Source organism: Billgrantia saliphila (assembly GCF_002930105.1).
In the GTDB taxonomy this organism is placed as follows: Bacteria; Pseudomonadota; Gammaproteobacteria; order Pseudomonadales; family Halomonadaceae; genus Halomonas; species Halomonas saliphila.
On sequence record NZ_PJRN01000001.1, the window covers coordinates 112,126 to 168,751 of the forward strand.

Sequence of the window (56,626 nt, forward strand, 5' to 3'; positions counted from 1 at the left end):
AGAACGTCCGCCCCGGTGACGATGTCCACCGCGATGGTCTCGCTGATCGGCTTGCCGGTGTTACGCGTCTCGAGTTCGGCGATCTCGTCGTTGCGTTCCCTCAGCAGTGCCACGGCGCGATTCAGGATGCGACCGCGCTCCATGCCGGTCATGGCCGCCCAGCGGCGTTGGCCGGCGCGGGCCGATGCCACCGCGCGATCGACGTCATCCTGGCTGGCCTGGTCGACGTTGGCGAGCAGGCTGCCGTCGTAGGGGTTGAGGACCTCGAAGGTCTCGCCGGAGGTGGCCTCGACTCGGCCGCCGTCGATATAGAGCGTTTCGGTAACGAGCGATGTCATGCGAACTCCTTGGATAAGGCGTGCGACGTGTCATGGGCGGTAAGCAGCTGGTCTAGGTAGGCATGCGCCAGGCGGCGTGCGCGTTCGGTGTCCAGGCCCTCCGGTGTCAGCGTCCCGCGCAGCCACAAGCCGTCGATCATGGCCGCCAGCCCGCGGGCGGCGTCACGCGCCTTTTCCCGAGGCATCAGGCGATGGAACTGACTGCAGAGATTGGAGTAGAGCCGCCGGTCATTGACCTGCTGGAGACGCTGCAGCTGAGGCTTGTGCATGCTGCTGGACCAGAACGCGAGCCAGGTCTTGGCAGCCGGGCCCGAGACCTGGCTGCGATCGAAGTTGCCGTCGATGATGGCCTGCAGGTGCCCGCGGGGGGACCCGTTGCCCAGAGCGCGGCGCCGCGCCGCCACCGCCTTGCCCAGGTCGCTGAGGATCTGGCGCATGGTCGCCTCGAGCAGGCCGTCCTTGCCGCCGAAGTAATGGCTGATGATGCCGGCGGAGACGCCTGCGTGGCGGGCAATCCGCATCACCGTGGCATCGGCCAGGCCGACCTCGTCGATGGCTTTCATCGTGGCCTGGATGAGCTGGTGGCGACGAATCGGCTCCATTCCTATCTTGGGCACCGCTGACTCCTCTGAGCTTGGCGCTGCTGGCTCGAGCGCTGTGTACTCAGCATGGCATTTTTTTATTGAACGTTCAATCAACAAAAACCTGAGCGCCATTCCGGCTTGCCAGGGTAAGGGGGTTCATGCATAATTCTGCCGCGTCGGCCGGCCCAGGTGGGTCGTCGCTAACGAATTGGTGCGTATGGCTACGTAGCTCAGCCGGTTAGAGCACATCACTCATAATGATGGGGTCCCCTGTTCGAATCAGGGCGTAGCCACCAGCTTTACCGAGACGCCCGCGCAACGATGTTGCACGGGCGTCTTGCCTTCCGGCTGGCCACCGAATCCGCCCTTGACCTTGCGTAAGCGATCCGTATACTACGCACCGTGTTCAGGGCCATTCCCGGATAGCTCAGTCGGTAGAGCAAGTGACTGTTAATCACTGGGTCGCAGGTTCGAGTCCTGCTCCGGGAGCCAATGGACACAAGCTGAACGTGACGCCCGTCATTCCTCGATAGCTCAGTTGGTAGAGCAAGTGACTGTTAATCACTGGGTCGCAGGTTCGAGTCCTGCTCGAGGAGCCATCAGCTTTCTATAGAGAGCCATCAGCTTTCATATGGAAAGCCATCAGCTCACCTCCCAGGAGGCATCGGCTTCCTGTCGAAGTCGTTCCCGGATAGCTCAGTCGGTAGAGCAAGTGACTGTTAATCACTGGGTCGCAGGTTCGAGTCCTGCTCCGGGAGCCAGCTCGTGTCCGAACGAACGCGCTGCCAGACGACAGCCGTAAGTCCTCATTTCCGACCGAGTGAAGTGTCCGTCCTGGTGCGTGCGTCATCCTCGGCAGGCTCAGGGTTCGCGGGAAGGTAGCGACGCTCGATCTCGTCGGCTTCCCGGGCCGGGCTGAAATGAAAGCCCTGATAGCCCCAGCAATGCTGCTGTTTCAGAAACGCCAGCTCTTCGGCCGTTTCCACCCCTTCGGCGATGGTATGCAGTCCCATGGTGCTAGCCAGTGCGATGATGGCGCGCACGATTCCCTGGTTCTTCTCGTCCTCATGCACTCGCTTGACGAAACTCATGTCGATCTTGACGGTGTCGATGGGGAAGTCGCGCAAGTAGGCGAGACCCGAGTAGCCGGTGCCGAAATCATCGATCGACAGTGCCACGCCGAGGCGTTTCAGCGCCTGCAGGGTGGAAAGCGTGTACTCCAAGTCGAACATGGTGACATGCTCGGTGATCTCGAGCTCCAGATATTGGGCCGGTACCTGGCGCTTGGCGAGCCAGTGCGCCAGTTCCTCGACGAAATCCGAGCGCGAGAACAGCGACGCGGAGACGTTCACCGCTACCGGTAGCACCTGGCGGCCCTGCTGGCGCCACTGTGCCAGCTGGGCGATCACCGACCTGAGCATCCAGCGATCGATGGTGGCGATCTGTCCGCTTGCCTCGGCGACCGGAATGAACTGGCCCGGTGGAACCAGGCCGCGCTCGGGATGCTGCCAGCGCACCAGCGCCTCGAAGCCGATGACGGTGTCGTCCTCGATGTGGATCTTGGGTTGGTAATGGATGCGCAGCTCGTTGTGCTGCATGGCGGTGTCCAGTTCCACCCTCAGCGTAAGCCGGCTCTGGGCCTGGTGCTGCATCTCGCTGGAATAGAAGGTGAAGACGCCGCGACCGCGCGCCTTGGCCTGGTACATGGCCGTGTCGGCTGCCTGGATCAGGTCGTTCAGGTCGGTGCCATCGAGAGGCGCCTGGGCGATACCGATGCTGCAGCCGATATGCACGGGCTGGCCGTTGAGCTGGTAGGGCTGGCGCACGCTTCGGATCAGCCGCTTGGCCAAGGCGCCGGACTCTTGCTGACCGCCGGCAAGCAGCACCACGAATTCATCACCGCCGAAGCGGGCCAGCGTGTCGTCGTCACGCAATTCTTCGCGTAGACGCTCCGAGACCAGGCGCAGCAGCAGGTCGCCCTGCTGATGGCCCATGGCGTCATTGACGTGCTTGAATTCGTCCAGGTCGACGAACAGGACGGAGAGCGTCAGAGGCTCGTCGCCGGACTGCTCGACCGCCTGCTGGAAGCGGCTCTCGAGCAGCAGGCGATTCGGCAGGTCCGTCAAGGGGTCGTAGTTGGCAAGGTTGAGAATCCTCTCTTCGGCCCGCACCTGCTCGGATACGTCCTCCATGACCGAGATGAAGTGTTCGATTCTTCCGTCCTCGCCGCGCACCGCGGAAATGGTGCCGCGCTGCGGATAGAGTTCTCCGCTCCTGCGTGCGTTCCAGAACTCTCCCGCCCAGTACCCTTCCGTCAGCAGGCTCTGCCACAGCTTCTCGTAGAATGTCTTGTCCTGCCGTCCGGACTGCAGCATGCGCGGGTTCTGGCCGATGGCCTCCTCTCGCTTGTGGCCGGTGATCCGTGTGAAGGAGGGGTTGACGTCGAGGATTCGGCCGCTGGTGTCGGCGATGATGATGGACTCGTGGCTGTGCTCGAAGACTTCGGATGTCAATTTCAGGCGCTGTCGATCCGCGAGCATGCTCAGGGCAAAGGCGATATCGCCGGCCAGTTCGTCGAAAAGGCGAATCATGTCGATGTCGAAGCCTTGCCCCTGCTGGCGGTATACCGTCAGCACGGCATGTATCTCCTTGCCATCGGGGCGAATGGGGAACGCCGCCATGACACCCTGGCCGCTCGGCGAAGGGTTGAGCGAACAAGCTCCATGTGACGGGCACGCCCGAGAGCCCTGTGAGATGACATGCCGATTGCAGGTCACCACCTGCTGGACCAGATGGCAGCTCCGATGGCAGCAAGCCGCATCGGGGAGCAGGCCGGATCCCTGGCGGGCGCAGATCGTCTCGGAGGAGTGAGTGCTGACGGCGGAACTCGAAGTGGAGCTAACCGTGGTGATGCAGGCCTGGATGAAATCGCTTTCCTCGGTGATGATCACGCACATGCGACCGAAGAGCTGTGCTGGCGTCAGCTTGAGGTTGACGAGCGTCTGATTGACGCTGCTGAGCATCTCGTACATGTCGCGCATCTTCTGGGCTCTTTTCAGGGCGCGCCGGCGTTCGTCGATCAGGGCGCCCAGCAGCCAGACGATCATCTGGTTGATCAGCAGGAACACCGAGAGGGCGGTCAAGCTGCGCTGCGCGCTTCCCGACGTCTCGCCGGCACTCAGCGCATCGGCCAGACCTGCTGCCAGGCTGGTGGAGAGCACCACGAAAAGGCTGGTCGACAGCGGCAGGCGAATGGCGGCAATCAGCAGCAGCGGCGTCAGCAGGAAGCCATAGGTGGCTAGCGCCCGACCGGCCGGATTGCTCACGCTGAAGATCACGGCCGCCGCTCCGCAGCAGAGCGTCCAAAGCAGTATTGCTTCCCAGGGCGAAGCGCGAAGGCACGGCGGCCGATCGGTGCTGGGAGGCGGTTGGAAGAACAGTACCAGTAACGGAGCCAGCAGTAGCAGACCGCTCAGGCGCTGTACGAACCACCAGAGCCATTCGGCTAGAGGGTCCCCTTGAGCGTCGGGCAGGGCCAGCGCCATCACGCTCGACGACAGCGTCGCGGGAATCAGGCAGCCCCATAGAGCAAAGGCGAGCATGCCTCGCTGCGTATCGGGGCGGTGCCCTTCCGGCGCGTAGCGCTGCAGCAGAAAGCTCCCGAGCCAAGCCTGCGCCACCAGCGATACGCTGGTCCAAGCGGCATCCGTCGGTGAAAGGCCCTGCATGCCGAGACGAAACCCGAGGTCGACCAGTCCGGCTAAGGCGAGAAAGCGAGCGCGTTGCCCGTTGCCATCGAACGATGCCACTAGCAGCGCGGCGAGCAGAATGCCTCCCTGGGGCATCAGCAGGCTGAAACCGTGCTGGGGGTTCACCAGTTCCTGGGCTGCCAGAGATAGCACAGCAAAGGCCGACAGCCAGCCCTGCCAATGCCGACTCGCAGTCCGGGCCCGCCGTGCCAAGCGATGAATCACCATACGACCTCTTCTCGTGGGGGCGTCAATCGGTGCGGCAGAGCCAGACGGCTCTCGTTGGCTCATGCGACAGGTGGCAGGCTACGCCGAGTGGCTCGCCTGCCCAGTATAAATGGCGGCATCTTCGGGGTCTTGCCTCTCGTCACCAACGGTGTGAAGCCGGTGCTTGGACGCAAGGCATGAGTAGTCTTTAAAGTAGGGCCCGCGTATAACGAAAGGAGGCCTCCGTCCCGTTGCGGGGGGAGCGGATCGAATCAAGGAGTCGGCAAAGAATGGCGGTCTATCTCATGGCGCTGGTCGGGTTGGCACTGCTCATCGTCGGTGCCGAGGGGTTGGTGAAGGGGGCCTCGCGTCTGGCGGCCCGGTTGGGAATTTCACCGTTGATTATCGGCCTGACCGTGGTGGCTTTCGGGACCAGTTCGCCCGAACTCACGGTCAGCCTGCAAGCCGCACTCGACGACCAGGCCGGCATTGCCGTCGGCAACGTGGTCGGCAGCAATATCTTCAACGTGCTCTTCATTCTCGGCGTCTCGGCGCTGGTCGCCCCGCTGCGGGTGGCGCATCAGTTGGTCAGGCTCGACATTCCCCTCATGGTACTGATCACGCTCATCGTGCTCGTGCTGGCCTTCGATCGACAGATCGGGCGACTCGATGGGCTGGGACTGGTCGTCGGGCTCGTCGTCTATACCACGTTCCTGTTCCTGCAGGGGCGTCGGGAAGGCGCGGCTGGCGAGTCCGCCGAAGCGCCGGTCGCCGCCGCCCACTGGTCGATCGACATGCTGCTGGTGGCAGGCGGGCTGGCTCTGATGGTGGTGGGCTCGCGCTGGTTCGTCGACGGTGCGGTGGCGCTCGCCGCATATCTCGGCGTGAGCGACCAGATCATCGGTCTGACGATCATCGCGGCCGGCACTTCGCTGCCCGAGGTGCTGACCTCGATCATTGCCGTGCTGCGCGGCGAGCGCGACATCGCCGTGGGCAACGTGGTGGGCAGCAATATCTTCAATCTGCTCGGCGTGCTGGGGCTGACGGCGCTGCTGGCACCCTCGGCGATCGATGTGTCGGCGGCCATGGTGGCCTTCGATATGCCGGTCATGCTGGCCGTGGCGCTGGCCTGTCTGCCTATCTGCTTTACCGGGCGCACGATCAACCGCTGGGAGGGCGCCCTGCTGATGGGCTATTACGTGGCCTATACGCTCTACCTGATCCTGGCCGCCACGCAGCATGACGCCCTGGCCGGGTTCGCCGACGCCATGCTGTACGTCGTGATGCCGATCACCGCGCTGACGCTGATCGTTTTCTCCCTGCGGGAATGGCGCGGCGAGCGGCGCTGAGCGAGAGGTGGTGATGCCTGGCGACTTCGCCTCGTCCCTGCCGGCCGTGCTCTGCGGCCCGCTGCTGCGGCGGATCGAGACCGACCGGCTGAACATTTGGTTGGTGGGTTCACGGCCCCTCGAGCTGACTCTTCTCCTGCATCCGCGCGGTCGATCCGCGCGGCGGTTGCGGCTCGGCGAGCGGCGCCTGGAGCGTGTGCCAGTGGGGCGAAATGCCTGGCTGCACTTCATCGATGTCCGCCTGGACACGCCGCTGCCGAGAGGCGTGCATGTCGACTACGATCTGCAGATCCTGGAGGGCGAGCGGCGGCGCGGAATCGACGAATGGGCGGCACATCTTCTGCATGCGGGGGCGCGGCGGCCGAGCTTCGTGATTGCGCCGCGCCACCATCGCCTGCTGCACGGCTCCTGTCGCAAGCCTCACTATGACGCCCCGGATGGACTGGTGCGCGCCGATGCCTGGCTGGCCGAGCGCTTCGAGCATGCTGAAGAGTGGCCCGCCTGGCTGTTGATGACGGGCGACCAGGTGTATGCAGATGACGTGGCCGGCCCCATGCTCACCACCATCCACGCCCTGATCCGGCGCCTGGGGCTGTTCGACGAGCCGCTCGAAGGCGCCACCGTCGACGATAGCCAGGCGCTCTATGCCAGCGAGTTGGGTCTTTATCGGCGCGAGTCGCTGCTGCCCGACGTGGAGAGCACGGCGGCGCTGCGCAAGCGCTTCTTCGGCGGGAAGCGCAAGCCGATCTTCACCTCGGCCAACGCACAGAATCACCTGATGACCTTCGCCGAGGTCATGGCGATGTACTTACTGGTCTGGTCGCCGGTGCCCTGGCGGCTGATCGGGGATGAGGACATCGCTCGGCCCCCGCCCGAGTATGCGGAGATCTATGCGTCGCAGCGCGCCACGCTCGAACGCTTCGTCACCGGATTGCCCGGGTGTGCGCGGTTGATGGCGCACTTGCCGACGCTGATGATTTTCGACGATCACGATGTCTCGGATGATTGGAATCTGACGGCGGACTGGGAGCAGACGGCTTATGGTCATCCGCTGTCGCGGCGTATCATCGGCAATGCCCTGATGGGGTATCTGCTCTGCCAGGGATGGGGAAACGATCCCGATCGTGTCGCCCCCTTGCTGGCAGCCTGTCGTGAACTGCTGGAGCAGACGCAGAGCGGCGAGGGCTGGCTTCCGCGCGAGCAGCACGATGCCTGCCTGGAGTGCCTGCGGCGCTTCCAGGGCTGGGAGTACCGCCTGCCTGGACCGCCGCTGCTCGTGGTGCTCGATACCCGCACCCGGCGTTGGCGTAGTGAACGCAGCCCAGGTCGTCCCTCGGGATTGATGGACTGGGAGGCGTTGACGGAACTTCAGCAGCATCTGCTCGACGCACCGGCTGCAATCATCGTCTCACCCGCACCCATGTTTGGCGTCAAATTGATCGAAGGCATTCAGAAGCTTTTCACCTTGGTGGGCAAGCCGCTGCTGGTGGATGCGGAGAACTGGATGGCGCACCGAGGCACGGCGAGTGTGATGCTCAACATCTTTCGTCATGCACGTACGCCGGGCAACTACGTGATTCTTTCCGGCGATGTGCATTACTCATTCGCTTACGACATCCGCATTCGGCAGCGGCGGCATGGCCCGCGGTTATGGCAAATCACCTCGAGCGGTGTGAAGAACGCTTTTCCCGCTACGCTGCTGGACTGGTTCGATCGGCTCAATCGCTGGCTCTACGCACCGCGCTCGCCGCTCAACTGGTTTACCCAGCGTCGGCGGCTGGAAATTCGACCCCGCGATCCCGAACGTGCCAGGGCTGGCGAGCGGCTATGGAACGGCAGCGGTATCGGGTTGGTCGACTTCGACGAGAGCGGGCGTCCGATCGACATTCGTCAACTGGACGCCCGCGGGTTCGATGTCCGGTTCCCCGGTTCGCATGGTGAAGAAGGGTAGGGGTGAACCTCAGGAGCGGCCCGCCAGCCGCCGCTCGGTCAGTTCGGCATAGTCGGCGAGGATGGCGGCGGCTTCGGTGACCTGGACGCGTTCCACCGACTCGTCCTCCTCCTCGCCCATTTCTTCCGTCTCCCCCTCGCGCGCCTCTGCCAACTCATCGAGCGGCTCCAAGCCCAGGGCCTCGCGGCGACGATTCTCGATGGCCAGTTGCTCGGCGTCGCGAGCTTCGACTTCGCGCTGGCGCTGTTCACGATCCAGGCTAACGCTGGTTTGCTCCTCGCGCATGCGGCGGGTCAGTTCCACGCGCTCCTGCAGATAGATGAAGTTGGGGTGAGAGTCGGCCCGCTCGCGATGGCGTGAGCGAAGGGTCTCGAGGTACTCCCAAGGCTCGCCGTAGTGGCGGTACTGCACGGCCTGGACGGTGTCCCATTCGAGGGCATTGTCGAGGCTGCTCTCTCCGATCCGCTCCGGGTCGAACATGTCGGGAAACAGGATGTCCGGCTCCACGCCGCGATGCTGGGTACTCTCGCCCGAGATGCGATAGAACTTGGCCCGGGTCAGCTTGATCTGGCCATGGCTCAGATCATTGAGGGTCTGCACGGTGCCCTTGCCGAAGGTGGCGCTGCCGAGTACCAGTCCGCGGCCATAGTCCTGAATGGCGCCGGCGAAGATCTCCGAGGCCGAAGCGGACAGCCGGTTGACCAGTACCGCCAGCGGACCGTCGTAGAGCGTGCCGGTCTCGGTATCGCCATAGAGACTGATGCGTCCACGCGCATCGCGCACCTGCACGGTGGGGCCGCGATCGATGAACAGGCCGAGCAGCGAGTTGGCCTCCTGCAGGGCGCCGCCGCCGTTGTTGCGCAGGTCGAGCATGATGCCGTCGATGCCCTCTTGCTTGAGCCGCTCGATCTCGCTCGCCACGTCGCGGGTGGTGCTGCGGAACTCCTCCGCGCCGGCCTGCCAGGCGTCGAAGTCGACATAGAACGCCGGAATGGTGATGACGCCGATGCGCTTGATGCCATCGTCGCGCTCGACCTCGATGACCTCGCCCTTGGCCGCCTGTTCCTCCAGGTCGACGGTGTCGCGGGTGATCGCGACCTCATGGGAGCGGGTCATGTCGACGGCCTCGGCGGGAACCACCTCGAGGCGCACCACGGTGCCCTTGGGGCCGCGAATCAGATCGACCACTTCGTCCAGGCGCATGCCCACCACGTTGACGACCTCTTCCTCGTCCCCCTGGCCCACGCCGACGATGCGGTCGGCGGGCTCGAGCACGCCGGCACGATCGGCCGGGCCGCCGGGTACCAGGCTGGTGACCTTCACGTACTCACCGTCGGACTGCAGCATCGCCCCGATGCCCTCCAGCGACAGGCGCATCTGAATGTCGAAAGACTCGCCCTGACGCGGGGAAAGGTACTCGGTGTGCGGGTCGATGCTGCCGGTCACGGCCGCCATGAACAGGCCGAACACATCCTCGCCGTTGGTCTGGCGCAGCCGGGCGAGCTGGCCCTCGTATCGCTGGCGCAGATTGGATTCGATCTGTTCCTCGTCCTGGCCACTGATGTCCAGGGTAAGCGCAGCGTTCTTCAACCGCTTGTGCCAGAGCGTATCGAGTTCGGCTTCACTCTCGGCCCAGGGCACCTCACGGCGATCCAGGTCCAGGCGCATATCGGTCTCGTAGGTGAACTCGAGGCCCTCGTCGAGAGCGGCGAGCAACCACTCGAAGCGCGACTCGGCGCGATCGTGATAGCGCTGATAGAGCTGATAGGCGGGGGCGACTTCGCCCTCGATCAGCATGTCGTCGATGTGCTCCTCGAGGTGGCGAAACTCATCGATATCGCTCTCGAGCAGGAAGGCGCGCTGTCCGTCGAGTACGTCGAGGTAGCGCTCGAAGGCCTGACGCGACCATCCGTCATCAAGGGCGATGTCCGCGTAGTGGCCATAGCGCAGCGATTCGGCCACTTCCATCGCTGCCTGGCGCTGGGTGTCGCCGGGTTGGATCTCCGCCAGCGCCAGCTGGCTGCCCATCAACAGCAGCGCCAGCAGCAGGCTGGCTGAGCGCCGAACAACGACTAACAGGCTCATCAATGAAGCACTCCCGGTTTCGTGTACACTTCCTTCCCTAGGACAAGCGCATCGCTTGCGAGTTGCCAAGGCCGACAGCGCATTGTAGCAGCTATCGCGTCAACCACGACCCTTCAAGAGGATTCACATGTCTCGGGAAGCCCGTCTCGAGCGCCTGCTCGATTTCCTGCATCGTTCGCCCACGCCCTGGCACGCCGTCGCGGTCATGGCGGAACGGCTCGACGCCGCCGGCTTTCGGCGACTGGACGAGGCCGAGCCCTGGCAGCTCGCTCCCGGTGAGCGGATCTACGCGACACGCAACGGCTCGTCGGTCGTCGCGCTGCAGCTCCCGCGAGAGCGACTCGACGCGCTGCGCATGATCGGCGCCCACACCGACAGCCCCGGACTGCGACTCAAGCCCAACGCCGCCCAGAGCTCGGCGGGCTGGTTGCAGCTTGGCATCGAAGTCTATGGCGGCGCGCTGCTCGCCCCCTGGTTCGATCGCGACCTGGGACTGGCGGGGCGGGTCCACCTGCGGCATGCCGATGGTCGCCTCGAGGGCGTACTGCTGCACGTCGAGCGGCCGGTGGCGATCGTGCCGAGCCTGGCGATCCATCTCGACCGCGAGGTCAATCAGGGTCGCCCGATCAATGCCCAGACGCAGATGGCGCCCGTCTTCCTGCAGGGCGGCGACAAGGCCGACCTGCAGCGGCTGTTGCTGGGCTGGCTGGAAGCGCAACACGGCATCACGGGGGCCGAGATCCTCGACTTCGAGCTGGCACTCTACGATGTGCAACCTCCGGCGCTGGTCGGCGTCGAGGGCGAGCTGGTGGCCAGCGCGCGTCTGGACAACTTGCTCTCCTGCTTCATCGGCCTTGAGGCACTGCTGGAGAGCGACGGCAGCCAGGGCGCAGTGCTTGTCGCCAATGACCACGAGGAGGTCGGCAGCGCCAGTGCCAGCGGCGCCCAGGGACCGTTCCTCGCGGACGTGCTGCGTCGCGTCAACGCTCAGCTCGGCGAGCCCGGAGACGAGGGCTTCATTCGCCTGATTCAGGCCTCGCGCATGATCTCCTGCGACAATGCCCACGCCTTGCACCCAAACTTCACCGACAAGCATGACGCCGCACACGGACCGGCCCTCAACGGCGGGCCGGTGATCAAAGTCAACGCCAACCAGCGCTACGCCACCAATAGCGCCACCTCGGCGCTGTTCCGCGACTTGTGTCGCGAAGCGGAGGTGCCGGTGCAGACCTTCGTCACTCGGGCTGACATGGGCTGCGGCAGCACCATCGGCCCGATCACCGCCACGGAGCTTGGCGTGCCGACGCTCGACGTGGGGGTGCCGCAATGGGCCATGCATTCGATCCGCGAGACTGCGGGCAGCCATGACGTGGAGCACCTGACGCGGGCACTGGTCGCCTTCGTCAACCGTCCGCGGCTGGCCTGAGTCGTCACCACGAAAAACCCGGCGCTGGAGGCGCCGGGTTTTTTCATTCTTTGGTGGCTACGCCCTGACTCGAACAGGGGACCCCATCATTATGAGTGATGTGCTCTAACCAACTGAGCTACGTAGCCAATCACGGAGGCGAAGTTTACGGATTCGCCTTCGTCAGGTCAAGGTTCCCGCTCTGGAAACCCTTACACATTGAAGCGGAAGTGAATCACGTCTCCGTCCTGGACGACATACTCCTTGCCTTCGAGCCGCCACTTGCCGGCATCCTTGGCGCCCTGTTCACCACCCAGGGTGACGAAATCCTCGTAGGCGATGACCTCGGCGCGAATGAAACCCTTCTGGAAGTCGGTGTGGATCACGCCGGCAGCCTCCGGGGCGGTGGCGCCTATCTTCACCGTCCAGGCACGCACTTCCTTCACGCCGGCGGTGAAATAGGTCTGCAGGCCGAGCAGCTTGTAGCCGGCGCGAATCACACGGTCGAGTCCGGGTTCTTCCATGCCCATCTCGTCGAGGAACATGGCACGCTCGTCGTCGTCCAGTTCGGCGATCTCGGCCTCCAGCTGGTTGCATACCGGCACTACCACGGCGCCTTCCTCGACGGCGATCTCGCTCACCACGTCGAGGTAGGGGTTGTTCTCGAAACCGTCCTCGTTGACGTTGGCGATGTACATGGTCGGTTTGAGCGTCAGAAAGCCGAAGCTCTTGAGCTGGCGCTTCTCGTCATCGTCGAGGCCGAAGCTTCTCAGCGGCTGACCCTCGGCCAGGTGCGGCTGGATGCGGTCGAGGATCGCCTTGGTGGCGATGGCCTCCTTGTCGCCGCCCTTGACCACGCGAACGAGGCGCTGGATAGCACGCTCGACGGTGTCGAGGTCGGCTAGGGCCAGCTCCAGGTTGATGGTTTCGATGTCGGCCCGCGGATCGACCTGGTTGGCCACGTGGATGACGTTGTCGTTGTCGAAGCAGCGCACCACGTGAGCGATGGCCTGGGTCTCGCGAATGTTGGCCAGGAACTGATTGCCGAGACCTTCGCCCTTGGAGGCGCCCGCCACCAGCCCGGCGATGTCGACGAATTCCATGGTGGTGGGGATCACCTTTTGCGGCTTCACGATCTCGGCCAGCCTGTCGAGCCGTGGGTCGGGCATCGGCACAATGCCGACGTTGGGCTCGATGGTGCAGAAAGGGAAGTTCTCGGCATCGATGCCGGACTTGGTCAGTGCATTGAACAGAGTGGACTTGCCGACGTTGGGCAGGCCGACGATACCGCAGTTGAAACCCATGAATTTGTCCTGAAAGCATGTGAGAAATTGGCGGCTATTCTATCGTTGCTACGAGCTACGAGCTACGAGCTACGAGCTACGAGCTACAGTCGTGAGCGGCGACGCCTTTCAGGGTTTGAAGCTATGTAAGCGGTTCATCGCCTGAGCCCACTCGCCGGCTACGACCAGGGGCAGGGTAGCCAGGCACTCGTCCAGGACGGCGCCGATATCGGCGAGTTCCGCCTTGCCGGGGCGTCCCAGTACGTACTGGGTAACCTGTCGCGCGTCACCGGGATGGCCGATGCCGATACGCAGCCGATTGAAGGCCTTGTCGCCCAGCGCGCTGATGATGTCGCGCAGCCCGTTGTGCCCGCCGTGGCCGCCGGCCTGCTTGTAGCGTGCGGTGCCGGGCGGGATATCCAACTCGTCATGGGCCACCAGCAGCTCGTCGGGGGCGATCTTGTAGAATTGGCACAAGGCCGCCACGGCGGCGCCGCTGCGGTTCATGTAGGTGGTGGGTTCGAGCAGATGGAGCTCGTGCCCGTCGAGGCTGACCTTGGCGTAGAGGCCGAGGAACTTCTTCTCGGGGCGCAGCTCGCTACCGGCCTGTCGGGCCAGGATCTCGACCAGCCAGGCGCCGGCGTTGTGGCGGGTGGCGGCGTAGTCGGCACCGGGATTGCCCAGCCCGATGATCGCCTTGACCTGGGGCATGCGGGGTCTCCAAACAAGAACAAGCGCCGCAGCGCTTGATCGAAACGAGAGGGGCCGCCACCAGGCGGCCCCGATGGCGCGAATTACTCGGCGGACTCCTCGCCTTCCTCGCCTTCTTCGCCCTCCGCCGCTTCGCCGCGGGTCTTGGGCTTGGTGATGCTCAGCACGGCATTGTCATGATCCTCGCCGTGGGTCAGCTCGACCAGGGTCACGCCGGCCGGCAGCTTGAGATCGGAGAGGTGCAGGGTAGTGCCCAGCTCGACGTTGCTGATGTCGACCTCGAGGAAGTCCGGCAGGTCCTTCGGCAGGCAGCTGATCTGGACTTCGTTGGAGAGCACGTGCAGCTCGCCGCCCTGGTCCTTGATGCCCTTGCAGGTCTCTTCGCCCACTACGTGCAGCGGCACGTTGATGGTGATCTCGTGAGTGGCGTCCACACGCAGGAAGTCGGCATGGGTGATCAGCGGCTTGTACGGGTGACGCTGAAGGTCACGCACGACTACTTGCTCGTTCTTGCCATCGACGACCAGCGAAATGATCGACGAGAAGAAGGATTCATCCTCGATGGCCTTGTAGAAGGCCGCTTTTTCGACGGAGATCGGTTGGGGTGCCTGCTCGCCACCGTAGACGATGGCCGGCACCTGGAGGTTCTCACGACGCAGGCGGCGGCTCGCACCTTTCCCCAGGTCGTTACGAACGCTGGCGTTGAGGGTGAAATCGGACATGGTATTGCCTCTTGCTTGATGAAAAGGGATTCGACGAGGCCCGCGACCTGACCCCGTCGTTCCCGAAAGCCCCGCGCAGTTCATCTGGCGGGGCGCTATGTCGGCGCCGCTACCGAGCCAATCGCTCAGTGGAACATGGCGCTGACGGATTCCTCGTTGCTGACACGACGGATCGCCTCGGCGATCAGGCCGGCCACGCTGAGCTGGCGAATCTTTCCGCTGCGCCGCGCGACGTCGGACAGCGGGATGGTGTCGGTCACCACCACTTCGTCGAGCACCGAGCCGGTGATGTTCTCCACCGCCGGACCCGACAGGATCGGATGGGTGGCATAGGCCACCACGCGGCGAGCGCCATGATCCTTGAGCGCATCGCCAGCCTTGCACAGGGTGCCGGCGGTATCGATCATATCGTCCACCACCACGCAGGTGCGATTCTCGATCTCGCCGATGATATGCATCACCTGGGCCTGGTTGGCCTGGGGGCGACGCTTGTCGATGATGGCGAGATCGGCATTGAGCTGCTTGGCGATGGCGCGGGCGCGAACCACGCCGCCCACATCGGGCGACACCACCACCAGGTCGTCGTAGTTCTGGCGCTCGATGTCATCGAGCAGGATCGGCGACCCGTAGACGTTGTCCACCGGGACGTCGAAGAAACCCTGAATCTGGTCGGCGTGCAGGTCCATAGTCATGACCCGGTCGACGCCGGCCTTGACCATCATGTCCGCCACCACCTTGGCCGAGATCGGTACACGGGCGGAGCGCACCCGGCGATCCTGACGCGCGTAGCCGAAGTAGGGAACCACGGCCGTGATCCGTGTGGCCGAGGCCCGGCGCAGGGCGTCAACCATCAGAATCAGTTCCATCAGGTTGTCATTGGTCGGCGCGCAGGTGGACTGCAGAATGAAGACGTCCTTGCCGCGAACGTTCTCGTTGATCTCGACCGCGATCTCGCCATCGCTGAACTGCCCGACCGTGGCGTTTCCCATGCGAGTATCGAGACTCTCGGCGATCTTCTGGGCGAGTTCGGGATTGGCATTCCCGGCAAAAACCATCAATTTAGACACGCGCATCCACCTATGCAGTGTTGGGGGGCTCGGCCATCGATGAGTCCCGCGGTCGTCAGCGCAACGAGTCGCCTGACACACGGTTGGCGCCATGCTCATCGATTCAGAGCAGCATGTAGTGGGGAGAGATTCAGGCCACGTGCCGTGAAGGCAGTATAGTCGCCTGGCAGGTCGGCCACGATACGCCGGGCCTCGTCCTGTGTATCGACGCGGGCGAAAACACAGGCACCGGTTCCCGTCAGCATGGCCGGCGCCCGTGCGCCAAGCCAGTCGAGCGCTGCGGCGACTCGCGGATAGAGTGACCGAACCGTCGGCTCGCAATCGTTGCGCCAGCCGGGCGCTCCCCCCTGCAGTGCGCGCGCCATGGTAATCGGGGGGGTGTCACGTGTCAATTGCGCCGCCCCGAACACCGCAGCGGTGGCCACCGAGACACCGGGGTGAACGACCACGAACCAGGGGGTGTCGAGTTCGACTGCGGTGAGTCGCTCGCCGATCCCTTCGGCCCAGGCGGCACGACCATGGACGAAGACCGGCACGTCGGCACCGAGCGACAGGCCCAGCGCCGCCAGGCGCTCGAGCGGAAGCCCCAGTTGCCACAGTCGGTCGAGGCCGAGCAGGGTGGTGGCGGCATCGCTGCTGCCTCCCCCCAGGCCGCCACCCATGGGGAGACGCTTGGTCAGATGGATATCGGCGCCGAGGGGGCAGCCGGTCTCGGCCTGCAGCAATCGGGCGGCGCGCACGATCAGGTTGGTATCGTCGGCGACGCCGTCGAGTGGCGGGCTCAGGCGAATGGCGCCATCGTCGCGCCGACGCAGGCGCAGTTCGTCGCCGTGGTCGAGAAACTGAAACAGCGTCTGCAGCTCGTGGTAACCGTCGGTACGTCGTCCGGTGATGTGCAGCATGCGGTTGAGCTTGGCCGGGGCCGGCAGTGCCAGGTCCACCATCGACTCACTCCTCGACGACAGGGCGCCACTCCGTGACCACCAGTGTCACGCGCAGGTCCTCGTACTCCATCACCAGCCGGCGGGGAAGCGTCAGCGACTCGACTTCGGTCCAGTCGCGATATTCGATTCGCCAGCCGTCCTGTTCGAGGCGCTGCGGAAAGCCAGCGTCATCGCGTTCGAGCCGGTGCCGGCTATGGTCGGCGGGTAGGCCGCGAATCCAGTCGGCGAGCGAACTGACCGGCAGCGACCAGCCGAGCTGTTGCTGCATCAGGGATTCGGGCGTCTCGGCTTCGAAGCGTCCCTCGGCATTGGTCAGGGTAAAGCGACCCTCGCGTCCCTCCAGCAAGTTGCGCCCGCTGCCGAAGGGGCCACTGATGAGCATGCGGTAATAATGAGAGTGCTGGCTCCAGTCGAGATTGGCACTGGTCGTCTCCTGCGGGGTTCGCAGCCCGGCCTTGCCGGTCAACACCCAGGTGTCGAGCGCCTCCACGCGCTCCCGCTGCGCTTCCCATCGATCGGTATCGGGTGAGTCGTCCGGCGTCGTTCGCGGCGTGGCGCAGCCGGCCAAGAGCGCGAGGGTCAGGCTCACGGCGAGCCAGCGTGTCAGGTGGGCAATGCGTGGCATGTCGGAATCTCGTCGGCCTAAGGGGTGTCGGGAGTCAGTTCGGGCACGCGCTGGAGCAGCTCGTCGAGGCGTGGGTGCGGTTCGAATCGCTGTCGCGCTTCCTCGAGCAGACGCCGGGCATCGTCGCGGCGGTCGAGCGCCCACAGCACTTCGATCAAGTGAGCGGCGACCTCCTGGTCGGGCATGGCGGCATAGGCGCGCTCCAGCCAGGGCAGGGCCCGCTCGGGCTCGTCGAGGCGATAGTAGACCCAGCCCAGACTGTCCATGATGGCGGCATTGCCGGGTTCGAGTTCGTAGGCCCGTTCGATCAGTTGGCGGGCCTCGTCGAGGCGATCCTCGATATCGAGATCCGCCAGCGTATAGCCCAGGGCGTTGAGTGCGGTGGCGTGATCGGGGTTGGCCTCGATGATGCGCCCCAAGTCCCGCTCCATCGCCTCGAGGTCGCCCTGCTCCCAGGCGCGCATGGCGCGCAGGTAGAGCAGTTGCTCGTCGTTGGGGGTGCGTGCCAGTTCGCGATCGAGCAGCGCATCGGCCTCTGCGGTGAGCCCAGCTTCGTCGAGTAGCTCAACCTCCAGAGCGACCAGCTCGCTGAAGCGCGACTCGTGGCGCAGGCGTTCGATGCGCAGGAAGGCGCGGGCGTCGAGCAGGCGATCGTCCTCGATCAGCATGCGCGCCGCCCTCAGTCGTGCGCGGAGAAAGTCGCTGCCGGGCGCCACCTGGCGGTAATAAAGGAGGGCGTTATCGATCTCGCCCTCCTCCTCGGCGATGAGACCGAGCAGATAGAAGGCGGTGGGCGGGGCCTGGTCCTCGCTGACCATCGGCAGCAGCAGGCGGCGGGCGGCCTCGAGGTGGCCGTCCTCCAGATAGAGGCGAGCCAGGGACAGGCGCAGATTTTGATCGCCCACATGCTCGTCGAGCAGGGTCGAGGTGTGCCTCTCGGCGGCCTCGACGTTGCCCAGCTCAAGCTCGGCCTGGGCCAGCAGGAGCAGGAAGCGCGGGTCGCCGGGCGAGATCTCCAGGCCGCGGTTCGCGGCGTCACGAGCCTGTCGCGGATTGGCGGACTCGAGTGCCAGGCGGGCGCGGGTCAGCCACAGTTCGGGTAGCTCGGAATGGTTGCGGGCGAGTCGGTCGAGACGACGCTCGGCCTGCTGGCGCTGGCCGGTGGCGGATTCAAAGATCGCCATGGCGAGTGCGGCGTCATGATAGTGGGGAGAGGTCTCGCGTCCCTCGTTCTCGAGAAAGACTCCCAGACGCTGGCGCAGGGGGAGAGGGTCGACGCCGGCCTCCAGCGCGAGTTCGGCAAACAGCGCCAGTTCGGCGTGGACACCTTGCGCGACGAGCTCCAGGCGCCGGTCGAGCGCCGTGGCCCAGTCGCCGCGTTGCAGGGCCAGGCCGGCCAGCAAACGCAGCGGGGCCTCGGCGCGGGGATCGAGCTCGTTCCAGTGCTGCACGGCGTCTTCGAGCAGCATGGGGTCGTGGCTGAAGCGTGCCGCGAGCGTGGCGCGCTCGGCCAGGCGTGGCGTGCCATAGCGCTCGGCCATGGCCAGGTAGCCCAGCGTGGCACGCCGGTAGTCGCCGCGCTGACCGGAGAGCTCGGCCGTCAACAGCGTCGCCAGGCCTTCGGCGTCGAGCCCGCGCTCAATGGGTGGCGCGGAAGCGAGAGGGTCTTCGTTCGACGTGGCGAATGGCGAGGAGGGCAGGCCCTGGCAGCCCGTCAGCACGACGAGGCCGAGCGGTGCCAGTCCCTGGCGCAAGAAGCGTATCAGCATCGAGGGCATGCGTATCTCATCCGGTGTCCCGAGCCGTCAGCATACCGGCTAGCGGCGCGGGGGCAAAGGGATCGCTGTGGCGTCGCTCGGTCGGCGCGATCGGCGATACGCTTGTCGCACGTCAATGGCAGGAGCCTTGCGCCTGGCGCCGAGCGCCCCAGGCTGTGATAGAATGCAGCGCCGCAGTGGCGGATTTCATTACCCATGGTGCCGCCGGCCGACATCACGCGAAGACACTTAACGCATGACGCTTCTTGCCCTCGGAATCAACCACAGGACGGCCAATATCGCAGTGCGCGAGCGGGTCGCCTTCACCCCCGCGCAGCTTGAAACGGCGCTGACCGAGCTGCGCCACGTTCCCCAGGTGCAAGAAGCCGCGGTCCTGTCCACCTGCAACCGGACCGAGCTCTACTGCGTCACCGGGCCGAGCGGCGAGCGCGTGATCCTTGACTGGCTGAGCCGATTCCATGGCCTGAGCCAGGACGAGCTGTCCGCCTGCGCCTATCACTACCTGGATGGCGATGCCGCCCGACACCTGATGCGCGTCGCCGTGGGGCTGGACTCGATGGTGCTGGGCGAGCCGCAGATACTGGGCCAGCTCAAGGATGCCTATCAGGCGGCGCGCCGGACCAGCGGGCTGGGGGGGGAGCTCGAGCGGTTGTTCCAGCATACCTTTGCCGTGGCCAAGCAGGTGCGTACCCGTACGGGTATCGGCCAGAACCCAGTCTCGGTGGCCTATGCCGCGGTTAGCCTGGCGAGTCGGATCTTCGATGACTTCAGTCGCTCCCGGGCGCTGCTGATCGGCGCCGGTGAAACCATCGAGCTGGTGGCGCGGCACCTGCGCGAAGCCGGGGTGCGCAACATGATCGTGGCCAACCGCACCCGTGAGCGTGCCGACCTGCTGGCCCGCGACTTCAGCGCCGAGGCGATCTCGCTCAACGAAATTCCGGATGCCCTGGCGCGCTCGGACATCGTCATTTCCTCGACGGCGTCGCCGCTGCCGATTCTCGGCAAGGGCATGGCCGAACGGGCCTTGAAGAAGCGTCGCCATCGGCCGATCTTCATGGTCGACATTGCCGTGCCGCGGGACATCGAGCCGGAAGTGGGCGATCTCGACGACGTCTTCCTCTATACGGTCGACGACCTCAACGAGGTCATCGACGAGAATCGTCGTCATCGCCAGGTCGCTGCCGATCAGGCCGAATCACTGATCGAGCATGGCGTCAGCGCATGGCAGCACGAGCGTCGCATTCGCGGCGGCGGCGAGCTGATCCGGCGCTATCGCGACCAGGCCTCGGAGCTGCGCGAACATTCCGAGCGCCAGGCGCTGGCCCGGCTGGCCCGCGGCGAGGATCCCGAGGAAGTGGTTCGCTTGCTGGCCCATCAGCTCACCAACCGCTTGCTGCATCGACCCACGGTAGCCCTGCGCGAGGCCTCGGGTCGAGAGCGCCGTGACCTGCTCAGCGCCGCCGAGGCGCTGCTGCTGGACTCAACTTCAACGAAATCCTGACAGGACACGCCATGAAAGCGACCCTGCGCCAGCGGCTCGATGGTTTCGTCGAGCGCTTCGAGGAGCTCGCCGCCCTGCTGGCGGAGCCCGAGGTGATCGGCGATCAACCCCGCTTCCGCGACTACTCCCGCGAATACGCCGAACTCGAGTCTCTGGTCGAGGCCTGGCGCGATTATCGTTCGATCGAAGGGGACCTGGAGACGGCCGAGCAGCTCGCCGGCGACAGTGATGCCGACATGCGCGAGCTGGCCGAGCTGGAGCTGGAGGAGGGGCGGGAGCGTCTGGAGACGCTGGAAACTCGGCTCAAGCAGCTGTTGGTGCCGAAGGACCCCGACGATAGCCGTAACGTCTTTCTCGAGATCCGTGCCGGCACCGGCGGCGACGAGGCGGCGCTGTTCGCCGGCGATCTGTTTCGCATGTATTCCCGTTACGCTGAGAAGCAGGGGTGGAAGATCGAGGTGATCGGTGCCAGTCACGGCGAACAGGGCGGCTACAAAGAGATCATCTCGCGGGTGAAAGGCGAAGGGGTCTATGCCCGGCTCAAGTTCGAGTCGGGGGCCCACCGGGTGCAGCGCGTACCGGCCACCGAATCCCAGGGGCGTATCCACACCTCGGCCTGCACCGTGGCGGTGATGCCGGAGGCCGACGAGGTCGGCGATATCGACATCAACCCCAACGATCTGCGGGTGGACACCTTCCGCTCCAGCGGGGCGGGCGGCCAGCACGTCAATACTACCGACTCGGCGATCCGTATCACCCACCTGCCCAGCGGCGTAGTGGTCGAGTGCCAGGAAGAGCGCAGCCAGCACAAGAACCGCGCCAAGGCGATGTCGCTGCTGGCCGCTCGGCTCAAGCAGAGCGCAGTGGAGAGCCGCCGGCAGACGCAGGCCGACACGCGGCGCAGCCTGGTCGGCTCGGGCGACCGCAGCGAGCGTATCCGCACCTACAATTTCCCCCAGGGGCGGCTGACCGACCACCGTATCAACCTGACCCTCTACAAGCTCGGCGAGGTGATGACCGGCGAGCTCGACGAGGTGCTGGAGCCGTTGATCAACGAGCATCAGGCCGACCAACTAGCGGCCCTGCAGCAGGAAGTCTGATGCGCCTCGATGCGCTGCTGGCGCGGGCCGCCGAACGGCTATCGCGGGCCGGTTCGCCCAGCCCGCAGCTGGATGCCGAGGTATTGCTGTGCCACGTGCTGGGGGTCGATCGAACCTGGCTCTATACCTGGGGTGACCGCGTCGCGCCAACCTTTGAGCGGGCCCGCTTCGAGGCGCTGGTGGCGGCGCGCGCGGCGGGCCAGCCCGTGGCCTACCTGACCGGCGAGCGCGAATTCTGGGGGCTCGCCTTGACCACCTCACCGCAGACCCTGATTCCCCGGCCCGATACCGAGACGCTGGTGGAAGTGTTGCTCGAGTTGGCGCACGGGGGCTCGGGACGGCTGCTCGACCTCGGCACCGGAACCGGTGCCATTGCACTGGCCTTCGCCAGCGAGCGCCCCGGCTGGGAAAGCCTCGGAGTGGATCGCGTATCCGAGGCGGTGGCGCTGGCGACGGCGAACGCCCACCGCCTGGGAATCGCCCGTGCACGTTTCGTCGTCAGCGACTGGTTCTCCGCGCTGGCCAACGAGCGTTTCTCGCTGATCGCCGCCAACCCGCCCTATATCGACTCCCGCGACCCCCATCTGACGCAGGGCGACGTGCGCTTCGAGCCGAAAAGCGCGCTGGTGGCGGACGACGCGGGGCTGGCCGATCTTCGCCACATCATCCGCAGCGCGCGCCACCATCTGGCGACGGGCGGCTGGCTGGCCCTTGAGCATGGCCATGAACAGGCGGCAGTAGTGCGAGCCCTGCTTCACGAGGCGGGCTATATCGAGGTGACCAGTCGCTGCGATCTTGGCGGCCGGGAGCGGGTGACCTACGGACGTTGGCCCTGAGCCTGCGTTCTTGAACTTGCGTTGAGGTGGAGGCTGGAGGGCGGGCACTCACTGTGGTACATCTGTTCAGGAAATATTTCCATTTGTCGGCATGTTTGGACGACTGAACACCAGCAGTATCCTCGAAAACCGCTGTTTTTCAGGCTGATCCGCTGTCATGGCGACACTTCATTCACCTGATCCGGCTTGCCCCGACACGATAATGAAAACCAAGACCCGCTCGCTCGACCGAATCGATCTCAAGATCCTGCGCTGCTTGCAGGAGAACGCCCGCATCTCCTATGTCGATCTGGCCGCTCAGGTTGGCCTCTCCACCACGCCTTGCCTGGAGCGCGTCAAGCGTCTGGAGAAGTCCGGCGTGATTCGTGGCTACAAGGCGGTGCTCGACCCTCGCTCGCTCAAGGCCAACCTGCTGGTGTTCGTCGAGATCAGCCTGGAGACGCAGTCGCCGGCAGTATTCGACGAATTCCGTCGCGCCGTGGCCCGACTGCCGCAGATCCAGGAGTGCCACTTGGTGTCGGGCCAGTTCGATTACATTCTCAAGTGCCGGATCCCCGAGATGTCAGCGTATCGTCAGCTACTCGGCGATGTGGTGCTGACTCTTCCCGGCGTGAAGGAGTCCAAGAGCTATGTGGTAATGGAAGAGGTCAAGGAGGAGTTCTCGCTCTACGTACCCGACATCGAGGAACTCGAGAGCAAGTGATGGCAATGAACGACGAGGCACTGCTGCGCTACAGCCGACAGATCATGCTGGAGGCGATCGACATCGAGGGGCAGGAGCGCCTGCTGGCTTCGCGTGCGCTGGTGGTCGGGGCCGGCGGCCTAGGCTCGCCGGTGGCGCTCTACCTGGCCGCCGCCGGTGTCGGACACTTGACCCTGGCCGACGCCGACGAGGTAGAGCTCTCCAACCTGCAGCGCCAGGTCGCTCACGGCATGAGCGACCTGGGGCGCAACAAGGCGGCATCCGCCCGCGAGGCGGCGCTGGCGCTGAACCCCGGCTGTGACATCCGCGTTGTGGAAGAACACCTGACCGACGAGGCGTTGGACGCCGCCGTCGGTCAGGTCGATCTGGTGCTCGATTGCACCGATCGATTCGCCAGCCGCTACGGGATCAATGCCGCCTGCCGCCGGGCCGGGGTGCCGCTGGTCTCGGGCGCGGCGATCCGCTTCTCCGGGCAGCTTGCGGTTTTCGATCCGCGCGATGCCAACTCGCCCTGCTACGCCTGCCTCTATCCGCCCGGCGAGGGCGGCGACGATGAGCTCCGCTGCGCCGAGAGCGGTGTGGTGGCCCCCTTGGTAGGGTTGATCGGCAGCTTTCAGGCGCTCGAGGCGGTCAAACTGCTCAGCGGCGCCGGCACGCCGCATCGGGGACTCTCCACTTTCGACGGCTTGAGCGGACAATGGCGTCACTATCAGGTGCCGCGCGATCCGGCTTGCCCGGTCTGCGCGCGGTGAGTCCTGTCTCGGGCTGACGCCAACCTACGGTCCGTCCGCTGACGTCCGCCGCAGCCCTGCCCGCGGTCGATGCGGTCGCGGGCTGCCCTGATGGTGATTAATTGACACTTACGGGCGCGGGTCGTGTCGAAAACTTCCGTGAAGACAGAAAAGCTGCGTTCGCCGGGAGGCGCCACTGATGCGTTTCGCTGTCATCGATACGGGCCGGTTGGGGTGGTTGGGTTAGATGGCGCCGTTATCGAATACTTGACATCTTGCGCTGGTTTGATGCCAGACTAGTCGGGACTGGACCCGACCGATACCTTGATGATTCGAGTCACCGGAGGGTCTCTCGCCAACCCAGGGATGCGCGCAATGTTCCGTGCCACAACGCCCGATAGCCCCGCCTCCTACTATCGCGACAGCATAGCGGTCGAGCTCGATCCCTGCCCGCCGCTGAGCGGTGAAAACCGCGCCGATGTCTGCGTAATAGGCGGTGGTATCACCGGCTGTTCCGCGGCGCTTCATCTGGCCGAGCGCGGGTACTCGGTAGTGCTGCTCGAAGCGCATGAGTTGGGGTTCGGCGCCTCGGGGCGCAGCGGCGGGCAGATACTGCCCGGTCTGGGCACCGATATCTCCACCGTGGAGCAGGCGCTGGGGCGTGAGCGCGCCCGTGAGGTGTGGGAAATGAGCCGCGAGGCGGTGCGCCTTACCGCCGAGCGTATCGAGCAGCATGCGATTCCCTGTGACCTCGCCTGGGGCTATCTACATGCCGCGGTGAAGCCGCGCCACGTACGCGAACTGCAGCAATTGCAGGAGCGTCTGGCTCGCGATTACGGCTACGAGGCGCTGACCTGGCTCGGGGGCGATGCGCTGCGTGAGCGCGTGGCAACCGATGCCTACCCGGGTGCGCTCTATGAGCGCGAAGGCGGTCATCTTCATCCGCTCAACTATACCCTGGGCCTGGCCCGTGCCGCTCAGCGGGCCGGTGTGACGATCTATGAACGCAGCCCAGCCCGGACCATCCGCCGCGGTCAGCCGGCAACGGTGGAAACCGAGCGCGGCAGGATCACCGCCGATTTCGTGGTGGTGGGGGCCAATGCTTATATGGGCCGCCTGTTGCCGGAGCTGGAAGGTCGCATCATGCGTGCCGCCAACTACATCATCGCCACCGAATCCCTCGGCGAAGCGCGTGCGGCCCAGGTGCTACCGCGCAACGATGCGCTCTCGGATGCCAACTTCGTTCTCGACTACTACCGCCTTTCGGCGGACAAGCGGCTGATCTATGGCGGTGAAGTCAGCTACGATGGGCGCGAGCCCCGAGGCCTGCAGCAGCGCATGGACGCAAAAATTGCGCGCCTGTTTCCGGTGCTCGAAGGGGTGCGTATCGACTACCGCTGGGGAGGCGATGTGGCGATCACGCTCAACCGGGCACCTGATTTCGGCCGCCTGGGCGCCAACGTCTACTATGCCCAGGGCTACTCGGGGCACGGCATGGCGCTGGCCGGTCTCTCGGGGCGGCTAATGGCCGAGGCCATCGCCGGGCAGAGCGAGCGTTTCGACGTCTTCGCCGCCATGCCGCACCGCCATTTTCCTGGTGGCGAGCGGTTGCGCACGCCGCTGCTGGTACTGGCCACCCATTTCTACAAGTTGCGCGACCGACTATAACGATCACAAGCCCGGGACGGGCCGATACGAGGTTCCCATGAAAGACCTGGAAAGCTGGCTGAAAGAACGACGCATCACCGAGGTGGAGTGTCTGGTCAGCGATATCACCGGCATCGCCCGCGGCAAGATTACTCCCGTCTCCAAGTTCATGGCCGAGAAGGGCATGCGTCTGCCCGAAAGCGTCCTGCTACAGACCGTGACCGGTGACTATGTCGAGGACGAGCTCTACTATTCGCTGCTCGATCCGGCGGACATCGACATGCTGTGCCGCCCCGATATTTCCGCCGTCTACCCGGTGCCCTGGGCGATCGAGCCCACCGCCCAGGTGATTCACGACTGCTACGACAAGATGGGCAATCCCATCGAGCTTTCCTGCCGAAATCAGCTCAAGCGCGTGCTGGCGCTGTACGCCGAGAAGGGCTGGAAGCCGGTGGTGGCGCCAGAAATGGAGTTCTACCTGACCAAGCGCTGCGAGGATCCCGACCTGCCGCTGCAGCCGCCCATCGGTCGTAGCGGGCGCCAGGAGACCGGACGTCAGTCCTTCTCGATCGACGCCGCCAATGAGTTCGATCCGCTGTTCGAGGACATGTACGATTGGTGCGAAATCCAGGGACTCGACATCGATACCCTGATCCACGAAGAGGGGACCGCCCAGATGGAGATCAACTTCCGTCACGGCGACCCCTTGATGCTGGCCGACCAGGTCTTCTTGTTCAAGCGCACCCTGCGCGAGGCGGCACTCAAGCACGACGTGGCGGCTACCTTCATGGCCAAGCCGATCACCAACGAGCCCGGCAGCGCCATGCATATCCACCAGAGCGTGCTGGATGCCAGCACCGGCAGGAGCGTGTTTGCCAACGAGGACGGCTCCATGAGCCAGCTCTTCCTGCATCACATCGGTGGGCTGCAGCGCTTCATTCCCGAGGCGCTGCCGCTGATGGCGCCCAACGTCAACTCGTTCCGTCGCTTCCTGCCCGACACCTCGGCGCCGGTCAATGTCGAGTGGGGCGAGGAGAACCGCACCTGCGGCCTGCGCGTCCCCGATTCGACGCCGCAGAACCGGCGTATCGAGAACCGTTTGCCCGGCGCCGATGCCAACGCCTATCTCGCCATTGCCGCCAGCCTGCTGTGCGGTTACCTCGGCATGGTGCAGCAGCTCAATCCCTCCGCACCGGTGCAAGGGCGGGCATTCGAGCGGCGCAATCTGCGCCTGCCGTTCACCCTGGAGCAGGCGCTGGAACGCATGGAGCACTGCGCCGAGCTGGAGCGCCACATGGGCCACCGCTTCGTGACCGGCTACGTCGCGGTCAAACGGGTGGAGAACGAGAACTTCAAGAAAGTGATCAGTTCCTGGGAGAGGGAGTTCCTGTTGCTGAGCGTCTAGTCTCCTGTGTCCGGCGGGCGGCGCATCGGTTCGCGGCGTTCGCCCGGCTCAGCAGTCTGCGATGCTCGAAGCGGCGTACAGCGCCGCTCGGCTGCCGTCCGTAGCGACGGGTATGAGAAGGCGGCCACCCGAGTCTGCCCGACGGACTGGCCGGGCCGACGCAAATGATGCAGAACGACCTACAACGCAAACAAAACACGAGAGGTGCCATCATGTCCCGCCAACGCAAGCTGTCTCTGGCCGTCACCCTGGGGTCCCTGGCCATGGTCGCCACCGCGGCCCAGGCCAATGAAGTCCGCGTCTACAACTGGTCGGATTACATCGCTCCCGACACTCTGGAGAAGTTCACCGAGGCGACCGGCATCGAGGTGATCTACGACGTCTACGACAGCAACGAAGTGCTCGACGCGGCGATGCTCTCGGGCCGCTCCGGCTACGACGTGGTGGTGCCCTCGAACTACTATCTGACTCGCCAGGTCAGCGCCGGGGTCTATCAGGAACTGGATCACGACAAGATTCCCAACATGGAGAATCTCAATCCGGAACTGATGGATGATCTGGAGTCGATCGACCCCGGCAGCCGCTATTCGATTCCCTATATGTGGGGCACCAACGGCATCGGCTACAATGTCGAGCGGGTCACGGAAATTCTCGGCGAGGACGCCCCGACCGATTCCTGGGCGATGATTTTCGATCCCGAAGTGACCGCTGCGCTGAACGAAGGTGGCTGCGGTATCGCCATGCTCGATACGGGGGACGACATGCTGTCCGCCGGCATGGCCTATCTGGGATTGTCGCCGCTTTCCAGCGAGTCCGCGGACATCGAGGCGGCCGGCGACCTGATCGCCGCGGTGCGCGACAACATCACCTACTTCCACTCCTCGCGCTACATCTCCGATCTCGCCAATGGTGACATCTGCGTGGCGGCGGGTTACTCCGGCGACATCTTTCAGGCTGCCGACCGTGCCGAGGAGGCCGGGCGCGATTTCACCATCGAGTACAGCATCCCCAAAGAGGGGGCGGCGCTGTGGTTCGACATGATGGCGATTCCCGCCGACGCGCCCAACCCCGACAACGCTCACGCCTTCATCAATTTCATCCTCGAGCCCGAGATCGCCGCAGAAATCACCGAGTACGTGGTCTACGCCAACCCCAACATCGCTGCCAACGAGTTCCTCGACCCCGAGATCCTCAACGATCCGGCCGTCTACCCCGACCAGGAAGTGATGGACAATCTCTTCGTCCAGGAAGAGAAGTCACTGGCGGTGCAGCGTGTGCGCACGCGCGTCTGGAACCGGGTGAAATCCGGCATGTGATCCCGCGCCGGCCCGTCGGGGCCGGCCGTTCCATCTCACCGGTTCGAGGAGATCCGCGATGCCACAATCCCAGACCCAAGCGACCGAGCCGCCGCGACGCGTCGCCGAGCCGACAGCAGCGGTAGGCAAGCCGCGCCCGGCGCGAGACGAGTCACTGATGGAGATCCGTCGTGTCAGCAAGCGCTTCGATGGAGTGCTGGCGGTGGATGACGTCAACCTGTCGATCCGGCGCGGCGAAATCTTCGCCCTGCTGGGCGGTTCCGGCTCGGGCAAGTCCACCCTGCTGCGTATACTGGCCGGTTTCGAGAAACCGAGCGAAGGTCGCATCGTACTCGATGGCGAAGACATCACCACCATGCCGCCCTACGAGCGACCGATCAACATGATGTTCCAGTCCTATGCGCTGTTCCCGCACATGACGGTGGCGCAGAACATCGCCTTCGGCCTCAAACAGGATCGGCTGCCGCGACGCGAGATCGACGAGCGCGTGGCCAATATGCTCAAGCTGGTGCATATGGAGGCATACGCCCGGCGTAAGCCGCACCAGCTCTCCGGTGGACAACGACAGCGCGTGGCCCTGGCGCGCTCGCTGGCCAAGCGCCCCAAGCTGCTGCTGCTCGACGAACCGATGGGGGCGCTGGACAAGAAATTGCGCACCGAGATGCAGCTCGAGGTGGTACAGATTCTTGAGCGCGTCGGGGTCACCTGCATCATGGTCACGCATGATCAGGAGGAAGCCATGACCATGGCCGATCGAGTGGCGATCATGGCCGATGGCTGGATCGCCCAAGTGGGGACTCCGATGGATGTCTACGAAAGCCCGGCCAACCGCATGGTGGCCGAATTCGTCGGCACGGTGAACCTGTTCGAGGGCGAGATCGTGGTCGACGAGACCGACCACTGCGTCATCGACAGCCCCATGCTTGGCCGCGCGATCCGCATCGGCCATGGCGTGAGTACCCAAGCCGACGAGCGCCGGGTCTGGGTGGCCGTGCGTCCGGAGAAGACCTGTCTGACTCGTGAACGCCCCGTGGGCGAAACCAACTGGGCAGCCGGCATCGTCGAGGATATCGCCTATCTCGGCGGGCTCTCGGTCTATTACGTACGCATCGAGAGCGGTCATCTGGTCAAGGCCAGCATGGCCAACACCGAACGCCGCGGCGACCGGCCGCGCTGGGACGAACCGGTCTACGTGCACTGGGACGAGCAGAGCGCCGTCATCCTGCGCGACTGATCGATTTCGCGGGCCGTCGTGTTCGCCGCGGCCCGCCTGGGGGATATCCGCATGTTCAACTTCACCGTTCGCCCGCGGCGACTGTTCGGGCCTGGCAGGCGCTGGGTCATTGCCGTGCCGCTGCTGTGGTTGACGCTGTTCTTTCTGCTGCCGTTCGGCATCGTGCTCAAGATCAGCCTGTCCCAAGCGGCCATCTCGATACCGCCGTACAGCGCCGTCTTCGATTATGCCAACGAGACGCTCAATATAATCCTCACGTTCGGCAACTACCTGTTTCTGGCCACCGATTCGCTCTATGTCTCGGCCTACTGGGGTTCGGTGAAGATCGCCTTGCTGGCGACGGTGCTGTGCCTGTTGATTGGCTACCCCATGGCCTACGCCATGGCGCGAGCGCCGGCGCACTGGCAACTGGTGCTGCTGCTGCTGGTGATGCTGCCGTCATGGACATCGTTTCTGATCCGCGTCTACGCCTGGATGGGCATCCTCAGCAATAACGGCTTGATCAACAATGTATTGATCTGGGCGGGGCTCATCGACTCGCCGATCCGCATGCTCAACACCAACTTCGCCGTGATACTGGGGATCGTCTACGCCTACCTGCCGTTCATGGTGTTGCCGCTCTATGCCAATCTCACCCGCCTCGACGTCTCGCTGCTGGAGGCGGCCTCCGACCTCGGTTCGCGCAAGCTCAACACTCTGCTCAGGGTGACCCTGCCGCTGTCCAAGGGCGGCATCATCGCCGGCTCGATGCTGGTCTTCATTCCCGCCGTGGGCGAATTCGTCATACCCGAGCTATTGGGCGGCCCCAGCACCCTGATGATCGGCAAGGTGCTGTGGGCGGAGTTCTTCCACAATCGCGATTGGCCGGTGGCCTCGGCGCTGGCGATGGTCATGCTGGCAATCCTGATCGTGCCCATCGCCCTGTTCCATCGCTATCAGTCACGCGAGCTGGAGGAGTGACCATGCGCAAGTCTTCGTTCAGCGGCGTGATGCTGATTGCCGGGCTGCTGTTTCTCTACCTGCCGATGCTGGTGCTGGTCGTCTATTCGTTCAACTCTTCGCGTCTGGTGACCGTCTGGGCGGGGTTCTCGACGCGCTGGTATTTCGAGCTGATGCGCGACGAGCAGATCCTGTCAGCGGTATGGATCAGCCTGCGCATCGCCTTCTTCTCGGCCTCGATGGCGGTATGCCTGGGAACCATGGCCGCCTTCGTGATGGTGCGCTTCGCCCGGTTTCGCGGCAAGACCGCGCTCTCCAGCATGGTGACCGCTCCGCTGGTGATGCCCGAAGTGATCACCGGCCTGTCGCTGCTGCTGCTGTTCGTGCACATGGCGCAGCTGATCGGCTGGCCCGAGGATCGCGGCATGGTCACGATCTGGATCGCCCATACCACCTTCTGCAGCGCCTACGTCGCGGTGGTGGTGGCGTCGCGCCTGCGTGAGGTGGACCTCTCCATCGAAGAGGCAGCCATGGATCTCGGAGCCCGACCGCTGCGCACCTTCTTCCAGATCACCCTGCCGATGATCGCGCCGGCGCTGGCGGCGGGCTGGCTGCTGGCATTCACCCTGTCGCTCGACGACCTGGTGATCGCCAGCTTCGTGTCGGGGCCGGGGGCGACCACGCTGCCCATGGTGGTGTTCTCCTCGGTGCGGATGGGCGTGTCCCCCAAGATCAATGCGCTCGCCACGCTGATCATCATGGCGGTATCGCTGGCAACGTTGATGGCCTGGTACGTGATGCGCCGCAGCGAATCGCGACGGCGCCAGGCGATGCTGCAGGACATGACGGCCGGCCGATAAAACCGATCTTTCGAGTATGAGGTAACGCAATGGCGACCAGCGCCAATCAAGAGCATGTGGCGTCCTACTATGCCGCCACGGCCAGCTCGTCTTCCCAACGGCCCGCCCTGGAGGGTGACGTCGAGTGCGAGGTATGCGTGGTGGGGGCGGGATTCACCGGCATGTCGTCGGCGCTGCACCTGGCCGAGCAGGGGCACGACGTGATCGTGCTCGAGGCCGCCCGGGTGGGCTACGGCGCCTCGGGGCGCAACGGCGGCCAGATCGTCAACAGCTACAGCCGCGACATGGACGTGATCGAGGCCCGTTACGGGGCCGAGACCGCCCGCGTGCTCGGCGACATGGCCTTCGAAGGCAATCGCATCATTCGCAGTCGAATCGAGCAGTACCGCATCGAGTGCGATCTCAAGGAAGGCAACCTGTTTGCCGCCTGCAACACCAAGCAGCTTCATGGGTTGCGCGAGCACAAGGCGCTATGGGAGCGCTACGGGCACCGCGAACTCGAACTGCTCGAGGGCGAGGCCTACAAGCGCGAGGTCGTCAGCGAGCGCTACGTGGGCGCGCTGGTGGACCACTCCGGCGGGCACCTGCATCCGCTCAACCTGGTGCTCGGTGAGGCGGCGGCCTTCGAGGCACGCGGCGGCAGGATTCACGAGCAGAGTCCGGTTCTCGAGGTGCGCCACGGCGAAGCGGTCACGCTGCGCACGCCACGGGGCAGCGTGCGTGCGCGGCGGGTGGTTATGGCCGGCAACGCCTATCTGCAGGGCGTGCTGCCGGAGCTGGAGAGTAAGTCGATGCCCTGCGGCACCCAGATCATCACCACCGAGCCGCTGCCGGAGGCGCTGCGTCGCGAGCTGATCCCCCACGACATGGCGGTGGAGGACTGCAACTACCTGCTCGATTACTACCGCTTCACTGCCGACGGCCGCCTGCTCTACGGCGGCGGGGTCAACTACGGCGGCCAGGATTCGGCCGATATCGCCTCGGTGATTCGGCCCAAGATGCTCAAGACGTTTCCGCAGCTGGCCGACGTTCGCATCGACTACGCCTGGAGCGGCAATTTCCTGATGACGCTCAATCGGCTGCCTCAGTTCGGCCGTCTCAACGACAACGTCTACTACGCCCAGGGTTACTCCGGCCATGGTGTGACCTGCGCCCACCTGGCGGGGCGCTTGATCGCCGAGGTGATGCGTGGTGAGGCCGGGCGCTTCGACGCCTTCGCCGGGCTGCCGCATCTGCCGTTCCCCGGCGGCCGGCTGCTACGCGTGCCGCTCTCGGCCATGGGGGCCTGGTATTACGCCATGCGCGACCGGCTGGGCTGGTGAGTGTCGCCGATGACTGACGCCGGGTCAGAGAATGTGAAAGCCGCTGCGCTGCGCTTCCCGCGACGGTGGCGGGTCGTATAATCGACTGAACGGCACGGGATCGCCGCTTCTCATCGCCCTTCGTTTGCACATCGTCCGAGCCGAGCCCTTGATAGCGCCCGGGGTAACTGTGTCCCGGCAGGAGGTGAGCAATGGACAAGTCGATCGTCATTGGAACGACGCTGAGCGTACTGGGCCTGGGTGGACTGGCATTCGGGGCCTGGCAGGCGCAGCAGGTCCCCGAGGAGAGCGGACCCCAGTTCGCCGAGATCGTCACGGTACAGCCGGTGACGCAAAGCGTCGAGACTCCGCGCGAGGTGTGCGAGGACATTGTCGTGCAGCATCAGGCACCGGCGCCCAGCCGCGATCCGCATCGCATTGCCGGGACGGCGGCGGGTGCCGTAGTGGGCGGCCTGCTGGGCAACCAGGTCGGTGGCGGCAGCGGCAAGACCCTGGCCACCGTGGCGGGGGTGATTGGCGGTGGGTTCGCCGGACGCGAGGTGCAGGAGCGGATCGAAGCCAACCAGACCCGGACCTATTCCACTACGCAGCGTCAGTGCCACACGGTAATGGACGCCTCGGAACAGACCGTCGGCTACGACGTAACCTGGCGTCATGGCGAGACGACCCAGGTGGCACGTCTCGAGAACCGTCCGCAGGGCAACCGGGTGCTGCTCGACGAGGGCCAGCCGCGCTGGGACCTGCCGCTGGCGAGCGCCGATTGAGCCGGAAAGCCTAGACGTGCCGCAGGTACCAGGCGTACTCCAGGTGACTGACCGCCTGCATGGCCTGGACGCGTTCGGCGCGGCGATTGGCGACGAAGACGCGCACGAAGTCGTGTCCCAGCGCCTCTCCTAGCGGGGCGCTGGCGGCGAGCAGGTCGAGGGCTTGCTGCCAGCTGTTGGTCAGGCTCGGCTCGACCTGATCGTAGGCATTGCCGACGATCGGTTCGGGTGGCGTCAGTTGGCATGTCAGGCCGTGCTCGACGCCGGCCAGCAGTACGGCAAGCAGCAGGTAGGGGTTGACGTCGGCGCCCGCGACGCGGTGTTCGATACGGCGCGCCTCGTTGGCTCCCGATGGAATGCGCAGTGCCACCGAACGGTTGTCGTAACCCCAGGTCGGTGCCATGGGCACGTAGAGCCCCGGCTGAAAACGTCGAAACGAGTTGAGGTTGGGGGCGAAGATCGCCATCGCATCGGGCATCAGCGCCATCAGGCCGGCGACTGCCTGGCGCAGCAGAGGCGTGCCGAGCGGATCGTTGTCCTCGGCGGCGAAGACGTTGCGACCGTCATCATCGAGAAGGCTGAGGTGAACATGGGTGCCATTGCCGGCTTCCAGGCCGTAGGGCTTGGCCATGAAGGTCGCCTCGAAGCCGTGATTCAGCGCCACCCCCTTGATCAGCCGCTTCAGCAACACGGCGCTATCGCACGCGCTCAGAACGTCGTCGCAGTGGGTGAGGGTGATCTCGAACTGCCCCGGGGCGCACTCCTTGAGCGTCGTATCCAAGGGCAGATTCTGGCAGTCGGCAGCATCCTGCACCTCGTCGAGAAAATCCGCGTATTCGTCGAGCTCGCTGATCGAGTAGAGCTGGCTGCGCGTGGCCCGATCGCCACTGCGGGGCGAGCAGGGCGGTTGGATCGAGCCATCGGGCGTACGCTCCCGATCGACCAGATAGAATTCCATTTCGAGTGCGACGACCGGCGTCAGGCCCCGGCGTCGGAAGCGTTCGACCGCTTGCGACAGCACCTGACGGGGATCGGCGAAGAAAGGGGCGTCGTCGGGCTCGAACATGGTCATGAGCAGCTGAGCCTGGCGGCCGCGGCGTAGCCATGGGGTCGGCAGCAGCGTACCCGCGATGGGACGGCAGACCCGGTCGCCGTCGCCGCTGGCCAGGCCCAGGCCGGTTGCTTCGATGGTGTTGCCGTTGATATCCAGGGCGAACACCGAGGCCGGCAGATTTACGCCTTGCAGGCAGACTTTCGCCAGGTTGTCGCGGGGAATGCGCTTGCCCCGCGTCACGCCGTTGAGGTCGCTGATCAGCAGATCGACGCTGTCGATGTCGGGATGGCGCGCGAGAAACTCCCGCGCCTGGTCGGCGGTGAGCGACGGCATGGCGGCACCTTGTGCGTTATCGGTGGGTTGCGCTAACGTCCATCTTTTAGTGGTCCGTCTCATGTTGTCAAATTTTTTACGCAAGAGCTTGTAGTTCGTCGGGTCGCAAGCGCCATGTGTATGGGTGCGGCGTGGCTTTTACCCTTGGGCTGTGGTCCAGAGTGACATTTTTGCCTATCATCGTGGAAAGTTTAATCAACACGGTGCGGCCCTGTCGTGCCGTTTCAGGAGGCTGCCATGCCGTGCCGACCCCTGGTGGGCGTCATCGCCTGCCGTCGCGAGGTGGAGGGCCACCCCGCTCACGTAGTGACCGACAAGTACCTGAGCGCCGTACGTGCGTACGGTCTGGCCCCGGTGATGCTGCCGGTATGGCAGGATGTAGTCGATGGCGATCTGCTCGCGCATCTGGATGGCCTGCTGCTCACCGGCAGCTACTCTAACGTCGAGCCCTCACGCTATGGCGCCGAGCGGGCGCCCGAAAACACTCGCGACGACCCGCACCGCGACGCCGCCGCGCTGGCCTGGATTCCGGCCGCCATCGGACGCGGCCTGCCGCTGCTGGGCATCTGCAGGGGCTTTCAGGAGCTCAACGTGGCTTATGGCGGTACGCTGCACCAGGCGCTGCAGAGTGTGCCCGGACGGCTCGATCATCGCGAGCCGGAGTCCGACTATGCCACGCGCTATGCGCCGGCGCATGAGGTAACGATATGCACCGGAGGGCGCCTTGCGTCGCTCTATCCCGAGCCGCGAGCACGAGTGAATTCTCTGCATCAGCAGGGCATCGATCGGCTCGGTGACGGGCTCGACGCGGAGGCGCTGGCACCGGATGGCCTGATCGAGGCGGTCTCGGTGGCCGAGGCGTCGGCCTTCGCCCTGGCGGTACAGTGGCATCCCGAATGGCAGTCCCGTGAGCATCCGCTCTATCGCGCCCTGTTCGAGGGCTTCGCCTCCGCATGTCGCAAGCACCGTGACGTTCGGGCGAAATGCGAGCCGCTGTCGGCCTGACGCTGGGAGACCGCCATGAATACCGAACGCTATCGTCGCTTGGACCGCGACCATCACCTGCACCCCTTTACCGACTTCAAGGCGCTGGGCGAGGAGGGCAGTCGCATCGTCACCCATGCCGAGGGAGTCTACATTTACGACAGCGAAGGTCATCGCATCCTCGACGGCATGGCCGGCCTGTGGTGCGTGAACCTCGGCTACGGTCGCGAGGAGCTGATCGAGGCGGCAACGGCCCAGCTGCGCGAGCTGCCTTACTACAACAGCTTCTTCAAGAGCACTCACCCGCCGGCGGTAAAACTGGCCGAGACGTTGTGCCGTCTGGCGCCGCCGCACATGAATCGCGTGTTCTTCACCGGCTCGGGTTCCGAGGCCAATGACACCGTGCTGCGCATGGTGCGTCGTTACTGGGCGCTGGAAGGCAAGCCCGACAAGCAGTGGGTCATTGCCCGCGAGAACGCCTACCACGGTTCCACCGTGGCCGGCATGAGCCTCGGCGGCATGGCGCCCATGCATGCCCAGGGTGGACCCACGGTGCCGAAGATCGCCCATGTTCGCCAGCCCTATTGGTTTGGCGAGGGACATGACATGAGTCCGGAAGTGTTCGGATGTGAATGCGCCGCGGCGCTTGAGTCGAAGATCCGCGAGCTCGGGGAGGAGAACGTCGCCGCCTTTATCGCCGAGCCGGTACAGGGCGCCGGCGGGGCAGTTATTCCACCGGCGAGCTACTGGCCGGCGGTCAGGGAAGTGCTGGCGCGCTACGATATCCTGCTGGTGATGGACGAAGTGATCTGTGGCTTCGGCCGGCTGGGCGAATGGTTCGGCAGCCAGCACTACGGTCTCGAGCCCGACCTGATGCCCATCGCCAAGGGGCTCTCGTCCGGCTACCTGCCGATCGGCGGTGTGCTGGTCGGGGATCGCGTGGCCGATACCCTGATCGAACGCGGCGGCGAGTTCTTCCACGGCTTCACCTACTCGGGGCACCCGGCATGCGCCGCGGTGGCGCTCAAGAATCTCGAACTGATGCAGGCCGAGGGCGTCGTCGAGCGCGTGCGCGACGACATCGGACCCTACCTGGCCAAGCGCTGGGCCACGCTCGGCGAGCACCCTTTGGTGGGCGAGGCGCGCTCGCTGGGAATGGTCGGCGCGCTGGAGCTGGTCGCCGACAAGGCCACCGCCGAGCGCTTCCCCAAGTCGCTGGGCGTCGGCAACCTGTGCCGCGACATCTGTTTCGACCTCGGGCTGGTGATGCGCTCGGTGGGTGATACGATGATCATCTCGCCCCCGCTGGTGATCCGCCATGGCGAGGTCGACGAACTGGTGCGCCTGGCGCGCGAGGCGCTGGACGAGACTGCCCGGCAACTGGCCGGGCGGAAAACCGTCGAATCCACCACTGAGGAGTCCCGACCGTGAGCCGTTCGCAACCTCCACGCACCCGGGCCGACTGGCAAGCCATGGCCGCTGGCCTCGCCTTCGAGTCGCGCGCCTTCATCGATGATGCCTTCGTCGATGCCGCCAGCGGCGACACCTTCGAGACGCGCAACCCGGCGACCGGCGAGATCCTGGCTCAGGTAGCGAGCTGCGACGAGCCTGACGCCGAACGTGCCGTAGCCCGCGCCCGCGAAGCCTTCGCCGGCGGCGAGTGGTCGCGCCTGGCGCCTGGCAAGCGCAAGCGCGTGCTGCTGCGTCTGGCCGACCTGATGGAAAGCCACAAGCACGAGCTGGCGCTCATCGACACCCTTGACATGGGCAAGCCGGTTTCCAGCTCGCTGGGTGACATGGCTGGCGCCATCGCCTGCATCCGCTACCAGGCCGAGTGCATCGACAAGCTTTACGGTGAGGTGGCGCCCACCGGGGAGGACTCCCTGGCGCTGGTGTTGCGCGAGCCTCTGGGCGTAGTGGCGGCCATCGTGCCGTGGAACTTCCCGTTGATGATGACAGCCTGGAAGATCGCCCCGGCGCTGGCTGCCGGGAACAGTGTGATCCTGAAGCCCTCGGAGAAGTCGCCGCTCTCGGCGCTGCGCCTGGCAAGCCTGGCCCGTGAGGCGGGCCTGCCGCGGGGCGTCTTCCAGGTGCTGCCCGGCTTCGGCCACACCGTGGGCAAGGCACTGGCGCTCTCCATGCAGGTCGACTGCCTGGCCTTCACCGGCTCCACCCAGGTGGGCAAGCAGCTGATGCAGTACGCCGGTCAGTCCAACCTCAAGCGGGTCTATCTGGAGTGCGGCGGCAAGAGCCCGAATATCGTCTTTGCCGACTGCAAGGATCTCGACAAGGTGGCGAGTCACGCCGCCGCGGCGATCTTCCACAATCAGGGCGAGGTGTGCATCGCCGGCTCGCGGCTGCTGGTGGAGAACGCGATTCGCGAGGAGTTCGTCGAGCGCGTCCTGAAGGCGGCGGAGAACATGCAGCCTGGCGACCCGCTCGATCCAGAGAGCTTCATGGGCGCCATCGTCGACGAGACCCAGCATCGGCGCATACTCGACTACATCCGCCAGGGCGTGGAAGAGGGCGCGCGGCTGCGCACCGGCGGGCAGGCTATCGATGGCCCGGGGCTGTTCATTCCGCCCACGGTGTTCGACGGCGTGACGCCGGCCATGACCATCGGCCGTGAGGAGATCTTCGGCCCGGTGCTGGCGGTGTTCGGCTTCGACACGGAGGAAGACGCCATCGCCATGGCCAACGACACGCCCTATGGGCTGGCCGCGGGGCTGTGGAGCCAGGACATCGACCGCATCATGCGCGTTACCCGGCGGTTGCAGTCGGGGCAGGTGTTCGTCAACAACTGGGCCGGGGGCGATCAGACCATGCCCTTTGGCGGCGTAAAGCAGTCGGGCAACGGTCGCGACAAATCGCACCACAGCTTGGAAGAGTACTCCGATCTCAAGAGCGTTTGGATGTCGCTTGCGACCTGATTCGCCATAGTTGACTGACGAGAGAAAGCGCTTGTCGGCCGATGCAGTGCACCGGCCGACGTGATAATGCAGATCGGTTCCTCAACTAGCTATCTTGGGCTGCTGCTGGGTGATGCAGTGAATATTGCCACCGCCGAGCAGGATCTCCCGGGCCGGCACGCCGATTACTCGTCTGCCGGGAAACAGCTCTTGAAGAATGTTGCGGGCCTGTTCGTCGCGGGCCGGGTCCAGTAGCGGCATGACCACCACCGAGTTGCCGATATAGAAATTGACGTAGGAGCCTGCCATGCGATCCCCGGGCCGACGTGGATAGGAGCTGTTGAGGCGGTCCAGGCCACTGGCTTCGTCCTCCTCGATGAACAGCGGGCCGGGCTGGGGCAGCTTGTGGACGCGCAGCTTCCGCCCCCTGGCGTCGGTCGTGGATTCCAGCGCGGCAAGGGCTTCCCGGCAGATGGCATGTTGGGGATCGTCCTCGTCATCACACCAGGTCACCACGACTTCGCCGGGCGCGACGAAGCAGCACAGGTTGTCTACGTGTCCATCGGTTTCATCGAGGTAGCAGCCCCGGGGCAGCCATATGACCTTCTCGATGCCAAGGGTATCTTCCAGCACCTGCTCCATGTCGGCGCGGCTCAGGTGCGGGTTGCGGTTGGGGTTGAGCAGGCACTCCTCGGTGGTCAGCAGGGTGCCCTCGCCATCCACATGAATGGCGCCGCCTTCGAGTACCACCGGGACGGTGAAACGCGGAATGCCGAGCATCTCGGCGATCTTGGTGCGAATCCGCCGATCCTTGTCCCATGGGAAGTAGAGCCCACCGTCCAAGCCGCCCCAGGCATTGAACTGCCAGTCCACCACTGCCAGCCGGCCGTCCGGGTGGGTCAGGAAAGTGGGGCCCACGTCGCGCATCCAGGCATCGTTGCTGGAGAGTTCTACCACCCTGACCTGGGGTGGTAGCTGGTTGCGGGCATTCTCGTACTGCTCGTCGTTGACCCCGACATAGACGGTTTCGCTTTCGGCAATCGCCGTGGCAACGGCGACGAAGGCCTGCTGGGCCGGCTTGGCGCCGTAGCGCCAAGTATCCGGACGTTGAGGCCAGAGCATCCAGCAAGCCTCGTGAGGGCTGAATTCGGCGGGCATGGAAAAGCCCAAGGCCCTAGGGGTCGCTCCAGTGAGAGCGGAGACGATCATCGCTACGTTCATGACGATTCTCACCATTGGCCTGCCATCAGGAAGATGCCGGCGGCGATAGCGGCGGCGATCAGCACATAGGGAAGTTGGGTCAGCGCATGTGCCATGGGGGTGCAGCCGGCGCCTTGGGCGGAGAGCACCGTGGAGTCGCCGTAGAAGCAGGCGTGACTGCCGAAGGCGCTGGCGGAGATCAGGGCACCGATGACGAGCGGCATATGGCTGCCCATGCTGGCTGCCAGCGGCAGGACGATGGGCATGGCTACGGCGAACAACCCCCAGAAGGAACCAGTGGCGAAGGCCAGGAAGGCCATGGTCACGAAGACCACCGCCGGCAGCATGCCTGGCGTCATCAGCGGCTGCACGCTGGCGATCACGTAGTCGGTGAGCCCCAGCACGTCGTTGACCTCCTTGAGGGTGAAGCCCGCGACCAAGGTCCCCAGTGGCATGATCATCGCCTTGAAGCCTTCCAGAGCGGTATCGAAGGTCTCGTGAAAGCTGAGCAGGCGTTGCAAGCCGATCAACACCAGCGTCACGGCCAAGGCCACGATCACGCCGCGCAGGATGTCGATATCGTAGTACCAGGTGAAGAAGATCAGGGTGACGATAGGCAGCAGGAAGTTGAGCAGATGAGGGCGCTTCTTGCCTTTGTCCTCGACTTCCAGGGCGCTATCGTCAACCCCTCCCGGTACCGGCTGGCCCTCGGCGGCACGAGCCTCGGCGGCACGCATGGGGCCGAGGTCAGGAATCCAGCCCATGGCCACAAGCGGCACCAGGGCAGCGGCCACCCAGGCGTAGAACATGAAAGGAATCGCCTCGATATAGAGGCCCATGCCGTTGCCTGCGACGTCGTTGTCCTCCAGCAGGCCGGCGAAGAACACCGCCCAGGTGGAGAAAGGCACCAGGATGCAGATGGGCGCCGCGGTAGAGTCCACGATGTAGGCGAGTTTCTCTCGGGAGACTTGGAAGCGGTCGGTGACCTTCTTCATCGAGGCGCTGATGGTCAGTGCGTTCAAGTAATCGTCGACGAAGATAACCAGGCCCAACAGCCAAGTGACCAGTAGGCTCTGGCGACGGCCATGAATGCGACGAGTGACGGCATCGCCGAAGCTGAGGACGCCGCCGGTCGTGACCAGTAAGGCGATCAGACTGCCAAACAGGCCGCACACCAGAATGATCCAGGTGACGGTATCGTTGCCCAGTACCGTAAGCAGGATGTCCGAGCCCTGCGATACCATCGTCGTGGGATCGATCATGAGTAGACCCACCAAGGCCCCGGCCAGCAGCGATTCGATGGTTCGGCGGGTGAGAATGGCCATGCCCAGCACCACGGCGGTGGGGAGCAGGCTCCAGGCACCAAAGGTTTCCATACAAGATTCTCTATTATCGTTGTGGTCGTTGTCCCAAAAGCCGCTCAGCCGGCCTAGAGGTAGAGAGGAGCGTCGGGGGCAAGACGAAGCGGGGGGCTTTTGCCCTGGATGGCAAAAGTAGCGCCCAAGGAAGGGTTCACAGCGCCCTCGCGATGGTCCGGCATCCCGGGACTTGTCGTCGGAAAAGCTCATCTCCCTTGTTGGGTTGGTGAAGGCAGCTCTTAGAGGAAGCCGTCGGCGCGTAGCGAAGCGGTGGTGGAGGTGTAAGCTTCGTCGAGGATGGCGACTACGCGGTCGACCACATCGCGATCCCAGATCAGCGGCGGCGAGAGGATGTTGAGGTGGCCCACGGGGCGGATGATCAGGCCGCGCTTCTGCGCTTCGGCGGCAACCCGGTCTCCGACGCGTGCTTCTACTGGAAGCAGCTCCTTGGTGTTCTTGTCGGCGACGTTCTCGATGGCCATCATGAAGTGGTCGCCGCGCACGTCTCCCACGGTTTCGTGGTCCGCCAGGGTCTTGAGCTTGCGTTCCAGATAGGGCCCAACTTCACGCACGCTCTCACAGAGGCCCTCGCGTTCGATGATCTCGATATTCTTGAGTGCCGCGGCACAGCTGACCGGATGGCCTGAGTAGGTGAAGCCGGTACTCAGTACGCCACCCTTGCGCTGAGGTGTGCCCAGCACCTCGTAGATGGCATCGGAAATCAGCGTGGCGCCAAGGGGGGCGTAGCCGGAGGAGAGTCCCTTGGCACAGTTGATAATGTCCGGCTGCGTCTCGAACACCGCCTCCGAGGCAAAGAAATGCCCCAGGCGGCCGAAGCCGGTGACCACCTCGTCGGCGATGTAGAGGATCTCGTTGGCACGGCATACGGCCTGCATGCGGGCATGGTAGCCACGCGGTGCCATCAGCACGCCACCCGCGCCCATGATCGGCTCGGCAATGAAAGCGGCGATGTTACCCGCACCGAGGCGCTCGATCGTCTCCTCGAGTTCCTCCACCAGATGGTCGCAGTACTCCGCCTCGCTCATGCCCTTGGGCCGCCGATAGAGGTTGGCTTCGCTCAGGTGCGTGACCAGGTGATCCAGGGTATCGAAATCCCAGTTGTTGCTCTCGATGCCGGTCAGGGTGGCGGTCAGGTAGGTGGTGCCGTGGTAGGCGTTGTTGCGCGAGAGAATGCTTTTTTTGCTTGGTTTGCCCAGGCGATTGAAATAGTAGTGCACCAGGCGGATGGTGGCGTCGTTGGCTGCCGAGCCGCCACAGCTGTAGAAGACATGATTGAGGTGGGCCGGGGCCAGCTCGGCGAGCTTTGCGGCCAGCTCCGCCGCCGGAGCGTTGGAGAGGTTATTGAAGGTGGAGAAATAGGCCATGCGGGTAGCTTGTTCCGCCATGGCCTGGCCGATCTCGGCGCGGCCATGGCCCACGTTGACGCACCACAGGCCGGCGATGCCGTCGATGAAGCGGTTGCCGTGGGCATCCTCCACGTAGATGCCGTCGCTGTCGGTGATCAGGTCGCAGCCGTTGTCATGGAACAGGCTGAAATCGGTGAAGGGGTGGATGAAGTGGTCCTTGTCCTTCTGCCACAGCGCCTGGGCGTCGTAGCGCCGCATCGATTGGGCGGGGCGCGCGGAGGTCGTTGTCGTTGTCATGGGGTGGCTCCTCTCTCGGTGTCTCGGGTGACTGACAGGGTCAGCCTAATCAGTGCGAAGGGGCCGCCGGTATATCCTGATTGGGGTATATCGCTGTGGCCTGCCGGGCTGACGCCAAAACACGCTTTCGACCCCTGTGCTCACGGGCAGGGGCCGAAGGCGTGCTGGTGAATGGACGTTACGACAGCGCCGGCCGCCGACCGGCGGCGAAGGGCGTCGGCAGCACACTTTCCAGGTCGCCGGCGATGCGGAAGGCGGTGGCGTCATCGTAGGAAGGCGCCACGATCTGCATACCGATGGGCACGCCGTTGGCGCCGATTCCCACCGGCACCGAGAGTGCCGGGAAACGGTTGAGGATATTGAAGGGATAGGTCAGGCACAGGCCGGTAATGCCCTTGATCGGCCAGCCGTCCACCGTCAGGACGTCGCGGGTCTGGTCGTAGTAGGCGGGGATATGCGTTGTAGCCATGGTCGGGCAGATCAGGGCGTCGAAGCCGGCCTGGAAGACCTTGTCCTGCAGTTCGCGCAGCATCGCATCAGCGATCCGCCAACCGGCCTTTTCGTCCTCGAAGTCGACCCCGGCACAGCCCTCAACGATCTCGCGAGCATAGGAGGTGAGCTTGTCCATGGGTATATCCTCGCCCAACTGCTCATGGAAGACGCTGCCGGCCTGGAACATCAGGTGCTGCATGATCACCTGCCCGGCCTCGGCGGGCCAGTCGAGGTCGACGACCTCTACTTCGGCGCCCAGGTCGCGCAGCGCCTCGGCGGCGCCTTCCAGGGCCTGGCGCACCTCCGGGTCCACGGCGAAGTAGCCCAGATCGGGGCAGAGGGCGATACACATGCCGGCGACGGGTGCCTGACGCTCGGGCAGGGTATAGGCGGGCAGCGAACAGAGATCGTAGGGGTGGGGGCCGGCGATAATATTCTGCATCAGGATCATATCGCCGACCGAGCGTGCCAGGCCGCCGCTCTGGGCGAAGGACTCGCGGTTCCAAGGGTAGACTTCTGGGACCCGGCCCCAAGGGGCCTTGAAGCCGACGGTGCCGGTGAGGGAGGCGGGGATGCGGATCGAGCCGGCAATATCGCTGCCGCTGGCCAAGGTGGTGGTGCCGGCGGCCAGGGCCGCCGCCGCGCCGCCAGATGAGCCGCCGGGGGTGCAGTCGGGGTTCCAGGGGTTGCGGGTCACGCCCCACAGCTTGGACCAAGTGGCCAGCGACATGGAGAACTCCGGGGTCGTGGTGCGGGCATGGATGATGGCACCGGCATCCTGCAGCCGCTGCGGCAGGGGGTCGGTATAGTCCGCCATATGGCCCTCCAGGAGCAGGGAGCCGTTGGTGGTGGGGCGTCCCTCGATCATCGGCTCGTCCTTGACCGCCACCGGGATGCCCTCCAAGGGGCGGGCGGTGCCGTTGCGCCAGGCCTGTTCGGCCCGCTTCGCCTGTTCCCGGGCCTCCTCGAAATAGGTGGAGGAGAAGGCGTTAATACGCGGTTCAAGGGCCTCGGACCGTGCGATCAGCGCATCCAGCAGTTCGACCGGAGAGAGGCTGCCGCGGCGGAAGCGATTCAGGCACTCCCGGGCGCTCAGGTAGCAAAGGTCCAGGTTCATGGGGTGATCTCCTTGGAGGGGGTGGCGGAGGCGTCGGTGAGTCGGGTTACGGGCAGGGCGCTAGTTAGGCAGCCGACGAAGCAGCCCAGGATCAGCAGCAGGCCCAGGGCGATGCCGCCGACGCCGATGCCCAGGCCGATCAACCAGGGGCCCAGGGCCAGGCTGCACATCATCACGAAGCAGCCGATGGCGGTGAGCTCACCGTGGCGATCCAACTGCGCCAGGGCGCCCTGGAGGTAGGGCAGGGTGAAGGCCCAGCAGATGCTCAGCACCATTACCGCGCTGGCGTAGGGCAGCAGGCCTCGCTCCAGCAGCAGGGCGGCGGTGGCCGCCAGAGAGAGCAGCAGCCCCGCGGCGAGGGGGCGGGTGCGCCCCTGGCGTTCGCCGAGCCACATCACCGCCAGGGCACCGACGCCGCCGATGCCGCCGGCGATCACGGTGACGCCATGAATCTGGGCGTCGGGCAATGCCAAGGCCTGGCCGAAGCTCTGCAGGAAGGCCCAGGCGCCGGCATTAGCGATCTCGAACAGGGCGATGGCCAGCAGCAGACCCCACAGGCGCCAGTCCCGCCAGATCGATGTTGTATCGCGGCGGGCGCTGCCCAGTGGGGCGGAGGCGTCTGGGGCCGTGCGACCCATGGCGGGGATGCACAGCAGTGCTACCAGGGCGCAGCCGGCGAAGGTCAGGTAGAGGGCGGAAAGGCCGAAGCGGGCCACCGGGGCCTCGAGCAGGAAGAGCAGCAGCCCCGCGCCGAGGAACTGCAGCAACAGCAGCATGGCGTAGCCGCGCTCCGGGTGGTGGCGCCGGGCGGCCCAGGCGTAGGCGGCCCCAGCCAGCATGCCGCCGCCGAGCCCGCTGGCCAGGCGCACCAGCACCAGCGGTGCCAGGGCGGTGACGGTCAGGGAGAACAGTTCGCAGAGTAGGATCAGGCCGGCGCCGCTGGCTGCCAGGGCCTTGAGGCCAGTGCGGCGCAGCAGTCCGGCGACGCCGAGCATGCCAAGTGCGGTGCCGAATAGGTTGGCCGAGACCACCAAGCCGGCCTGGGTCTCGGTATGGCCCAGTTCCACTCCCAGGCGGGTAACCAGCAGGGGCAGCACCGCTAGCACTACAAGGCCGCCGAAGCCGGCCAGGGAGACCAGGAAGGTGGCGGGGTAGCCGTCGGGGTCGAGGCGCCGGGGGCGTGGCTCACGGGAGGTCGGCTCGGAGCCGGCCCGGGAATGGGGATCTGGAGTCATGGATAAGCCCTTGTTGTGATTATGGATGGCATCATCCATACCCTATCAAGGCCGGAGAGGGGGGTGTTTTGCGGCGAGCCGAAAAACTACTGCGCTGAGCCGAATCTTGGTCGTGGAGGCGGCGGCCTGGCCTCAGTGATTAAGGCGGCGAAGCCGGCGGTAGTCCCGTGGGGTCAGGCCGAATTCGCGCTTGAAGGCGGTGGTGAAGTTGGCGGCATGCTCGTAGCCCAGGTCGGTGGCGATCCGGGCGATGGGGAGATCGTCGTCGAGCAGCCGCTCGGCCTCGCACATGCGGGCCTGGCGCAGGCAGTCGGAGAGGGTCTGGCCGTGGTGCTCCTTGAAGCGCTGCTTCAACCTGCTCTCACTCATGCCGATGCCGCGGCTCAGCTCGGCGAGGCGCGGCGGCCGAGTCAGGTCGGCGAGCAGCCGGCGTCGAGCCTCCTCCAGGGCCTGGAGATCCCGCACGCCGATCCTGGCGCGGGGCGGTGCCAGCGTACGGGAGCTCAGCAGCAGGCAGAGGAATTCGCTGCACTTGGCCTGCAGGTAGAGCGGCAAGCGGCGTTGGTCCACCGGCGGCGAGGTCAGCTCCTTCAGGCAACGGCGCAGCGGCGCGTCCAAGGGCAGGCATCGATTGCCGTCGACTCCCGGGTTGAAGGCGGCGAGGTCGTCGGCGGTGAGCCCGAAGGGGGGCTGACGCAGGCGCTCGGGGTCGAGGATCAGTAATGCCATCAGGTAGCGCCCCGGCTCGAGGCAGCGATCCAGGAAGGCGGCGCCCTGACGCCGGTGGCTGCACAGCAGGCGATCCCCGGCCAGCTCGAAAGCCTCTCCCTCCGGGGACTCCAGGGCAGTCGCCCCCTCCAGCATGCCGGCCAGGGTCAGGTGACCGCCGGGAATCCAGGCCGGCAGGCAGCCCGAGGCCTGCTCCAGGTCGAGGGTGCGTAGCCAGAGCCCGGGGGCCAAGCGGTAGCAGGCTTCCCAGCCACGTCCCTCGGGCTGGTCCCAGCGCAAACGGAAAGCGTCATGGTGCGCGCTCAGGGCGAACCAGTCGGTGCTGCTGTGGCAAACGTACAGCGGGGAGGGGGCCGACATGGTGCTCATTGTTCGGGGTTCTTCGATGATTTTTGACCGTGAGGAAGCCTTGACCTGCCTTCAAATGTAGAAGCCTCATTCTACTGCCAACATATCCCGATAGGGGTATTTCGGCTGGCCCGGTGGCCGCCTAAGGTGTAGCCATTCTAACCCCGAACAATCACAAGGGAGGCACCCATGTCGGTTTCCATCGACGGCCAGCGGCTCTGGTCGAGCCTGATTGCCATGGCCGAGATCGGCCCCAGCCCCAACGGCGGTAGTCACCGCTTGGCATTGACCGAGGAGGACGCCGCCGGGCGTCGCCTGTTGATCGAATGGTGTCAGGCGCTGGGCTGTACGCTGCGCGTGGATCGGGTCGGCAATATGTTCCTGCGCCGCGCCGGCAAGCGCGATGATCTCGATCCGATCGGCGTTGGCAGCCATCTGGATACCCAGCCCAAGGGCGGGCGCTTCGACGGTGTGCTCGGCGTGTTGGCCGGCCTCGAGGCGTTCCGCACCCTCGACGATCACGGCATCGTCACCGAGCGGCCGATGGAACTGGTGGTATGGACCAATGAAGAGGGCAGCCGCTTTGCCCCGGCCATGGTCGCCTCCGGTACCTATGCCGGGGCGTTCAGCGTCGAGTCGACCCTGGCGCGCCGCGACCGTGATGGCGTGACCCTGGGCGAGGCGCTCGCGGCCACCGGTTTCGCTGGCGAGATGGCGGTGGGCGAGCCTCGTCTGGCGGGCTTCCTCGAGCTGCATATCGAGCAGGGACCGGTACTGGAGGAGAGCCACGAAGCGGTTGGCGTGGTGACCGGCGTGCAGGGCATGCGCTGGTTCGACGTCACTCTGCGCGGGCAGTCCTCGCATGCCGGCCCCACCCCGATGCGCTACCGCCGCGACGCTCTGGCCGCCGCGGCGCGCCTGATCGATCGCCTGCAGGACCATGCCCTGGCGGATCCCAGCGGCGACACCAAGGTCACCTTCGGTACCCTGGAAATCGACGCGGCATCGCGCAACGTGGTGCCCGGCGAAGTGACTCTCTCCGTCGATCTTCGCCATGTCGACGAGGCTGAGCTGGATGCCCTTGAAGCGCACTTCGAGCGTGAGCTGGCCGCTGTCGGCGAGACCTTTGGCATCACGGCGCACAGCGAACGCATCTGGGCCTCGCCGGTGGTGAGCTTCGATAGCGGCTGCATCGATGCCGTGGAGAGAGCCGCCAAGGCCCGCGGCGTTCCTTACCGGCGCATGATGAGCGGCGCCGGCCACGACGCCGTCTATGTGGCCCGGGTCGCGCCGACTGCGATGATCTTCATTCCCTGCCGTGACGGAATCAGCCACAACGAGGCGGAGTATGCCTCCCCGGAACACTGCGCTCTTGGGGCTCAGGTGCTCTTTGACGCCATGGTGGAACGGGCCAATATCCTGGAGGCGGGCCAATGAACGTCACGATTCCCGCCACCAAGGCCGACTGGCAGGCCTTGGCCGAGACGCTGATCCCGCGCCTGGAGAGCCGCGCCTTTATTGATGGCGCCTTCGTCGATGCCGCCAGCGGCGAGACCTTTGCCACCGTCAACCCGGCCACCGGTGAGACCCTGGCCTATGTCGCCAGCTGCGACGCCGCCGATGCCGAGCTCGCCGTGTCTTGTGCCCGGGCTGCCCACGCCCGGGGCGAGTGGGCGCGGCTGGCACCGGGGCGGCGCAAGCAGACGCTGCTCAAGCTGGCCGAGCTGATGGAGGCGCATCAACACGAATTGGCGCTGCTCGACACCCTGGACATGGGCAAGCCGATCTCCAGTTCGCTGGGCGATATCGCCGGCGCCATCGGCTGCCTGCGCTATACCGCCGAGGGCATCGACAAGGTCTACGGTGAAGTCGCCCCCACTGGCGAGGAGAGCCTGGGCCTGGTGCTTCGTGAGCCCCTGGGCGTGGTGGCGGCCATCGTACCGTGGAACTTCCCGCTGATGATGACCGCCTGGAAGATCGCCCCGGCGCTGGCCGCCGGCAACAGCGTGATCCTCAAGCCCTCCGAGAAGTCGCCGCTCTCGGCGCTGCGACTGGCAAGCCTTGCCCGTGAGGCGGGCCTGCCGCGCGGGGTGTTCCAGGTACTACCTGGCTTCGGCCACACCGTAGGCAAGGCCCTGGCGCTCTCCATGCAGGTCGATTGCCTGGCCTTCACCGGCTCCACCGCGGTGGGCAAGCAGCTGATGCAGTACGCCGGCCAGTCCAACCTCAAGCGGGTCTATTTGGAGTGCGGCGGCAAAGCGCCCAACATCGTCTTCGCCGACTGCAAGAACCTGGATCAGGTGGCGAACCACGCCGCCGCGGCGATCTTTCATAACCAAGGCGAGGTGTGCATCGCCGGCTCCCGGCTGCTGGTGGAGAACTCGATCCGCGAGGAGTTCGTCGAGCGCGTCCTGGAGGCGGCGGAAGGCATGCAGCCCGGCGACCCGCTCGACCCGCAGAGCTTCATGGGTGCCATGGTGGACGAGACCCAGTATCGCAAAGTGCTCGGCTTTATCGAGAAGGGGCGTGAGGAGGGCGCGCGGCTGCGTACCAGCGGCGCAACTCTGGCGGGCCCGGGGCTGTTCATTCCGCCCACGATATTCGACGGCGTGACCCCGGCCATGACGATCGGCCGTGAGGAAATCTTCGGCCCGGTACTTTCGGTGTTCGGCTTCGACAGCGAAGAGGAGGCCATCGCCCTGGCCAACGACAGCGACTACGGCCTGGCCGCGGGGCTATGGAGCCAGGACATTGACCGCATCATGCGCCTCTCCCGCAGGCTCCATTCCGGCCAGGTGTTTGTCAACAACTGGGCGGGCCCCGACATGACGGTGCCCTTCGGCGGCGTCAAGCAGTCCGGCAACGGTCGCGACAAGTCCCTACATGCCCTGACGGAGTACACCGAACTCAAGACGGTGTGGATGGCGCTAGCGCCCTGACGACCCATCCATGAGCACTTGCGCGTGAGTTTGATCACGCTGTCTTGCCGGCTCCGGAGCCGGCTCTTTTCTTCCCTAGGCCCCCTTTGCCTTCTCTTGCCCTTGCCTTCCCTGGGCTCAGCCTGCCCGTTGCCGCGACACCAGCGCCACGTGATCGAGGAACTGCCGGAAAAGCTGCGATTGGCTGGAAACCTCGAGCCGTTGGTAGATGTGCTTGCGATGCACCTTGACCGTGCCGTCGCTGATATCGAGTTCCCGGGCTGCCGATTTCGTCGAGTGGCCGGCCAGTAGCAGGCGCACGATCTCCTGCTCGCGAGCGGTCAGCACGCCGGCACCGAAGCTGGCAAAAGCCGCTTCCACCGGCTCCTGCTCGGCCAGGCGCTGCTGGAACTGGCTCCCCTGCCATTTCCAGTACTCGACGAGCAGGGCTTCCAGCATGGGCGAGAGATGGCGCAGTGCCTGCAGGGCGCGGCGGGTCAGCGTCGGGGAGTTGGCTCCGAAGCCCAGCGACACGGCCACCACCACATCCGCCTCGACCCGGCAGAAGAGGCCCACCTCGTCCACCAGGCCAAGGGCGCGATAATAATGGGCATAATAATCGCTCGCCTCGAAGCGATCTGGAGCCAGTTCGCGCAGGCGGTGAGCGCCCTGGTCCAGGCCGCCGCTTACGGCAGTAAAAAAGGGGTCGAGCAGATAGGCCTTGCTCAGGTAGCGCTCGATGCCCTGTTCGCGACGATGCGGAGGGTAGTCGTCATGGATCAGCAATGGCCGACGGCGCCCACGGTAGGCATTGATCAGCACGGTTTCGTGACCCACGAGCTCACGCAGACATTGATCAAGCCGGCCGGGGAAATCGGCCGCTCCGGCAATGCGTTGAAGGCGAGCTAACTGCTGGTGCCAGGCGAGGCTTTCGTGACGTGCAAGGAAGTCGAGCATGATGGCATCGAATCGGGAAACATTGATTCCACGATATCATGTCCCGGCTTTGGCACCCTATACAGGGCTGTATCTGCGGGCATGAACAACCGCGTGACGACCCGGAAGCGGGGCATTTACCGGTAAGCCGTGACAAGCCGCCACATTTTGAGGAGACTCTGGCTCGATCCTTTCATGCAGTCGTTGGAGTCTGCCCCTTGACCGATCTTTTGACGCTGCTGGTTTCCCTTCCTACCGGATACGCCATGGCGTTTTCGGCGTTCGTGACGTTCCTGCTCGCCTTCGGCTTGGCCGGCCTGCTCGCTGCCCGCCGCCAGCGCGCCGATGGGCAGCGTCACGAGACGGCGCTGGCCGAGCTGCGTGAGCGACTTGCCGAGCGTGAGCGGCGCCTCGACGAGCAGCAGCGCACACTTGGAGAGGTACAGGTGAGCGAAGCCCGCCTGGCCACCGCCCTCGAGCAGAAGCAGCAGCACTTCGAGGCGCAGTTGGCTCTGCTGCGCGACAGTCGCGACCAGCTGCGCCAGGAATTCGAGAATCTTGCCAACGAGATCCTCGAGCGCAAGGGGCGCGCCTTCTCCGAACTCTCCCAGCAGCGTATCAGCGGGCTGTTGCAGCCGATCCAGGCCGAGATGAAGGGGTTTCGCGAGAAGGTCGAATCGATCCATCGCCACGATACCGAGCAGCGCGCCGGGCTGCGTGCCGAACTCAGGCACCTGCAGGCGCTCAACCGGGAGATCACCGACCAGGCCGAGCGGCTGACCCAGGCACTGCAGGGGCAGAAGAAGGTGCAGGGCAACTGGGGCGAGCTGATGCTCGAGAACGTGCTGGAGGGCTCAGGCCTGCGGGCCGGCAAGGATTACCGGCGCGAGGTCAGTTTCGCCACGGCCGACGGTCGGCGTCGGCCCGACGCGGTGGTCTATCTGCCCCAGGGCAGGCATCTGGTCATCGACGCCAAGACCTCGCTCGCTGCCTACGTGCGCTATGTCAACGCGGAGGACGAGCACGAGCGCGAGCTGGCGCTGTCGGCTCACGCCACGGCGGTGGGTAATCGAATCAGCGAGCTGGCCGACAAGCACTACTACGACCTGCCGGGACTCAACTCGCCGGACGTGGTGATCATGTTCATCCCGGTGGAGTCGGCCTACGTCGAGGCGCTGAAGCATGACGAGACCCTCTACCAACGCGCCATTGAGCACAACGTACTGGTGGCCACCCCTACTACGCTGCTGACCAGCCTCAACGTGGTGCGACAGCTGTGGCGCTTCGAGGACCAGAGCCGACACAGCGCCGAGCTGGCCAGCCGCGCTGAGAAGTTCTACAACAAGCTGCGGCTATTCCTCGAAAGCATGCAGGAAGTGCAGGTTCGGCTCGATGGGGCGCGCGACAGCTACGATCGTGCCATGGGGCAGCTGGTCAACGGTCGCGGCAATCTGATCAAGCAAGCCGCCGAATTCCAGGAACTGGGAGTGGCGGTGAAGAAGGAGTTGCCCGACGACTTGGTCGAGCGGGCGCGCTTGGAGCTTGATGGCGAGCGGCCGCGTTCCTTGCCGCTGTCAGAAGAGGAGGGTGACGCCGAGGCTGCCGGCCGTCGGTAGGCAGCTGGCAGCAATTCGGAGCGGTTCGCTCGGGCTGGCATGCGTGGGCACTTGAAGAGCGCGGGAAGGAGGAGAGGCGAGGCGGCGCTGGCTAGAAGGCGCGGGCCGGTGTGCAGCAGCTCACCAGGCGGCAGGGCTCGCTACCGGGATTGCGGAAGCGATGAGGAACGTTGGTGTCGAAATAGTAGGCTTCACCGGGGCCGAGCACGCGGGTCTCGGCGCCGATGGTGATCTCGATCTCGCCCTTGAGCACCACACCGGCCTCCTCGCCCTGGTGGGCGATCATCTCGCGGCCGGTGTCGGCCCCGGGGGGGTAGGTCTCGATCAGAAAGGCCAGCGCCCGGCTGGCCCGGTTGGCGCCGACGAGCTTGTAGACCACCTCGCCGCTGCCCATGTCGGCCAGTTCTTCGGCGGCGTAGAAAACCTGGTTGCGGCTCTCCAGGTCCATGGTGAAGAAGTCGCCGACGCTGATGGGAATGGCGTCGAGGATCTTCTTCAATGAGCTGACCGAAGGGCTGACCTTGCCCTGCTCGATCAGCGACAGGCTGGAGTGGGTGACACCGCAGCGCTTGGCCAGTTCGCGCTGGGAGATGCCGCGCAAGGTGCGCAGGGCGCGCAGGCGTACGCCAACATCGTCCGACATGCCGGTCTCCTCGTCATTGAAGTGGCGCCGCCCGGTTGCGGCGGCGCCTTGGCGCGCTCAGCAGAGGGCGTCCAGCTTCTGCTTGAGCAACTGGTTGACCTGCTGCGGATTGGCGGTGCCACGCGACGCCTTCATCACCTGGCCGACGAAGTAGCCGATCATCTTGCCGCGCTTTTCCGGCTCGGCATCACGGTACTGAGCCACCTGGGCCGGGCTGTCGGCGATCACCTGGTCGATCATCGCCTCGATGGCGCCGGTGTCGGTGACCTGTTTAAGCCCCTGGGCTTCAATGACATCGTCGGCCTTCGCGCCCTGGCCGTTCCACAGGGCCTGGAAGACCTGCTTGGCGGCCTTGCCGTTGATGGTGTCGTCGATCACCCGGGCGATCAGCTCGCCGAGCTGGTGCGCCGAGACGGGGCTGTCGGCGATCGCCAGGCCCTCGCGGTTGAGCGCGCCCGCGAGTTCGCCCTGCACCCAGTTGGCGGCCTGCTTGGCGTCGCCGCAGACATCTTTCACCTCCTCGAAGTAGTCGGCCATCTCGCGCGTGGCGGAGAGCACGCTGGCGTCGTAGGCGGAGAGCCCCAGCTCGCTCTCGAAGCGGGCGCGTTTTTCGGCGGGCAGTTCCGGGAGGTTGTCGCGCAGATGGTCGATATAGGCCTGGTCCAGCACCACCGGCAGCAGGTCGGGGCAGGGGAAGTAACGGTAATCGTTGGCTTCCTCCTTGGTGCGCATGCTGCGCGTCTCGTCGCGATCGGGGTCGAACAGGCGGGTCTCCTGAATGACCTTGCCGCCGTCCTCGAGCAGTTCGATCTGACGCTCCACCTCGAAGGCGATGGCGCGCTCGACGAAGCGGAAGGAGTTGACGTTCTTGATCTCGGCGCGGGTGCCGAAGGCCTCCTGGTCCTTGGGCCGTACCGAGACGTTGACGTCGCAGCGCATCGAACCCTCGGCCATGTTGCCGTCGCTGATGCCGAGATAGGTGACGATGGAGTGGATCGCCTTGAGATAGGCGGCGGCCTCCTTTGCCGAACGCATGTCGGGTTCGGAGACGATCTCCAGCAACGGTGTGCCGGCGCGGTTGAGGTCAACGCCGGTCATTCCATGAAAATCTTCATGCAGCGACTTTCCAGCATCCTCCTCGAGGTGGGCGTGGTGCACTCGGATCGGCTTGGTGGTGCCATCCTCGAGGGTGATCTCCACCACGCCGGCGCCGACGATGGGCTGGTACATCTGGCTGGTCTGGTAGCCCTTGGGCAGGTCGGGGTAGAAGTAATTCTTGCGGTCGAATACCGAGACCTCGGGAATCTCGGCGTGGATCGCCAGGCCGAACTTCACGGCCATGGCCACGGCAGCCTCGTTGAGCACCGGCAGAACGCCCGGCAGGCCCAGGTCGACGGCGCAGGCCTGGGTGTTGGGCTCGGCGCCGAAAGCGGTTGAGGCGCCGGAAAAGATCTTCGACCGGGTAGCGAGCTGGACGTGGACCTCCAGCCCGATCACAGTTTCCCATTGCATCAGGCGTTCTCCTCGGCGAAGGCGGGACGATGACGATGCCAGTCGGTGGCCTGCTGGAACTGATGCGCCACGTTGAGCAGGCGGGCCTCGGCGAAGTGATTGCCGAGAATCTGTAGGCCCACCGGGCGGTTGCCGACAAAGCCGGCCGGCACGCTCATGCCGGGGATTCCCGCGAGATTGATGGCAATGGTGTAGATGTCCTGCAGGTACATCGAGACCGGGTCCTTTTTCGCCCCCAGGTCGAAGGCCGGCGTGGGTGAGGCGGGGCCCATCAGCACGTCGACCTCCTCGAAGGCGTCGAGGAAGTCCTGGCGGATCAAGCGGCGCACCTGCTGGGCCTTCTTGTAATAGGCGTCGAAGAACCCTTCGGAGAGGGTATGGGTGCCGATCAGGATGCGGCGCTTGACCTCGTCGCCGAAGCCCTCGGCACGGCTGCGCTTGTACAGGTCGATCAGATCGCTGGGGCTGTCGCAGCGATGACCGAAGCGCACACCGTCATAGCGCGAGAGGTTCGAGGATGCCTCCGCGGGAGCGATGACGTAGTAGGCCGGTATGGCGTAGTGGGTATGCGGCAGGCTCACTTCGCGCACGCTGGCGCCGAGCGACTCGAACGCCTTGACCGCGTCGCGCATCGCCGCTTCGACCTCGGGCGCGAGGCCGTCACCGAAATACTCACGCGGCAGGCCGATCTTGAGCCCGGCGAGGGGGGTGTCGAGCTCCTCGGTGTAGTCGGGTACACCGCGCGCCACGCAGGTGGAATCGTGCAGGTCGTGGCCGGCCATGGCAGACAGCAGCAGCGCGCAATCCTCGGCGGTGCGGGCCATGGGGCCGGCCTGGTCGAGGCTCGAGGCGTAGGCGATCATGCCGTAGCGCGACACCCGTCCGTAGGTGGGCTTGAGTCCGGTGATGCCGCAGAAAGCGGCGGGCTGGCGGATCGAGCCGCCGGTGTCGGTGCCGATGGCGGCCGGTACCAGGCCGGCGGCGACCGCCGCGGCGCTACCACCAGAGGAGCCGCCGGGTACCGCGGCGAGGTCCCAGGGGTTCTTCACCGGGCCATAGTGGCTGTTCTCGTTGGAGGAGCCCATGGCGAACTCGTCCATGTTGGTCTTGCCCAGGCTAACGGTGCCGGCCGTGGCGAGCTTCTCGACCACGGTGGCATCGTAGGGCGAGATGAAATTGTCGAGCATTCTCGAGCCGGCGGTGGTCCTGACGTCGCGGGTACAGAAGATGTCCTTGAGCGCCAGCGGCAAGCCGGTCAGCGGGCCGGCCTTGCCCGCGGCGCGGGACTTGTCGGCGGCGTCGGCGGCGGCCAGGGCCTGATCGAAGGTGACGGTGATGAAGCAGTTCAGCTCGCCGTCGAGGCGGTCGATGCGGCCCAGCAGGTGCTGGGTCAGCTCGCGGCTGGAGAACTCGCCGGCGTCGAGCGAGCGGGCCAGTTCGGCCAGTGTCTTGTCATGCATGCGGCATGGCTCCATGAAGGCGTGCCGTTGGAAAGCGTTAGGGAACGAATGGTGCGGCGGCGAGCACGTTTGGCTCACTCGACGACGCGGGGCACCAGGTAGAGTCCGTCTTCCACGGCCGGGGCACAGCGCTGGAAACGCTCGCGCTGGTCGCTCTCGGTGACCTCGTCGGCGCGCAGGCGCTGGGTGACGTCGAGCGGATGAGCCAGCGGTGCGATGCCCTCGGTGTCGAGCGCCTGCAGCATGTCGACCATCTCGAGAATACGTCCCAGATCGTCCACGTAGCGGGCGGCGTCCTCGTCGTTCAGGCCTAGCCGGGCCAGGTGGGCGGCCCGCTGCACGTCTGCGTGTTCAAGCGCCATGAGCTGTGTGTCCTCGCACGATAGGAAGTGTTGTGAACAGCAGGAAAAGGTACCATATCCGGCGCGTGGCGGGCACTCTTCTCGCAACCGGGGTGGTGCCATGTCGCTTGCTGCCCGGGGGCCGCGATGATACCGTTTGCCTCCGCACTGGTCCCGGTCTGCACTAGGTAACGACGTCCATGTTCAAACGCTTGAGGGGGCTGTTCTCCAGCGATCTTTCTATCGATCTGGGTACGGCCAATACGCTGATTTACGTTCGCGGTCGCGGCATTGTGCTCGATGAGCCTTCGGTAGTGGCCATCCGCCAGTCCGGCAACATGCGCAGCGTGGCCGCGGTAGGCGCGGACGCCAAGCGCATGCTGGGCCGTACGCCGGGCAACATCACTGCCATTCGTCCGATGAAGGACGGGGTGATCGCCGACTTCACCGTCACCGAGCAGATGCTGCAGCACTTCATCCGCAAGGTGCATCAGAGCACGTTCCTGACGCCAAGCCCACGCGTGCTGGTCTGTGTGCCCTGCATGTCGACCCAGGTGGAGCGGCGCGCGATCAAGGAGTCCGCCGAAGGGGCGGGCGCCCGCGAGGTGTTCCTGATCGAGG

The 56,626-nt window shown here is 65.2% G+C and carries 46 protein-coding genes and 5 tRNA genes (2 of these 51 running past the window's edge); 27 read left to right on the forward strand and 24 right to left on the reverse strand.

The window, feature by feature from the left end; translation table 11 throughout:
* Window positions 1-338 carry the 5' portion of a betaine-aldehyde dehydrogenase gene (betB, locus tag CYJ07_RS00525; RefSeq protein ID WP_104201717.1) on the reverse strand. It extends 1,132 nt beyond the left edge of the window, so 338 of the gene's 1,470 nt are visible here — the first part of the coding sequence; its start codon is at window positions 336-338; the stop codon falls past the left edge of the window.
* On the reverse strand, window positions 335-955 hold the full coding sequence (gene betI / locus CYJ07_RS00530; protein ID WP_197038214.1) for a transcriptional regulator BetI: 621 nt from the start codon (window positions 953-955) through the stop codon (window positions 335-337). The genes betB and betI overlap by 4 nt, the downstream gene beginning before the upstream one ends.
* A gap of 186 nt (window positions 956-1,141) precedes the next feature.
* Here betI and CYJ07_RS00535 point away from each other — a divergent pair.
* The 4 genes from CYJ07_RS00535 (at window position 1,142) to CYJ07_RS00550 (ending at window position 1,683) form a co-directional block, all read left to right on the forward strand.
* Window positions 1,142-1,218 (forward strand) — tRNA-Met (locus tag CYJ07_RS00535).
* Window positions 1,219-1,338: 120 nt separating this feature from the next.
* Window positions 1,339-1,414, forward strand: a tRNA-Asn gene (locus tag CYJ07_RS00540).
* Window positions 1,415-1,445: 31 nt separating this feature from the next.
* Window positions 1,446-1,521, forward strand: a tRNA-Asn gene (locus CYJ07_RS00545).
* A gap of 86 nt (window positions 1,522-1,607) precedes the next feature.
* Window positions 1,608-1,683 (forward strand) — tRNA-Asn (locus CYJ07_RS00550).
* Window positions 1,684-1,728: 45 nt separating this feature from the next.
* Here the strand turns inward: CYJ07_RS00550 and CYJ07_RS00555 are convergent.
* A complete protein-coding gene (locus CYJ07_RS00555) occupies window positions 1,729-4,899 on the reverse strand; it encodes a bifunctional diguanylate cyclase/phosphodiesterase (RefSeq protein ID WP_197038215.1) in 3,171 nt (1,056 codons plus the stop codon).
* A gap of 269 nt (window positions 4,900-5,168) precedes the next feature.
* Between CYJ07_RS00555 and CYJ07_RS00560 the strand changes: the two genes are divergently transcribed.
* Window positions 5,169-6,227: a calcium/sodium antiporter gene (locus tag CYJ07_RS00560; RefSeq protein WP_104201720.1), complete on the forward strand. Its 1,059-nt coding sequence runs from the start codon at window positions 5,169-5,171 to the stop codon at window positions 6,225-6,227.
* 13 nt (window positions 6,228-6,240) lie between these two features.
* Window positions 6,241-8,178 (forward strand): metallophosphoesterase family protein, encoded by a 1,938-nt coding sequence (locus CYJ07_RS00565; RefSeq protein WP_104201721.1) that lies wholly within the window; start codon window positions 6,241-6,243, stop codon window positions 8,176-8,178.
* A 9-nt stretch (window positions 8,179-8,187) separates the two neighbouring features.
* Here CYJ07_RS00565 and CYJ07_RS00570 read toward each other — a convergent pair whose 3' ends face one another.
* On the reverse strand, window positions 8,188-10,263 hold the full coding sequence (locus tag CYJ07_RS00570; RefSeq protein ID WP_104201722.1) for a carboxy terminal-processing peptidase: 2,076 nt from the start codon (window positions 10,261-10,263) through the stop codon (window positions 8,188-8,190).
* Window positions 10,264-10,390: 127 nt separating this feature from the next.
* Between CYJ07_RS00570 and CYJ07_RS00575 the strand changes: the two genes are divergently transcribed.
* Window positions 10,391-11,689: a M18 family aminopeptidase gene (locus CYJ07_RS00575; RefSeq protein WP_104201723.1), complete on the forward strand. Its 1,299-nt coding sequence runs from the start codon at window positions 10,391-10,393 to the stop codon at window positions 11,687-11,689.
* Window positions 11,690-11,740: 51 nt separating this feature from the next.
* On the opposite strand, the gene CYJ07_RS00580 is transcribed toward CYJ07_RS00575, so the two are convergent.
* The 8 genes from CYJ07_RS00580 to CYJ07_RS00615 form a co-directional block, all read right to left on the reverse strand.
* Window positions 11,741-11,817, reverse strand: a tRNA-Met gene (locus CYJ07_RS00580).
* A gap of 63 nt (window positions 11,818-11,880) precedes the next feature.
* Window positions 11,881-12,972 (reverse strand): redox-regulated ATPase YchF, encoded by a 1,092-nt coding sequence (gene ychF / locus CYJ07_RS00585; RefSeq protein ID WP_104201724.1) that lies wholly within the window; start codon window positions 12,970-12,972, stop codon window positions 11,881-11,883.
* A 108-nt stretch (window positions 12,973-13,080) separates the two neighbouring features.
* Window positions 13,081-13,662: an aminoacyl-tRNA hydrolase gene (pth, locus tag CYJ07_RS00590; protein WP_104201725.1), complete on the reverse strand. Its 582-nt coding sequence runs from the start codon at window positions 13,660-13,662 to the stop codon at window positions 13,081-13,083.
* 83 nt (window positions 13,663-13,745) lie between these two features.
* On the reverse strand, window positions 13,746-14,384 hold the full coding sequence (locus CYJ07_RS00595) for a 50S ribosomal protein L25/general stress protein Ctc (RefSeq protein WP_104201726.1): 639 nt from the start codon (window positions 14,382-14,384) through the stop codon (window positions 13,746-13,748).
* Between the two features lie 125 nt (window positions 14,385-14,509).
* A complete protein-coding gene (locus tag CYJ07_RS00600; RefSeq protein WP_010629229.1) occupies window positions 14,510-15,451 on the reverse strand; it encodes a ribose-phosphate pyrophosphokinase in 942 nt (313 codons plus the stop codon).
* A gap of 95 nt (window positions 15,452-15,546) precedes the next feature.
* Entirely contained in the window at window positions 15,547-16,395 is an 849-nt protein-coding gene (ispE, locus tag CYJ07_RS00605; protein ID WP_104201727.1) for a 4-(cytidine 5'-diphospho)-2-C-methyl-D-erythritol kinase, read from the reverse strand.
* A gap of 4 nt (window positions 16,396-16,399) precedes the next feature.
* The gene (gene lolB, locus CYJ07_RS00610) at window positions 16,400-17,020 is read right to left on the reverse strand and encodes a lipoprotein insertase outer membrane protein LolB (protein WP_104201728.1); all 621 of its coding nucleotides are present in this window, start codon (window positions 17,018-17,020) and stop codon (window positions 16,400-16,402) included.
* A gap of 17 nt (window positions 17,021-17,037) precedes the next feature.
* Window positions 17,038-18,798, reverse strand: a complete 1,761-nt coding sequence (locus tag CYJ07_RS00615) for a tetratricopeptide repeat protein (protein ID WP_331280916.1) — start codon at window positions 18,796-18,798, stop codon at window positions 17,038-17,040.
* Between the two features lie 235 nt (window positions 18,799-19,033).
* Here CYJ07_RS00615 and hemA point away from each other — a divergent pair, with 235 nt between their 5' ends.
* The 13 genes from hemA (at window position 19,034) to CYJ07_RS00680 (ending at window position 33,156) form a co-directional block, all read left to right on the forward strand.
* Entirely contained in the window at window positions 19,034-20,299 is a 1,266-nt protein-coding gene (gene hemA / locus CYJ07_RS00620) for a glutamyl-tRNA reductase (RefSeq protein WP_104201729.1), read from the forward strand.
* 11 nt (window positions 20,300-20,310) lie between these two features.
* Window positions 20,311-21,399 carry a peptide chain release factor 1 gene (gene prfA / locus CYJ07_RS00625; RefSeq protein ID WP_104201730.1) on the forward strand — a complete coding sequence of 363 codons (1,089 nt, stop codon included), beginning with the start codon at window positions 20,311-20,313 and terminating at the stop codon, window positions 21,397-21,399.
* Entirely contained in the window at window positions 21,399-22,235 is an 837-nt protein-coding gene (prmC, locus tag CYJ07_RS00630; protein WP_104201731.1) for a peptide chain release factor N(5)-glutamine methyltransferase, read from the forward strand. Before prfA ends, prmC begins: the two co-directional genes overlap by 1 nt.
* A gap of 202 nt (window positions 22,236-22,437) precedes the next feature.
* The gene (locus tag CYJ07_RS00635) at window positions 22,438-22,938 is read left to right on the forward strand and encodes an Lrp/AsnC ligand binding domain-containing protein (RefSeq protein WP_104201732.1); all 501 of its coding nucleotides are present in this window, start codon (window positions 22,438-22,440) and stop codon (window positions 22,936-22,938) included.
* Between the two features lie 5 nt (window positions 22,939-22,943).
* On the forward strand, window positions 22,944-23,690 hold the full coding sequence (locus CYJ07_RS00640; RefSeq protein ID WP_104202019.1) for a HesA/MoeB/ThiF family protein: 747 nt from the start codon (window positions 22,944-22,946) through the stop codon (window positions 23,688-23,690).
* Window positions 23,691-24,044: 354 nt separating this feature from the next.
* A complete protein-coding gene (locus CYJ07_RS00645; RefSeq protein WP_104201733.1) occupies window positions 24,045-25,337 on the forward strand; it encodes an NAD(P)/FAD-dependent oxidoreductase in 1,293 nt (430 codons plus the stop codon).
* Window positions 25,338-25,374: 37 nt separating this feature from the next.
* A complete protein-coding gene (locus CYJ07_RS00650) occupies window positions 25,375-26,721 on the forward strand; it encodes a glutamine synthetase family protein (protein ID WP_104201734.1) in 1,347 nt (448 codons plus the stop codon).
* A gap of 212 nt (window positions 26,722-26,933) precedes the next feature.
* Window positions 26,934-28,037, forward strand: coding sequence for a polyamine ABC transporter substrate-binding protein (locus CYJ07_RS00655; RefSeq protein ID WP_104201735.1), 1,104 nt, complete (start codon window positions 26,934-26,936; stop codon window positions 28,035-28,037).
* Between the two features lie 157 nt (window positions 28,038-28,194).
* The gene (locus tag CYJ07_RS00660; protein WP_231489502.1) at window positions 28,195-29,271 is read left to right on the forward strand and encodes an ABC transporter ATP-binding protein; all 1,077 of its coding nucleotides are present in this window, start codon (window positions 28,195-28,197) and stop codon (window positions 29,269-29,271) included.
* A gap of 51 nt (window positions 29,272-29,322) precedes the next feature.
* Window positions 29,323-30,231, forward strand: coding sequence for an ABC transporter permease subunit (locus tag CYJ07_RS00665; RefSeq protein ID WP_104201737.1), 909 nt, complete (start codon window positions 29,323-29,325; stop codon window positions 30,229-30,231).
* A 2-nt stretch (window positions 30,232-30,233) separates the two neighbouring features.
* Entirely contained in the window at window positions 30,234-31,070 is an 837-nt protein-coding gene (locus CYJ07_RS00670) for an ABC transporter permease subunit (protein ID WP_104201738.1), read from the forward strand.
* 29 nt (window positions 31,071-31,099) lie between these two features.
* Window positions 31,100-32,392 carry an NAD(P)/FAD-dependent oxidoreductase gene (locus tag CYJ07_RS00675; RefSeq protein ID WP_104201739.1) on the forward strand — a complete coding sequence of 431 codons (1,293 nt, stop codon included), beginning with the start codon at window positions 31,100-31,102 and terminating at the stop codon, window positions 32,390-32,392.
* Between the two features lie 191 nt (window positions 32,393-32,583).
* Window positions 32,584-33,156, forward strand: coding sequence for a glycine zipper 2TM domain-containing protein (locus tag CYJ07_RS00680; protein WP_104201740.1), 573 nt, complete (start codon window positions 32,584-32,586; stop codon window positions 33,154-33,156).
* Between the two features lie 10 nt (window positions 33,157-33,166).
* On the opposite strand, the gene CYJ07_RS00685 is transcribed toward CYJ07_RS00680, so the two are convergent.
* Complete coding sequence (locus CYJ07_RS00685; protein WP_104201741.1) at window positions 33,167-34,543, reverse strand: glutamine synthetase family protein; 1,377 nt, start codon at window positions 34,541-34,543, stop codon at window positions 33,167-33,169.
* Between the two features lie 237 nt (window positions 34,544-34,780).
* Between CYJ07_RS00685 and CYJ07_RS00690 the strand changes: the two genes are divergently transcribed.
* From CYJ07_RS00690 to CYJ07_RS00700, 3 genes are read left to right on the forward strand one after another with little or no spacing between them, the layout of a single operon-like run.
* Window positions 34,781-35,548: a gamma-glutamyl-gamma-aminobutyrate hydrolase family protein gene (locus tag CYJ07_RS00690; protein WP_104201742.1), complete on the forward strand. Its 768-nt coding sequence runs from the start codon at window positions 34,781-34,783 to the stop codon at window positions 35,546-35,548.
* 15 nt (window positions 35,549-35,563) lie between these two features.
* Window positions 35,564-36,958: an aspartate aminotransferase family protein gene (locus CYJ07_RS00695; protein ID WP_104201743.1), complete on the forward strand. Its 1,395-nt coding sequence runs from the start codon at window positions 35,564-35,566 to the stop codon at window positions 36,956-36,958.
* Between the two features lie 41 nt (window positions 36,959-36,999).
* Window positions 37,000-38,457, forward strand: a complete 1,458-nt coding sequence (locus CYJ07_RS00700) for an aldehyde dehydrogenase (protein ID WP_104202020.1) — start codon at window positions 37,000-37,002, stop codon at window positions 38,455-38,457.
* A gap of 81 nt (window positions 38,458-38,538) precedes the next feature.
* Here the strand turns inward: CYJ07_RS00700 and aguA are convergent, their stop codons facing one another.
* From aguA to CYJ07_RS00730, 6 genes are all read right to left on the reverse strand, one after another.
* The gene (gene aguA, locus CYJ07_RS00705; RefSeq protein WP_104201744.1) at window positions 38,539-39,645 is read right to left on the reverse strand and encodes an agmatine deiminase; all 1,107 of its coding nucleotides are present in this window, start codon (window positions 39,643-39,645) and stop codon (window positions 38,539-38,541) included.
* A gap of 20 nt (window positions 39,646-39,665) precedes the next feature.
* A complete protein-coding gene (locus CYJ07_RS00710; RefSeq protein WP_104201745.1) occupies window positions 39,666-41,012 on the reverse strand; it encodes a Na+/H+ antiporter NhaC family protein in 1,347 nt (448 codons plus the stop codon).
* Window positions 41,013-41,233: 221 nt separating this feature from the next.
* A complete protein-coding gene (locus CYJ07_RS00715) occupies window positions 41,234-42,658 on the reverse strand; it encodes an aminotransferase (RefSeq protein WP_231489491.1) in 1,425 nt (474 codons plus the stop codon).
* 178 nt (window positions 42,659-42,836) lie between these two features.
* Window positions 42,837-44,267 (reverse strand): amidase, encoded by a 1,431-nt coding sequence (locus CYJ07_RS00720; protein WP_104201747.1) that lies wholly within the window; start codon window positions 44,265-44,267, stop codon window positions 42,837-42,839.
* The gene (locus CYJ07_RS00725) at window positions 44,264-45,502 is read right to left on the reverse strand and encodes an MFS transporter (RefSeq protein WP_197038216.1); all 1,239 of its coding nucleotides are present in this window, start codon (window positions 45,500-45,502) and stop codon (window positions 44,264-44,266) included. Before CYJ07_RS00725 ends, CYJ07_RS00720 begins: the two co-directional genes overlap by 4 nt.
* 132 nt (window positions 45,503-45,634) lie before the next feature.
* Window positions 45,635-46,591: a helix-turn-helix transcriptional regulator gene (locus CYJ07_RS00730; RefSeq protein ID WP_197038217.1), complete on the reverse strand. Its 957-nt coding sequence runs from the start codon at window positions 46,589-46,591 to the stop codon at window positions 45,635-45,637.
* Window positions 46,592-46,768: 177 nt separating this feature from the next.
* Between CYJ07_RS00730 and CYJ07_RS00735 the strand changes: the two genes are divergently transcribed.
* Window positions 46,769-48,016, forward strand: a complete 1,248-nt coding sequence (locus CYJ07_RS00735) for a Zn-dependent hydrolase (protein ID WP_104201750.1) — start codon at window positions 46,769-46,771, stop codon at window positions 48,014-48,016.
* On the forward strand, window positions 48,013-49,518 hold the full coding sequence (locus tag CYJ07_RS00740; RefSeq protein WP_104201751.1) for an aldehyde dehydrogenase: 1,506 nt from the start codon (window positions 48,013-48,015) through the stop codon (window positions 49,516-49,518). Before CYJ07_RS00735 ends, CYJ07_RS00740 begins: the two co-directional genes overlap by 4 nt.
* A 117-nt stretch (window positions 49,519-49,635) precedes the next feature.
* On the opposite strand, the gene CYJ07_RS00745 is transcribed toward CYJ07_RS00740, so the two are convergent.
* Window positions 49,636-50,454, reverse strand: a complete 819-nt coding sequence (locus CYJ07_RS00745; protein WP_104201752.1) for a helix-turn-helix transcriptional regulator — start codon at window positions 50,452-50,454, stop codon at window positions 49,636-49,638.
* A gap of 197 nt (window positions 50,455-50,651) precedes the next feature.
* Between CYJ07_RS00745 and CYJ07_RS00750 the strand changes: the two genes are divergently transcribed.
* The gene (locus CYJ07_RS00750) at window positions 50,652-52,049 is read left to right on the forward strand and encodes a DNA recombination protein RmuC (RefSeq protein WP_104201753.1); all 1,398 of its coding nucleotides are present in this window, start codon (window positions 50,652-50,654) and stop codon (window positions 52,047-52,049) included.
* Between the two features lie 91 nt (window positions 52,050-52,140).
* Here CYJ07_RS00750 and CYJ07_RS00755 read toward each other — a convergent pair whose 3' ends face one another.
* From CYJ07_RS00755 to gatC, 4 genes are all read right to left on the reverse strand, one after another.
* Window positions 52,141-52,692: a cupin domain-containing protein gene (locus CYJ07_RS00755; RefSeq protein WP_104201754.1), complete on the reverse strand. Its 552-nt coding sequence runs from the start codon at window positions 52,690-52,692 to the stop codon at window positions 52,141-52,143.
* Window positions 52,693-52,749: 57 nt separating this feature from the next.
* The gene (gatB, locus tag CYJ07_RS00760) at window positions 52,750-54,204 is read right to left on the reverse strand and encodes an Asp-tRNA(Asn)/Glu-tRNA(Gln) amidotransferase subunit GatB (protein ID WP_104201755.1); all 1,455 of its coding nucleotides are present in this window, start codon (window positions 54,202-54,204) and stop codon (window positions 52,750-52,752) included.
* Window positions 54,204-55,664, reverse strand: coding sequence for an Asp-tRNA(Asn)/Glu-tRNA(Gln) amidotransferase subunit GatA (gene gatA, locus CYJ07_RS00765; protein WP_104201756.1), 1,461 nt, complete (start codon window positions 55,662-55,664; stop codon window positions 54,204-54,206). The genes gatB and gatA overlap by 1 nt, the downstream gene beginning before the upstream one ends.
* A gap of 74 nt (window positions 55,665-55,738) precedes the next feature.
* Window positions 55,739-56,026 (reverse strand): Asp-tRNA(Asn)/Glu-tRNA(Gln) amidotransferase subunit GatC, encoded by a 288-nt coding sequence (gene gatC / locus CYJ07_RS00770; RefSeq protein WP_104201757.1) that lies wholly within the window; start codon window positions 56,024-56,026, stop codon window positions 55,739-55,741.
* A 179-nt stretch (window positions 56,027-56,205) separates the two neighbouring features.
* Here gatC and CYJ07_RS00775 point away from each other — a divergent pair, with 179 nt between their 5' ends.
* On the forward strand, window positions 56,206-56,626 hold the beginning of the coding sequence (locus tag CYJ07_RS00775; protein WP_104201758.1) for a rod shape-determining protein. Its footprint extends 617 nt past the window's final position; 421 of the gene's 1,038 nt are visible here — the first part of the coding sequence; its start codon is at window positions 56,206-56,208; its stop codon lies off the right edge, out of view.

Excerpts from the sequence above, each read along its gene's own strand:
- CYJ07_RS00555 (WP_197038215.1), bottom strand. The coding sequence starts at position 4,899 with ATGGTGATTCATCGCTTGGCACGGCGGGCCCGGACTGCGAGTCGGCAT.
- CYJ07_RS00560 (WP_104201720.1), top strand. The coding sequence starts at position 5,169 with ATGGCGGTCTATCTCATGGCGCTGGTCGGGTTGGCACTGCTCATCGTC.
- CYJ07_RS00565 (WP_104201721.1), top strand. The coding sequence starts at position 6,241 with ATGCCTGGCGACTTCGCCTCGTCCCTGCCGGCCGTGCTCTGCGGCCCG.
- CYJ07_RS00570 (WP_104201722.1), bottom strand. The coding sequence starts at position 10,263 with ATGAGCCTGTTAGTCGTTGTTCGGCGCTCAGCCAGCCTGCTGCTGGCG.
- CYJ07_RS00575 (WP_104201723.1), top strand. The coding sequence starts at position 10,391 with ATGTCTCGGGAAGCCCGTCTCGAGCGCCTGCTCGATTTCCTGCATCGT.
- ychF (WP_104201724.1), bottom strand. The coding sequence starts at position 12,972 with ATGGGTTTCAACTGCGGTATCGTCGGCCTGCCCAACGTCGGCAAGTCC.
- pth (WP_104201725.1), bottom strand. The coding sequence starts at position 13,662 with ATGCCCCAGGTCAAGGCGATCATCGGGCTGGGCAATCCCGGTGCCGAC.
- CYJ07_RS00595 (WP_104201726.1), bottom strand. The coding sequence starts at position 14,384 with ATGTCCGATTTCACCCTCAACGCCAGCGTTCGTAACGACCTGGGGAAA.
- ispE (WP_104201727.1), bottom strand. The coding sequence starts at position 16,395 with ATGGTGGACCTGGCACTGCCGGCCCCGGCCAAGCTCAACCGCATGCTG.
- lolB (WP_104201728.1), bottom strand. The coding sequence starts at position 17,020 with ATGCCACGCATTGCCCACCTGACACGCTGGCTCGCCGTGAGCCTGACC.
- CYJ07_RS00615 (WP_331280916.1), bottom strand. The coding sequence starts at position 18,798 with ATGCCCTCGATGCTGATACGCTTCTTGCGCCAGGGACTGGCACCGCTC.
- hemA (WP_104201729.1), top strand. The coding sequence starts at position 19,034 with ATGACGCTTCTTGCCCTCGGAATCAACCACAGGACGGCCAATATCGCA.
- prfA (WP_104201730.1), top strand. The coding sequence starts at position 20,311 with ATGAAAGCGACCCTGCGCCAGCGGCTCGATGGTTTCGTCGAGCGCTTC.
- prmC (WP_104201731.1), top strand. The coding sequence starts at position 21,399 with ATGCGCCTCGATGCGCTGCTGGCGCGGGCCGCCGAACGGCTATCGCGG.
- CYJ07_RS00635 (WP_104201732.1), top strand. The coding sequence starts at position 22,438 with ATGAAAACCAAGACCCGCTCGCTCGACCGAATCGATCTCAAGATCCTG.
- CYJ07_RS00640 (WP_104202019.1), top strand. The coding sequence starts at position 22,944 with ATGAACGACGAGGCACTGCTGCGCTACAGCCGACAGATCATGCTGGAG.
- CYJ07_RS00645 (WP_104201733.1), top strand. The coding sequence starts at position 24,045 with ATGTTCCGTGCCACAACGCCCGATAGCCCCGCCTCCTACTATCGCGAC.
- CYJ07_RS00650 (WP_104201734.1), top strand. The coding sequence starts at position 25,375 with ATGAAAGACCTGGAAAGCTGGCTGAAAGAACGACGCATCACCGAGGTG.
- CYJ07_RS00655 (WP_104201735.1), top strand. The coding sequence starts at position 26,934 with ATGTCCCGCCAACGCAAGCTGTCTCTGGCCGTCACCCTGGGGTCCCTG.
- CYJ07_RS00660 (WP_231489502.1), top strand. The coding sequence starts at position 28,195 with ATGGAGATCCGTCGTGTCAGCAAGCGCTTCGATGGAGTGCTGGCGGTG.
- CYJ07_RS00665 (WP_104201737.1), top strand. The coding sequence starts at position 29,323 with ATGTTCAACTTCACCGTTCGCCCGCGGCGACTGTTCGGGCCTGGCAGG.
- CYJ07_RS00670 (WP_104201738.1), top strand. The coding sequence starts at position 30,234 with ATGCGCAAGTCTTCGTTCAGCGGCGTGATGCTGATTGCCGGGCTGCTG.
- CYJ07_RS00675 (WP_104201739.1), top strand. The coding sequence starts at position 31,100 with ATGGCGACCAGCGCCAATCAAGAGCATGTGGCGTCCTACTATGCCGCC.
- CYJ07_RS00680 (WP_104201740.1), top strand. The coding sequence starts at position 32,584 with ATGGACAAGTCGATCGTCATTGGAACGACGCTGAGCGTACTGGGCCTG.
- CYJ07_RS00685 (WP_104201741.1), bottom strand. The coding sequence starts at position 34,543 with ATGCCGTCGCTCACCGCCGACCAGGCGCGGGAGTTTCTCGCGCGCCAT.
- CYJ07_RS00690 (WP_104201742.1), top strand. The coding sequence starts at position 34,781 with ATGCCGTGCCGACCCCTGGTGGGCGTCATCGCCTGCCGTCGCGAGGTG.
- CYJ07_RS00695 (WP_104201743.1), top strand. The coding sequence starts at position 35,564 with ATGAATACCGAACGCTATCGTCGCTTGGACCGCGACCATCACCTGCAC.
- CYJ07_RS00700 (WP_104202020.1), top strand. The coding sequence starts at position 37,000 with ATGGCCGCTGGCCTCGCCTTCGAGTCGCGCGCCTTCATCGATGATGCC.
- aguA (WP_104201744.1), bottom strand. The coding sequence starts at position 39,645 with ATGATCGTCTCCGCTCTCACTGGAGCGACCCCTAGGGCCTTGGGCTTT.
- CYJ07_RS00710 (WP_104201745.1), bottom strand. The coding sequence starts at position 41,012 with ATGGAAACCTTTGGTGCCTGGAGCCTGCTCCCCACCGCCGTGGTGCTG.
- CYJ07_RS00715 (WP_231489491.1), bottom strand. The coding sequence starts at position 42,658 with ATGACAACGACAACGACCTCCGCGCGCCCCGCCCAATCGATGCGGCGC.
- CYJ07_RS00720 (WP_104201747.1), bottom strand. The coding sequence starts at position 44,267 with ATGAACCTGGACCTTTGCTACCTGAGCGCCCGGGAGTGCCTGAATCGC.
- CYJ07_RS00725 (WP_197038216.1), bottom strand. The coding sequence starts at position 45,502 with ATGACTCCAGATCCCCATTCCCGGGCCGGCTCCGAGCCGACCTCCCGT.
- CYJ07_RS00730 (WP_197038217.1), bottom strand. The coding sequence starts at position 46,591 with ATGTCGGCCCCCTCCCCGCTGTACGTTTGCCACAGCAGCACCGACTGG.
- CYJ07_RS00735 (WP_104201750.1), top strand. The coding sequence starts at position 46,769 with ATGTCGGTTTCCATCGACGGCCAGCGGCTCTGGTCGAGCCTGATTGCC.
- CYJ07_RS00740 (WP_104201751.1), top strand. The coding sequence starts at position 48,013 with ATGAACGTCACGATTCCCGCCACCAAGGCCGACTGGCAGGCCTTGGCC.
- CYJ07_RS00745 (WP_104201752.1), bottom strand. The coding sequence starts at position 50,454 with ATGCTCGACTTCCTTGCACGTCACGAAAGCCTCGCCTGGCACCAGCAG.
- CYJ07_RS00755 (WP_104201754.1), bottom strand. The coding sequence starts at position 52,692 with ATGTCGGACGATGTTGGCGTACGCCTGCGCGCCCTGCGCACCTTGCGC.
- gatB (WP_104201755.1), bottom strand. The coding sequence starts at position 54,204 with ATGCAATGGGAAACTGTGATCGGGCTGGAGGTCCACGTCCAGCTCGCT.
- gatA (WP_104201756.1), bottom strand. The coding sequence starts at position 55,664 with ATGCATGACAAGACACTGGCCGAACTGGCCCGCTCGCTCGACGCCGGC.
- gatC (WP_104201757.1), bottom strand. The coding sequence starts at position 56,026 with ATGGCGCTTGAACACGCAGACGTGCAGCGGGCCGCCCACCTGGCCCGG.